This is a genomic window from Roseburia intestinalis L1-82, from assembly GCF_900537995.1.
GTDB lineage: Bacteria > Bacillota > Clostridia > Lachnospirales > Lachnospiraceae > Roseburia > Roseburia intestinalis.
The window spans coordinates 3,422,206-3,479,876 of record NZ_LR027880.1 but is presented as its reverse complement, the minus strand read 5'-3'; the positions used below and the strand labels follow the sequence as shown (position 1 = coordinate 3,479,876).

Genomic DNA, 57,671 nt, shown 5'->3' with positions numbered 1-57,671 from the left:
TCACCGCTGGTGGATCGTGAGATTGAGGATTATCTGGCAAATGCAAAACTGGATCTGACTGCAACGACAGACGGTGTACATGCATATGAAAACGCAGATTATGTTATTATCTCGACACAGACAAATTATGATGAAAAGAAAAATTATTTTGACACCTCATCCGTTGAGGAAGTATTAGAACTGGTCTTAAAGGTAAATCCGCATGCGGTGATTGTCATCAAATCCACGATCCCGGTCGGTTATACACAGTCTGTGTGTGAGAAGTATCACACGGATCGTATTCTTTTCTCACCAGAGTTTTTACGGGAAGGACAGGCGTTAAAAGATAATCTTTATCCTTCAAGGATCATTGTCGGTTCGAAAGAGGGAAGCAGTGAGATGAAAAAAGCAGCGGAGAAATTTGCACATCTGCTGCAGGAGGGTGCAATCAAGGAAGATATCCCGACACTTCTGACGAACCTTACGGAAGCGGAGGCAGTGAAACTTTTTGCAAACACATACCTTGCACTCCGTGTTTCATTTTTCAATGAACTTGATACGTTTGCTGCCATGAAAGGACTGGACGCAAAGCAGATCATTGAGGGAATCGGACTTGATCCGAGAATCGGAATGCAGTATAACAACCCTTCCTTTGGATATGGCGGTTACTGTCTGCCGAAAGATACCAAGCAGCTTCTGGCAAACTATGACAATGTGCCGAATAATATTGTTGGTGCGATCGTAGATGCAAACCGGACAAGAAAAGATTTTATAGCAGAACAGATCCTTGAGAAAAATCCGAAGACGGTCGGCATTTACCGTCTTGCGATGAAGGCAAATTCGGATAATTACAGGCAGAGTTCTATTTTAGGGGTTATGGAGCGTATTCGTGCAAAGGGTGTGAACATTGTCATTTATGATCCGTCATTAAAGACAGATACGTTTGAAAATTCCAAAGTGATCCGTGATTTTGATGAGTTTTGTAATATGAGTGATGTGATCGTGGCAAACCGTATGGATAACATGTTGTCAGATGTAAAAGAAAAGGTGTATACAAGAGACATTTATTTCAGAGACTGATTGGAAGGACCGCATATGGATACACATAAATTTTTTGTGGAAAAACTCAGATTCCATCTGAATGAGCCGGATATGCTGGTGTTCGTCGGCTGGTTTTATGACGGAAAAGCATCCGGCAGGGAAGTTCAGGCTTATCTGGATGGCGAAAAGCTGCCGGCTGCCCTTACAGTAAACAAAGGTGCTGAGGTTCGCCAGAAATATCTTGGGACGATCAATGAAATCAATGAGGAAGTTGTCGGGATCGTGACGCTGCCGAAAGACTGGCGTGAAAAAAAGAAGTTTGAAATTTTTACGGATGACGGAGAAAGTAAAAAAAGAGCGTATGCTGTTTCAACCGGAAAACTGCGCGTAAGGGAAAGCAGACTGGAATATTATATTGAAAACTGCCACCGCGATGAGGACACCGTGACGGTGACCGGCTGGTGCATGGGGGCAGGAGAAGTGAATCTTTATCTGCTGGATAACCGCAGACAGAAGCTTCAGGTAAAGACGGATCACTATTTCCGGAAAGATCTGCTCTCTGTATTTCCGGAATGCGACATACAGGCAAAACCAGGGTTTATGATCCAGGCGTCGATTCCGCGAAAGGATGATAACAAAAAGTTTTTCCTTGAAATGCGCAATGCAGAACATTACTCCCGCACCCGGTTAAGAAAGTGGGATGATGGAGGCAGATGGCAGTATATTCTGGAAAAATCACAGGATGCACTCCGCTATTTAGAGCGGAACGGACTGTCTGCAACGATCCACAAGATCGAAAATAAATTAGGGGGGAAATCGGAAACCTCCTATGACGCATGGTGTCAAAAATATGATGTAAAAAAAGAAGAACTTGAGGAACAGAGAAAACGGACATTTTCTTATCAGCCCTTGTTTTCCGTCGTCGTGCCGCTGTATCGGACAAAACCGGAATTTTTAAAAGAAATGATCGGATCCATACAGGCACAGACTTATGGTAACTGGCAGTTATGCTTAGCGGACGGCAGTCTGTCAGGGGATGATGCGGGGACTGCGGAAAACGGACAGGCACCTGTAACGGAGCTGACACCGCTCTTAGAGCAGTATGCGAAAGCGGATAAAAGGATTACATTTACAACACTTCCAAAGAATCTTGGAATATCCGGCAATACGAACGCAGCGCTTGCACTGGCAGCAGGTGACTATATCGTCCTGGCTGACCATGATGATATTGTTCCTGCGAATGCGCTCTATGAACTGGCAGATGCCTTAAATCAGGATCGCAGTATTGATGTCTTATATTCAGACGAAGATAAGATCAGCATGGATGGAAAAAAGAGATTTGAACCTCATTTTAAACCGGATTTTGATCTCGATCTTTTGTGCAGTGTCAATTATATCTGTCACCTGTTTGCGGCTAAAAAAGAGCTTGTGGATATGGCAGGTGGATTTTGCAGTGAATATGACGGGGCACAGGATCTTGATTTTATCTTAAGATGTTGTGAGAATGCGAAGAATATCAGACATATTCCAAAGATTTTGTATCACTGGAGATGTCATATGCAGTCTACGGCTGCAAATCCGGAGAGCAAGCTGTATGCGTTCGAGGCAGGAAGACGTGCGATAGAGGCACATTATAGCAGGATTGGGGTTCCGGCAGCTGTGGAAAATGCAGCATTTTACGGGATGTACCGGACAAAATATGACTGGAAGGAAAAACCGCTGGTATCGATCATTATTCCAAATAAAGATCACAGGAAAGATTTAGAAACATGCGTTAATTCCATTCTCGAAAAAACCACTTACCCGAACATCGAGTTTATTATTGTAGAAAATAACAGTACCGAGCAGGAAACCTTTGATTATTACAAAGATCTTGAGACAATGCGTGAAAATGTACATGTTGTTTTTTATGAGGGTGGCTTTAATTATTCAAAGATCAACAATTTCGGTGCGGATGCCGCAAAGGGTTCGTATCTGTTACTCCTCAACAATGATACGGAAATGATCGACGGTGGCGCGATCGGTGAGATGTTAGGTTATTGTATGCGCGGGGATGTTGGAATTGTCGGTGCAAAGCTGTTATACGAGGATGAGACGATCCAGCATGCCGGAGTCGTTTTAGGATTTGGCGGGACCGCGGGACATGCATTTATCGGCAAACCGCGTTACGATACCGGTTATTTTGGCAGAATTTTGTGTGCGCAGGATTATTCGGCTGTCACTGCGGCCTGTATGATGGTAAAGCGCAGTGTGTTTGATGAGGTCGGCGGACTGACGGAAGAACTTGCGGTTGCATTTAATGACATTGATTTTTGTCTGAAAGTGCGCAAAACAGGAAAGCTTGTGGTCTATGATCCATATGCAGAGTGGTTCCATTATGAGTCGAAATCCAGAGGATATGAGGATTCACCGGAAAAAGTGGAGCGGTTTAATGACGAGGTGGATACACTGCTTCGTTCATGGAGAGAGATCATTGAGCAGGGAGATCCGTATTATAATCCGAACCTGACACTGGATAATTCAGATTTTTCCCTGCGCAAATAGGCAGTAAGAAAGAAGAGAGGCAGCAGTTCCTATGATGAAAGTATTTATTTGCCCGGAATGCGGATGGATGCGTGTCGTATCAAGACGCAAAGATGTGGAGTGCTTTAAATGTGGAAACGAGCAGATGACGCTGGCAAAGGTGGATTTTGACGCATTCACCTCAATGTCGGAGGAGGAACGAAAGGATTACGCAAACGGATGGCTCTATATCCATCAGAAAGCGAAAAAATAAACATGAAGTCAATTTTTCAGAAAATAACCGTTCAGAAAGTTGTGAAGGGATTCCGCTATCTGAAACATTATGGATGGAAAGAATTTATCATCCGTCTCCAGGAAAAGATGGAGGCAGAAAATGTTCCGTATGAGCCATGGTATGAAAAACATAAGGCGACAGCGGAGCAGATAGAGAAACAGAAAAAGCAGGCAGAAAAATGGAACGATGCGCCAAAGATCAGTATCGTGGTGCCGCTTTTTAAGACACCGGAAACTTTTCTGCGCGCGATGATAGAGTCCGTACAGGCGCAGACCTATGGCAACTGGCAGTTATGCCTTGCGGATGGAAGCGGAGCCGGGGATGAAGATGCGGATCCGAAAGCGTCTTTGGTGCAGAGTATTGCAAATGAATATGCATCTGCAGATGCGCGGATCAAGTATGAATGTCTGACCGAAAATCAGGGGATCGCGGGAAATACAAATGCGGCGATCGCACTGGCGGACGGAGACTGGATCGCATTTATGGATCATGATGATCTGCTTGCGCCGGATGCACTGTTTGAGATGGTAAAAATGATCCGGCAGGGATTCCACGATGAGGATGGGCTTGCAGCGACGGTCTACCGGGAAGACGGTAATGACTACGAGATGCTTTATACGGATGAAGACAAAGTCGATATGGATGGAAAAACACATTTTCAGCCGCATTTAAAGCCGGACTTTAACATCGATCTGCTCCGTTCAAATAATTACATCACGCATTTCCTTGCAGTAAAGAGATCACTTCTCGACCGGGTTGGCGGAATCCGTTCTGATTTTGACGGGGCACAGGATTATGATTTTATTCTCCGCTGTGCGGAACAGGCAGGGGCGATCGGGCACATTCCAAGGATCTTATACCACTGGAGATGCCACAAAGAGTCGACCTCTGAGAATCCGTTTTCCAAGCAGTATGCAGTGGATGCGGGAAAACGTGCGATCGGGGAACATTTAAAACGCCTTGGCGTGGATGCTGTCGTGACGCCGACGAAGGATATGGGATTTTATGAGGTGGAGTATCCTCTGACAGAGCAGCCGCTTGTGTCGATCATCATACCAAGTAAGGATGAGGTGGAAACCTTACGGAAATGTATTGCTGCGATCGAAAAGTCTTCGTATGGCAATTATGAAGTTATTGTGGTGGAAAACAACAGCTGCGAAGATACTTTCCGTTATTATGGGGACATTGCGCCGCAGGAAACGACCGTTGATGGAACACGCTGCATGGAGGGAAAACTTGCAGGCGGACAGCGCATCTGTGTTGCAGTCTATATGGAAGGATTTAACTATTCGAAGTTAAATAATTTCGGTGTAAAATTTGCAAAAGGCAGCTATTACCTTCTGATGAACAATGACATTGAAATGATCGGAAATGACTGGATGAAGCGGATGCTTGGAAGCTGCCTGCGGGAAGAAGTAGGAATCGTCGGCGCAAAACTGTTTTATCAGGATCACACGATCCAGCATGCCGGGATCGTAGTGGGAATTGGCGGAAGTGCGCGCGGCATCGGAGATAACATGTTTGTCGGTCTTGCCGGGGACCGGAGCGGGTACATGCATAAGGCATCCCTCCAGCTTGATTACAGCGCAGTCACGGCGGCATGTCTGATGGTAAAAAGAGAGATTTATGAGCAGGCAGGCGGTTTTGAGGAGCAGCTTGCAGTTGCGTTTAATGATGTGGATTTCTGTCTGAAGGTGCGCAGACTCGGGAAATTAGTTGTCTACGAGCCGCATGTGCAGGCATATCATTATGAATCGAAATCCCGCGGGGCGGAAGATTCACCGGAAAAAACAGCGCGTTTCCAGCGTGAGATCGAATACATGAGAAATCACTGGATCGGTATCTTAAAAAACGGAGATCCGTATTACAATCCAAATTTTTCTTCGGTTTATAATAATTATTCTCTGAAGGATAACAGCTGAATGGAGGATAGATGACGGAAGTTACGATTATCATTCCGAACTACAACGGAAAAAAGCTTTTGGAAAACTGCATAAAGACACTCGAACGGCAGACCTGTCAGGAATTTAAACTGCTTGTGATCGACAATGGCTCTAAGGATGGCAGCACGGACGTGACATCGGAGAGCCTTTACATGGAAATGGTCGCACTGCCGGAAAATACCGGATTTTGTGGTGCGGTAAACCTTGGCTTTGAAATGACAACAACACCATATGCGATCTTACTGAACAATGATACCGAGGCAGAGCCGCATTTTGTGGAGGAGCTGTTAAAAGGAATCCGGCAGTCGGAACGTATTTTTTCCTGTGGCGCGCAGATGCTTGATTTTAAACAGAGAGAGCTGCTTGACAATGCGGGGGATCTCTATACGCTGCCGGGCTGGGCAGTTGCGCGTGGAAAGGGCAGACCTGCCGCAGATTATGGAAAACAGACGGATGTTTTTTCCTGTTGTGGAGGAGCGGTCATCTACCGGATGTCCGTGTTAAAACAGATTGGTGTGATGGATGAAAAACATTTTGCTTATCTTGAGGATCTCGATCTCGGTTACCGTGCAAGGATCGCAGGATACCGCAACCGTTATATCCCGGATGCAAAAGTGTATCATGTCGGGAGTGCGACGACAGGTTCGCGCTACAATGAAAAAAAAGTATTTCTTGCCGCACGCAATTCCATGTTTGTGATCTATAAAAATATGCCGTTGCTGCAGTTTTTGATCAATCTGCCGTTTTTATTTGCCGGTGTTTTGGTAAAATGGCTGTTTTTCTGCAAAAAAGGATTTGGACGCCGTTATTTAGAGGGCATTGCAGAGGGAATCGGGCAGTGCAGAACATGCAGAAAAGTCCGCTTTAAGGTTGGAAATCTTCGCAATTATGTAAAAATTGAGTGGGAACTCATTACAAATATATTTCGCGTATTATCGCACAGATAACGGGAAAAAACGTTTGAGCATCAAAGAATAATAAAGAAATAATTAAGAAATTGTGACAAGAGTTTTAAGAAAAAGAAGTTGTGCTTTCTGGAAAATTATTGTATTATTATTTTTATGGTAGCTTGAAAATGAAAAAAGGATGACATTATGATAAAAGATAATCAACAGCATTTTAACAGACTGCATGTGATCATAGATGCGTTTGTCATTGTGGTATCATATATCCTGGCATGGTGGCTGAAGTTTTCGAGCGGTATTTTGGACTCACCGGGTGGTGCACTGTCATTTGGATTTTACATGAAGGCACTGGTCGTGATTGTTCCGTTGTATCTGATTTTGTATTATGCGTTTAACCTGTATACGCCAAAGCGGGTACAGGGACGGCGGTTAGAGTTTTCCAATGTCGTGATGGCGAACATTGTAGGTTTTCTGTTGATTTTTACAGTATTGTACAACCTGCAGTCTTATGTGGATCAGTTTCGAAATTTTTCCCGTGAGATGTTCTTTTATTTCTTTGCGATCAACACGGTATTAGAAGAGTCGTTCCGTCTGCTGATACGTCAGTTTCTGCGCACAATACGCAAAAACGGTTATAATCTGAAGCATGTACTCCTTGTGGGATATTCCCGTGCTGCGGAGCAGTATATAGACCGGATACAGCAGAATCCGCAGTGGGGATACAATGTCAGGGGAATTTTAGACGACAATATAGCGAGAGGGACGACTTATAAAGGGGTAAAGGTCATTGGAAGCGTTGGCAATCTGCTTTATATCCTGCCGGAGAACAAGTTAGACGAGATTGCGATCACACTTGGACTGGAAGAGTATTATAAGCTGGAAAAGATCGTTGCGGAATGTGAAAAATCCGGAGTTCATACCAAATTTATTCCGGATTATGGAAATATTATTCCGACGAAGCCGTACACGGAGGATCTTTTGGGACTTCCTGTTATTAATATCCGTTATGTACCGTTGTCAAACACGTTTAATGCACTTGTAAAACGGTGTATGGATATTGTGGGTTCACTGATCTGTATCGTGCTTTTTTCGCCCATTATGCTGCTTACAGCAATTGCAGTCAAAGTGACTTCAAAAGGACCGCTGATCTTTAAGCAGGAGCGTGTCGGACTGCATAATGAACCATTCCGCATGTATAAGTTCCGCACCATGTATGTGCAGACTGAGGAAGAAGAACGCAAAGGCTGGACACATAAAGATGATCCGCGGATCACAAAGATTGGCAGATTTCTGCGCAAGACGAGCCTTGATGAGTTTCCCCAGTTGTTTAACGTGTTAAAAGGTGATATGAGCCTTGTTGGACCAAGACCGGAGCGGCCGCAGTATGTGGAAAAATTCCGGGAAGAGATACCGCGTTATATGATCAAACATCAGGTACGTCCCGGCATGACCGGATGGGCACAGGTCAATGGATATCGGGGAGATACATCCATCCGCAAGCGGATCGAACATGATCTTTACTATATTGAAAACTGGACGATAGGGCTGGATATTAAAATCTTGTTTCTTACCGTCTTCAAGGGTTTTATAAATAAAAATGCATATTAGGAGAAAACATTTATGAGTAAAACAGTACAGGGAAGAAGCGGGGCACACAGCAAAGCGTCAAAAAGAAGAAAGAAGCAGAAAAACAGACTCATTATCGTTGTAATTGAGATTCTTGTATTGCTGATTTTAGCAGCAGTGTTGTTTGTTACGGTAAAACTTTCAAAGATCCAGAAAGACACAAGCTTCAATAAAGAAGATATCGAGGTAAATGAGGGATTATCTTCGGAGTCACAGGAAATCATGGCAGGTTATACAACAATCGCACTGTTTGGTCTTGATAACCGTTCAAACGGTAATCTCTCCAAAGGTAACAGTGATGTTATCATGATCGCAAGTATCAATAATGATACACATGCGGTAAAGCTGGTATCTGTATATCGAGACAGTTATCTGGATATCGGAGGCGGTACTTTTAAGAAATGTAATTCCGCATATGCAAAAGGTGGTCCGGAGCAGGCAATTACCATGTTAAATAAAAACCTGGATATGGACATTACCGATTATGTAACAGTGGACTTTAATGCAGTTGTTGAATGTGTAGATCTTCTGGGCGGAGTTACGATCCCGGAGGTGTCTGATGAAGAGGCTGTGCTGATGCATGGTTATATGGATGAGATCAATAAACTGACCAAAAATAATTCCAAGTACTTATCCGGTGGCGGAACAAATGTAGAGATGGATGGTGTTCAGGCATGTGCGTATGCGCGTATCCGTTATACTGCAGGAGATGATTATAAGCGTACAGAACGCCAGCGTACTGTTCTTACTGCAATGGTACAGAAAGCGCAGAAGGCAAATCTTACTACGATCAACAGCCTGATCGACGAATTATTTGGTGATATCAAGACAAGTTTTTCAAATACAGAACTGATTTCTCTTGCCGCAAAAGTATTCAATTACAGCCTTGGTGAGACAATAGGTTTCCCGTTTGAGAAGAATACGACAACACTTGGAAATAAGGGAAGCGTTGTTGTACCATGTGATCTTGAATCCAACGTAAAACAGCTTCATGTATTTTTATACGATGATAATGAATATGCACCGACCGATACAGTCAAGAATAACAGTGCTCAGATTGTCAATGATACCGGATTCCATCAGGGAGAAGGATATTAATGAAAGCAGATCTGATCATACCGACTTACAGACCGGATGACACATTTTGTCTGCTCCTGCAAAAACTGCAGGAGCAGACCTTTGTCGTTCATAGGGTCATTATTTTAAACACAGAAGAAAAATTGTGGAAAGAAGCTGTGGAAAAGTATCCGATCGAACAGAGTCTTTGTGGACTTCCATGTGAGTATACGCTGTATCATATCAGCAAAGAAATGTTTGATCATGGCGGTACCAGAATGTGTGGCGTGAAACATTCCGATGCGGATATTGTTATCTTTATGACACAGGATGCGGTTCCGGCAGATAAAAATCTGGTTGCAAATCTGGTAAAGGGTTTGGAAGAGGAGGATACGGCTGTCTGTTATGCAAGACAGCTTCCGAATGAAAACTGCCGCATTGTGGAACGCTATACAAGATCTTTTAATTATCCGGATGAAAGCAGGAAAAAGGGAAAAGCGGATATAGAAGAAATGGGGATCAAGACGTTTTTCTGTTCCGATGTATGTGCGGCTTACAGAGTGGATCTGTTTCATAAACTTGGCGGATTCGAATCACCGGTTATTTTTAATGAAGATATGTTTTTTGCCGCAAAAGCAGTTTTTGCGGGATATTATGTAAAATATGAGGCAGAAGCAAAAGTCATTCACTCCCACAACTATACGGTAAGACAGCAGTTTCACCGCAATTTTGATCTGGCTGTCTCACAGACCATGCATCCGGAGATCTTTGAGCAGATCAGTTCGGAAGCGGAGGGAATGAAGCTGGTAAAGAGTACGATGAAGTATCTGTGCTCAATTGGAAAGCCGTATCTTATCTTTGAACTTGGAATCCAGTGTGTTGGAAAGTATGCTGGTTACCGGCTCGGCAAACGGTATAAAAAGCTGAGCAGGAAACAGATCTTAAAATGTACGATGAGTCCGGAGTACTGGAAACGTTTGTGGAATCAGGAAGTATCAGACGGGAATAGGTAAATTATGAGAGAGACTTCTAAAAAAGTTTTATTTTGGGCATTGATGTTTTTCGGAGCATTCCTCCTGTTGACACAGGTGGGATATTCCGATGGCGACGATGCCTTTTTTTATCAGTATACACATGAAATGGGATTTTTCGAGTATTTAAGCTGGCGCTATCAGACGTGGGTCGGCAGGATGTCCGGGGAAGCAATGGTGTACATTGCATTTTCACTGGGAATCTGGTTCTGGCGTATCGTAAATGCCATGATGCTTGTGCTTCTTCCATGCGGCGTGTTGAAACTGGCAGAAAAAGCAGCGGGTATCCGGACAAAAAATTTTCTGCCGGGCGAGTCGGTTGCAGTAGTAAGCGGTTATCTTCTGATGGCGATTATGACCGTTGGATATGCGGCAATCTGGATCAACGGTTCCATTTTTTATACATGGTCATTTACCTGTGGGATCTGGGCACTGGTTCCGGTTGCAGATATTGTATTTGACACGGGAGATGGTGGTTCAGGGGATCATAATACCTGGCATTTTTTTTATTCCATTCCCTGCGCAGTTCTCGCAAGTATGTCGATCGAACAGATGGCGGCGGTGCTTGTGACGTTTGAGGTGCTGGCGGTACTGGTGGTGATACTGAGAAAGCATGAAAAGCAAAGAACCATTCTTCTTATCATACAGACAGCAGTGACGGTCGTGGCGTTTGTGATTCTGTTTTTAGCACCGGGAAATGATATCCGTGTTGCATCGGAAGTACAGAACTGGATGCCGCAGTATGAGGAACTTTCTTTTGGGGAGCATCTTTTTGTTACAGTTCAATGGCTGGTTTCTTCTTTTGCAAATGAAAACCGCCTGTTGCTGTTTGGAATCTGGCTGGCGGGAATCCTGCATATTATATGTAAAAATGAAAGAAAAGCATCAGATGTGGCATGTATGACGGCTGCAGGACTGTTTTCTGCAGCTGCATTACTGCCGTTTGCCGGAATCAAGGTGTTTTCAGACTGTGGTCTTCATATCGCAGATATTACAGTACGGCTGGAGCAGGTACCGCGGATCGAAGAGATGCAGGCGGCAAACTGGTTTGCAATGTGCTGGTGGATCGCGGCACTTTTGTTTACCTGTATCTTGATATGGAAAGTTTCAAAACATAACGTAGTCCTTATGCTGGTGTGGCTTGGCGGAATTGCAAGTGAGGCGATCATGCATTTCTCACCGACGATCTATGCGTCCGGTGCGCGCGTTTATTATCTGACGGATTGGATGTGTATGTTTATTATATTGGTTCTGGCATTTAAAATGCCGGGTAAGAAATGGAGAGATCTGTATTATTCTATCGTGGCAGGTCTTGGCGTTTGGAATCTGCTATATCAGGTTATCAATTATATTTGAGAAGAAAACATAATTTTTTGATTGTTTTGTCACAAATAGAACACAATTTCTCTGTACACTCATAATCAGAAAAGGAAAAGAAATTCCGAATACGAAAGGAGAAATCGTTATGGATGGTAACAATTATAACAACAACAATCAGAATGGGTCTTCGGATTCCTTCTATTCATACAATAACGGCAGCCAGAGCAATCAGCAGACAGAACATGCAAATGAAGGAAACGTAAACCAGTACAACAATTCTTATCAGAACACAAATTCTTATTCACAAAACGCAGGATATCAGCAGGGCAGTGCATATCAGAATGGCACATACCAGAACACAGGATATCAGCAGAACGGTGCTTACCAGAATGGTGGATATCAGAATACCAACGGTGCATTTTATCAGAACGCACAGACGACTGGTAAAAAACAAAAGAAAAAGAGAGAAAGAAAACCGGGTGGATTTGGAACGAAACTTGCAAAATGCGCAGCCATCGCGTTAGTCTTTGGACTGGTATCAGGCACTGCATTTGAGGGTGTACATCTTGTATCGTCCAAGGCATTTGGCAATGATGAAACCGCAGTATCAGACAGCGGCAGTCAGAATGCACTGACCAAAGCAGACAACAAGGTGGAGGCAACTTCCACATCGTCGAATTATGTAGCAACGGATGTATCTGACATCGTATCATCCGTAATGCCGTCCATCGTGGCAATCACAAATGTGAGCGAGACCGAATACCAGAGTTTCTGGGGCGGTATGCCACAGACTTATGAGAGCACAAGCTGTGGATCCGGTATCATCGTAAGTCAGGATGATAATTATCTTTATGTTGCAACGAATAATCACGTAGTAAACGGTGCAAACAGTCTGACAGTTACATTTAATGATGAGTCAACAGTCAGCGCAGAGGTAAAAGGAACAGATCCTTCTACAGATCTTGCAGTCATCCGTGTAGCGTTAAGCAGCATTGAAAGTGATACGATGAATAATATTAAAGTAGCCACACTTGGTGATTCTGACAGCTTAAAAGCTGGTAATTCCTGTATCGCAATCGGTAACGCACTTGGTTATGGACAGTCTGTAACCGTTGGTTATATCAGTGCATTGAACCGTCAGGTATCTGTCAGTGATTCAGAGAGTGACACAAGCTATACTGCAGATCTGATCCAGACAGATGCAGCAATCAACCCTGGTAACAGTGGTGGTGCATTACTCAGTGCAAACGGTGAGGTTATCGGTATCAACTCCGTAAAATATTCCGATACTTCCGTAGAGGGTATTGGATATGCAATCCCGATCAATACGGCAGCACCGATTATCAATGATCTGATCACGAAAGAAAAAGTAGATGAGTCTGACAGCGCATACCTTGGTATTGCAGGTGTCGATGTAACAGATGATGTTGCAAAAACTTATAACATGCCATCCGGTGTCTATGTTGCACAGGTAACCGGAGGTTCGGCAGCAGAGCAGGCAGGTATCCAGAAAGGTGATATCATCACAGAGTTTGACGGAAAACTGATTGGTTCCATGGAAGAACTTTCATCTACAATGGAGTATTATAAAGCAGGTACAACGGTTGATGTGAAGATTGAGCGTTCTACGAATGGTGAGTATCAGGAGCAGACGATTTCTGTAACACTTGGCAAGAAAAATTAATGGAATGATTGTATAGGGAGTGGGCGAAATGCCCACTCCTTTTTTGGTGAACGCCGTTTGTGCGTCCCTCCGCTATCGACTTTTGCTAGGATGTGTGCTATGATATTTCAGAGTCTGCTGTGTAATAATGTTTATCGCAGATGATGATTTCATATAATAAAAATAGGTCTGGGGCGTATCGCGTCCGGAATGGAGGATTTACGTTGTCAAAGTTTGAGGATTTCAGAAATCAATACAATTCTTTTTTATATAAAGATTATTCCGTAGAGTATATCGAAAGTGCATATCGGATCGTGTATCATTTTGAGATACCGGGGCTGTGTGAATTTCAGTCAAAGTGGGAGTTCCCGGCAAAGGAGCGCGTGGATGAGACAATCTTAAAGGCGCTTGCATTTCATCTTGGAATGGCAGAGACAATCAGCTACTGGAAATGTGCCTGCCCGAAGCAGTTAAAAATTTTGTGTGGAACACTTTCCGCAGAACAGAAAAAATGGTGGAAAAAGTTATATTACAACGGACTTGGCGAGTTTATGTACCGCAATGGAATCGTGGTTTCAAAAGAGGATCTTGTTACGATCGAATGTGAGGACAAAGCGTGCGCACCACTGCATGATACAAAGTCCTATGATGGATGCCTGGTGTCTGTCGGCGGTGGAAAGGATTCCGTGGTTTCCCTTGAGGTGTTAAAGGGAGAAAAGATTACTACTTACAGTATCAATGGCAATGCGACCACAAAAAATGTCATTGCAGTCTGTGACCACAAACAGGGAGACTACGCTGCAAAACGTATTCTCGACAAAAAGATTTTAGAACTTAATGCAGAGGGATATTTAAACGGACACATTCCGTTCTCTGCAGTCGTTGCATTTTCATCCTTTATTTCAGCATTTTTGAGTGGCAACCGCTATATCGTGCTTTCGAATGAGACAAGTGCAAACGAGACGACGGTAAAAGATTCTTTTGTCAACCATCAATATTCAAAGAGCTTTGAGTTTGAGCAGGATTTTGTATCATATATAAAGAAAGTGACAGATTCCGATATCCATTATTTCAGTCTCTTACGTCCGCTCACTGAGATGCAGATTGCATGGCTGTTTTCAAAATGTAAGAGTTATCATGAAGTATTCCGGAGCTGTAATGCGGGAAGCAAACAGGGAATCTGGTGCTGCAACTGCCCGAAATGTCTGTTTGTCTATATCATTTTAACTCCGTTTTTATCACAGGAAGAACTGGTGCACATTTTCGGAGAGAACCTGTTGGAAAAAGATTCGCTTGATCTTGATTTTAGAGAGCTGACCGGCATTGAGGAGAACAAACCGTTTGAGTGCGTGGGAACCAGACGCGAAGTCCTTGTTGCATTAAAGACATTTATTGCACGTGGTGGAAAGAGTCTTTTAACCGAGCGCTATAAAGAAACGATCGAAGCTGCTCCGGGAGAGTTAGATGAGATGCTTTCCGAGTGGGTATCCGAAAACCAGGTGCCGGAGCATTTCTTAGAGATTTTAAAGGATTTTATGAATCGGGCATAAACAGCAGGAATAGAGATGCCCTGGGGAACGGGCAGGAATGGAGATTAAGATGGACATCATCAGTGAGTTGAATGGAAAACGGATTTTGATCTGGGGTTACGGCAGAGAAGGAAAGGCGACAGAGCACTTTCTTCAGAGATGCGTAAAACCGGCGTCCGTGGATATATTTGAGGGGAAGAAAGAAGAGATCGACGAGGATGATTACGATTTTATCATAAAAAGTCCTGGCATTGTGATGAATGAGGAAAATCCAAAATATACCTCAGAGACAGAATTATTTTTACAGCAGTTTCGTGACCAGGTAATAGGAATCACCGGAACCAAAGGGAAAAGTACGACGTCTGCAATGCTCTATACTGTTTTGAAGGCATGCAGCGGCAGACCTGTGTTACTGCTCGGAAATATTGGACAGCCTTGTCTTGATTATTTCGAGGAAGTGACTGAAGATACGATCATTGTTTATGAGATGTCCTGCCATCAGCTTGCACATACGAATGTGTCACCGCACATTGCAATCTTTTTAAACCTCTATGAGGAGCATCTTGATTATTATGGAACGGTAGAAAAATATTTTGAGGCAAAGAGCCATATTGCGGCGTATCAGAAGAGCGGAGATTATTTCTTTGTGGGAGAAAATGTACCGCAGATCGATACAAAGGCGCAAAGGACAGTGCTTCATCAGCCCAAAGGTGTGCATTATGAATTGAAACTTGCCGGAGAGCATAATCAGTATGATGCACAGTTTGTGGAGCGTGTGGCAGAACTGCTTGGATGCGAAAAAGAGGCTGTGTTAAAGAGCATGGCAGACTTTGAAGGTCTGCCGCACCGCCTGCAGTATGTCGGAACTTATCGGGGCGTCAGATATTATGACGATTCGATTTCAACGATCCCGGAGGCTGCCATCAATGCGGCGATGAGTATTCCGGATGCAAAGACGGTCCTGATCGGGGGTATGGACCGTGGAATTAATTATGATCTTCTGGTCGCATTTATCAGGGAGCATAAAGAATTTCAGTTTATCTGTGCATACGCATCCGGAAAACGTATTTTCGGGGAAGTCGGCGACTGTGAGAACTGTGTCTATGCGGAAGATTTAGAGCAGGCAGTTGAAGCAGCAGTACAGATGACCGAACCGGGAGGCGCATGTATCCTTTCACCGGCAGCAGCATCTTACGGTTATTTTAAAAACTTTGAGGAGCGTGGAGAAACATTTCAGAAGTATGTCCATGCTTTTGCACAGTAAGGTGACAGATTTTCAGGGAAAAACATACAGAACAGAGAAAATAATTTTACATCTTGCAAAAGCGGAAAAATTCCTGTATGGTAATAGATGAATGAATTTTTGAAAAGCGAATCTGTCATATTTGCAGGAATTATTGCAAAAGAATGTTTTTTTAAACTTTAAAATGCAAGATTGCAGAATGAAAAATGCAAAAAGAGCAAATGTACGCAACAGAAAGACAGGTTGAAACATGGATTTATTCGAATATATGAGAGAACAGAAAAAAGAGACGGAGTCACCGCTTGCATCGCGTCTGCGGCCGACGACTTTAGATGAGATGGTCGGACAGCAGCATATCATCGGGAAGGACAAGTTACTGTACCGTGCGATCAAGGCGGATAAGCTCAGCTCCATCATCCTCTATGGACCTCCGGGAACCGGAAAGACAACGCTTGCGAAGGTTATTGCCAATTCCACAAGCGCAGAATTTTTACAGATGAATGCAACTTCTGCCGGGAAGAAAGACATGGAAGATGTCATTGCTAAGGCGAAGAATAACATGGGGATGTTTGGAAAAAAGACGATCCTGTTTATCGACGAGATCCATCGTTTTAATAAGGGACAGCAGGATTATCTTCTGCCGTTCGTGGAAGATGGAACCATCATCTTAATCGGTGCGACGACTGAGAATCCTTATTTTGAAGTCAATGGGGCTCTTCTTTCCCGTTCGATCATTTTTGAACTGAAAAGCTTAGAAAAAGAGGATATCAAAACTCTTATTTTGCGGGCGGTAAATGATACGCAAAAAGGTATGGGTGCATACCATGCCGTGATTGATGAGGATGCCTTAGATTTCCTTGCAGATATCTCAAATGGTGATGCGCGTGCCGCATTGACTGCGGTGGAGCTTGGAATCCTTACAACTGAGCGCAGCGGGGACGGTCTGATACATATCACGCTTTCCGTTGCTTCCGAATGTATCCAGAAGCGTGTGGTAAAGTACGATAAGTCCGGCGATAACCATTACGATACCGTATCTGCGTTTATCAAAAGTATGCGCGGATCCGATCCGGATGCGGCAGTCTATTATTTAGCGCGGATGCTGTATGCGGGGGAGGATATCAAGTTTATTGCAAGAAGGATCATGATCTGTGCCTCAGAGGATGTGAGCAATGCAGATCCGATGGCACTCGTGGTTGCAACGTCAGCGGCACAGGCGGTAGAACGTATTGGAATGCCGGAAGCGCAGATCATCTTAGCGCAGGCGGTTACCTATGTGGCGAGTGCGCCAAAGAGCAACTCCGCCGTTACGGCGATCAGCGAGGCGATGGAGACAGTCAAAAATACGATGACAGCTCCGGTTCCGCCACATTTACAGGACGCCCACTACAAATCATCATCGAAGCTCGGTCACGGCGTAGGCTATAAATATGCGCATGACTATCCGAATCATTATGTAGAGCAGCAGTATCTGCCGGACGGACTGACCGGCCGGAAGTTTTACAGACCGTCAGAAAACGGTTATGAAAAGCAGATCAGAGAATATTTCCACAAGATCAAAGGGGAATATTCCCATGAATGATAAATAATGTATAGCGAACCAAGAGGAGGAAGCAAACAATGCAATCTTACCAGGAAATGACAAAGGAAGAACTGTTAGCCGAAAAGAAATCACTCGAGGCAGAGTACAAGAAATTCCAGCAGCGTGGATTAAAACTTGACATGTCCAGAGGAAAGCCATCCCAGGAACAGCTTGATCTGTCAATGGGAATGATGGACGTCTTAGCATCCTATGTGGATCTGACCTGTGAAGACGGAACAGACTGCCGCAACTACGGTGTGCTTGACGGTATCCATGAGGCGAAAGTGCTCATCGGCGATATGATCGAGTGCAACCCGGATAATATCATTATCTATGGCAACTCCAGTTTAAATATCATGTACGATACGATTGCACGTTCCATGACACACGGTGTTATGGGAAGTACTCCATGGTGCAAATTAGATAAAGTAAAATTTTTATGCCCGGTTCCGGGATATGACAGACATTTTGCCATCACAGAATATTTTGGCATTGAAATGATTAATGTACCAATGCTGCCAACCGGTCCGGATATGGATATGGTAGAAGATTTAGTCAGCAAAGATGAGGCAATCAAAGGTATCTGGTGTGTTCCGAAATATTCCAACCCACAGGGTATCACCTATTCAGATGAGACTGTGCGCCGTTTTGCAAGATTGAAACCGGCTGCAAAAGATTTCCGTATCTACTGGGATAACGCTTACTGTGTACATCATTTATATGATATCGATCAGGATCATCTGATTGAGATCCTTGCAGAGTGTAAGCGTGCAGGAAACCCGGATATGGTATACAAATTCTGTTCCACCAGTAAGATCACATTCCCTGGTTCCGGTGTTGCTGCGATCGCAACTTCCGCAAACAACTTGGAGGATATCAAAAAACAGTTAAAGGTTCAGACCATTGGTCATGATAAGGTAAACCAGCTCCGCCATGTACGTTTCTTTAAGAACATTCACGGCATCACAGAGCATATGCGCAAACATGCTGCATCCTTACGTCCGAAGTTCGAGATGATCACAGACATGTTTGACAAAGAACTTGGCGATTTGGGCGTAGGAACCTGGTACAAACCAAAGGGAGGATACTTCATCACTTATGAGACTTTAGAGGGCTGTGCAAAGAATGTTGTTGCAAAAGCAAAAAAAGCAGGTGTTGTGATGACTCCGGCAGGTGCACCGTTCCCGTATGGAAAGGATCCGAAAGATTCCGTAATCCGTATCGCACCGTCTTATCCAAGCTTAGAGGATCTGACAACAGCAGCAGAAATCTTTGTTGTTTGTGTGAAATTAGCAAGTATTGAGAAGATCTTAGAAGAAAAATAACAGATTAGATTACACACGCTGCGGTAACATTATTATTTGGAATACAGGAATTACCGCAGCGAAAAAGTTTGTAAGTAAAAATGCAGGAACCATAAAATATGATTCCTGCATTTTTTTCATGTGATAGAATTTACATATTAATTTTCTGTTTCAGTTCCGGCAGTTTCGGTGGTAGAACCGTTTTTCCATTTGTCAAATTTCTCCAAAACAGCATCATAGGTACGCTGGGAAATATCCGGCAGATCTTTGCCCCAGGATTTTGTTGCATCTTCAAAGCCTTTTTTGAAAGCGTCGATCAGAAGATCTGCTTTTTCCGGATCGTTGCCGGAAAGGGCTTTTGCAAAATCAAGGATACGGTCAGAGGTCTGCTCTACACCCCAGTAGCCGTCCTCAGCGATATCTGCCTGAGCCTGTTTCTGTGTTTCCTCATCAACGGTAAAGTTACCATCTGCTAAGAAGCTCCACATGGAATCGGCATTTGCGATTGCGGTTCCCTGCTTGGTCATCATTTTTTCAACCAGGCTGCGTAACTGGGAAGTACGCTGCTCAGCATCTGCTTTTAATTTTGCAACCATTGCATAGTCAGTTTTTTTGGTAACGGTATCCTTGTCTGTTTGAGAAGATTTCTCATATACGACACCGGTTTCTGCCTTATCAGATGTTGTGGTTTTGTCTGTAGATGTAGAAGCTGTCTTAGAAGCTGTGCCTGTCTGATAGCTGTTAGTTGTTGAATTTACGCTGTTAATTGCATTCATAGTCATAAATAATTCCTCCATTCCAGTAAATGAATGACTGATTTGTTCATGTATTTTTTCCTTTTTCTTCTGTAAAATATATCGGCTTTTCGGGAAAAATAATTTAGATGGAATTGACCTTTTTGCTTTAAAATGATAAGATTTATGTTGTATACAAAAAACAACGAAAATACATGACGATGGTATGGGGATTATGAAGGAAATATCAGTAAAAGCACTTGCAAAAATAAATCTTGGGCTTGATGTTGTGCGCAGACGTGAGGATGGGTACCATGAAGTGAAAATGGTCATGCAGACCATCCACCTGTTTGACCGTCTTGAAATGAAAAAGACAGCAGGCGGGATTACAATGATGACAAATCTGTCCTTTCTGCCGACAAATGAGAATAATCTTGTCTACAAGGCAGCAAAACTTCTGATGGATGAATTTCAGATCAGGGACGGTATCGATGTGAAGCTGCACAAGTATATTCCGGTCGCAGCGGGAATGGCCGGTGGAAGTACAGATGCTGCAGCGGTACTTTATGGTATGAACCGTATGTTTGAACTTGGACTGTCCAAAGAAGAACTGATGCAGCGTGGGGTTAAGATCGGTGCAGATGTTCCTTACTGCATTATGCGTGGAACCGCACTTGCAGAAGGAATTGGTGAGCAGCTTACCGCACTTCCACCGATGGTAAAATGTCCGATACTGATCGCAAAACCACAGATTTCTGTATCGACAAAGTTTGTATATGAGAATCTGAAGCTGGATGAAAATACAGTTCATCCGGATATTGACCGTCTGGTGGAAGACATCAGACGAAAAGACCTTGCAGCCATTACCTCAGATATGGGAAATGTTTTAGAAACTGTGACGATTCCGAATTATCCGGTAATCGCAGAGATCAAAGAACATATGATGGAACATGGAGCTGCGGGAGCTATGATGAGCGGGAGTGGTCCGACGGTATTCGGACTGTTTGATGATAAGGAGAAAGCGGTTGCGGCATATGAGGCGATGCAGGCATCCGGACTGGCAAAGCAGGTTTACCTGACCAGTATTTACAACAACATGAGATAAGCGAAGAAATGGAGGAAAACAGGTTTATGACAGACGATTTGACGCTGAATATGGATGCGTATCTGCCACTTCGGGATGTGGTGTTTAACACACTGCGTGAGGCGATTTTAAAAGGAGAGTTAAAACCCGGAGAGCGTCTGATGGAACTGCAGCTTGCTGCAAAGTTAGGCGTCAGCCGTACACCGATCCGTGAGGCGATCCGCATGTTAGAGCAGGAGGGCTTAGCGGTCACGATTCCGAGAAAAGGTGCGGAAGTCGCCAAGATGACAGAAAAGGATATGGAGGATGTGCTTCAGATCCGTGATGCGTTAGATGAACTTGCAGCATCGATTGCATGTGAGCAGATGACAAAGGAACAGTTAGATACTCTGACGGAAACAATGCATGAGTTTGAGGAATCTACCAAATCAAAGGATTTGAAAAAGATCGCCGCTGCGGATGTGCAGTTTCACGATATTATTTATCAGGCGACCGGCAATCCAAAACTCGTCAATATGCTCAATAATTTGAGAGAGCAGATGTACCGTTACCGTGTGGAATATTTAAAGGATGAGAGAAATTATCCGACACTGATGCGGGAACATAGTGAGATCGTGGAAGGATTGATGACAAAGGATAAGGGACGTGTGACAGAAGCAATGCATAAGCATGTCAAAAATCAGGTTGTGGCGGTCAAGGAAATGATCAGAGAGCAGGAGTAAGGGAGCTTTGTATAATCTGGTTAAAATTGCATAGAATAAGGGAAATGAATTTTTGAGGATAAGCCGTAGGCTTATCCTTTTTTAGTTGCCGGGAAATGAGGGATATTATGAAGGAAAAGGTAGCGGTTTCAAAGAGATTAAGTGAGAATATCGCGCAGATGGAGGAGTTTTTTCATGAGTGCGATGATATTAAAAAGAAGGAATTGATGCTTGGCAGGCAGATGGATGTGGCATGTTATCTGACGTTTATTGAGGTGTCGGTGGACATGGGGACTTCGGCACTGAGTGAGGTGCTGAAGTATTTAAAGGGGCTTGGGAAGGAAGAAATTTATCAGGCATTGGAGCAGAATGCGCTGGGAATTTCGGATGCAACTTATTTTGATACGATAGAGGATGCGGTGGACGGGCTTTTGACCGGAGAGGTGATCCTGTTTGTGGACGGATTTGACAGGGCGGTAAAGATACCGGACGACGGTTATCCGAATATGGGGATCACGGAGGCGGATTCTGAAAAGGTCATAAGGGGTTCAAACGAGGGGTTTTGTGATTCGGTAAAACAGAATGCGGCGCTGATTAGAAAGCGTATCCGTTCCCCGAAAGTCAAGGTGAAGCAGAAAAAATGTGGTATGCGCTCGAATACCAATGTTTATCTTGTTTTTATGGAGGATCTGGTGTATCCGGGACTGGTACGGGAGATCGGGCACAGGCTGGAGGGATTTGAGATCGACGGGGTGTTAGACAGTGGTGTGATCGAACAGCTCACTGAGGAGAAGTGGTATTCCCCATTTCCACAGTTTCAGACGACAGAGCGGCCGGATCGTGCAGCAATGGCTGTTTTGGAGGGAAGGGTGGTTGTGCTTTCTGACAATTCCCCGGTGGGGCTGATCCTGCCGACTGATTATAATTCGTTCATTAAGACGAGCGATGATTATTACAACCGGTGGGAAATCGCAAGTTTCGGCAGGCTTTTGCGCTATGTCGCATCTTTCTTTGCCATGACTCTGCCGGGATTTTATCTTGCCGTGACAAATTTCCATACGCAGATTCTGCCGACGATGCTTCTTTTGTCTTTTGCGGATGCGAGGAGCGGTGTGCCGTTCCCGGCGGTGGTTGAGGTGATTTTGATGGAACTTTCATTTGAACTATTAAGAGAGGCAGGCGTGCGTCTGCCCGGCGCCATGGGAAATACGATCGGTATTGTAGGAGGACTGATCATCGGACAGGCGGCGGTCGAGGCAAATCTTGTCAGCCCGATCGTGGTGATCGTCATCTCATTTACTGCGCTCTGTTCCTTTGCAATTCCAAATGAGGAATTTGCGACGGCATTCCGTCTGTTGAAGTTCTTCTTTATCGGAATGTGTGCGTGGTTAGGCTACTTTGGCATGCTGCTTGGACTGCTCTTTGTACTGATCCATCTTGCGCATTTAAAAAGCTTTGGCATCCCATATCTGATGCCGTTTGTCGGGGCAGATCTGACGGACTATGAAGACGAACGTGATTTCCTGTGGAGATGGCCGATCCGCAAACTGACAAAACGTCCGATCTACGCCCGGCGGGAGGAGCGGGTGAAACTGAAATTGAAATAAGGATGAATGTTTGAAACAAACACCAAATAAAAAGGAGTACAAGGAATTATGTTTTCATCAAACGAAAAAATTTCAGGCCGCCAGGCATTCCGCCTTTTGGTATTTGATCTTTTAGGACTTGGCACGCTTCTGATCCCGGCTGCGGTCGCCGGGTTCTGCGGGCGGGACGGCATTTTCTGCATTATTGTGGGAACAGTGCTTGGACTTTTATTTTTACGCCTTCTGGTGTATGCAGTGGGGGATATGCAGGGCAGCTTTGCAGAATATACGGAAAAAATGTGCGGGACATTTTTCGGAAAGACCATACAGGCGGGATATTTTCTGTATCTGATGCTGTTAGCAGGGTATACGGCGTATCTGTTTTCTGTGACGGTGTTAAACAACCTGCTGCGGGGGGAGTCTTTTTATCTTGTACTGGTGCTGATCCTTGGGCTTGTCTGGTATGGGCTGTTAAGCGGGATTGAGGGGCGGGCGCGTGTCTACGAACTGCTATTCTGGTTTATCCTGATACCGCTTTTTATCATGTTAGCGTCCGCACTGGATGAAGTGAAAACAGATTACTGGAATCCTGTATTTTTTACGGGAAAAAGAGATTTTTTTGCGGGAAGTTATTATGTGTTTATCTGTTCGTCACTTATTTTTCTGATTTTGTTTCTGGGAGGGTATCTGCGAAAGCGGGAAAGCCTGATGAAAGTGGGGAGGCTTGCGTTGATTTTTACCGGATGCTTAGAGGCAGGACTTTATCTGATCTTACTGGGGGTGTTTGGTGGTGCTGCGCTCTCAGACATGCAGACTCCGGCGATCACACTGATGAGCACGATCAAAATCACAGGTGGATTTTTAAAGCGTGCTGATGCATTTATGTTTGGAATCTGGTTTTTTACACTGTATGCACTGCTAAACAGTGCAGTATTTTATGCAGAAATGTTATTAAATGGTTTATATCATGCAAAAAAAAGACAGGCATTGTGGAAAAAGTGGGAGCGGGCGGCGGTGTTTGCAGCAGTTTTTGGTGTGGCAGTGTTATTGTATAACTCGAAAGAAAATACCGTGCTGTATGAAAAATTTCTGTGGTATATCGGAACACCATTTCTGGTGCTTGTCCCGGTAGTGTTGGCGATCATACGGTGTGCAGGACAGAGAAAAAAACATCTGAGATCCGGAGCGGTTATTTGTGTCCTGTTAGGACTGATGGGGCTTTCCGGCTGTGCGACGGCAGAACTTGAGGAGCGCAATTTTCCGATCGAGATGGCAGTCAGTGACATGGAGCAGTTTGACAGGGAATGGCTGAATGCCGACGAGTCCGGGAACCGCATGGTGGATTACAGCCACATGAAAGTCATTTTACTGGATCAGAAATTTTTGGAAGATGCCCAAAATATGGATGCATTTCTGGAAATTCTGGAAAAAAAGAGTGACGTGCCGAGAAACACCTATCTTGCGGTGGCAGAGGATGCAGAGGCTGTATTAAAATTACAGAAAAATATGGAAGAGTCCGTTGGCACTTATCTTGAAGATTATTTTGAAAATGTGTCCGAGATCAAAAAAACTGCCTATCCGACACTCGGGATGCTTTATCAGGAGCAGGAAAACAAAATGGAAACCCTGTTTATCCCCTATGTGGAAGAAGTGGACCAAAAGCCTGCCGTGACAAAGTATTATGTCTGGAAACGCGGGGAGGCGGAAGGAATGTTTGACAGCCAGACGGCGCTGCTTTCTTTTTTTACACAGAATCAGAAGGAAGAATACACACTGACACTTGCGGACGGAGTGGATGTGCGTTTGTTTGCACCGCATAATCAGGTTGTCTTTTCACAGACAAAAGAAAAACAGATTATCGTAGAAATAAGCTGCAGCGGAGAGATCCTGTATGAAAAACCGGGATGGAGACAGAAATTGCAGTCTGAATATGGTCAGAATTTAAAATCTGGGGATATAAAAAAGATGTTGGAAAAGGAACTTGAAGATTATTTTCAGCAAACTGCACAGAAAGTGGAAGTCGACTGCGCGAACAGTTATAAAAAACTTGGCGGACAGCGCAGGGACTGGTATCTGCTTTATCAGAAGCAGCCGGAGCAGTATGAAAAAGATATGGAAATCATTTACCGGGTGAAGGTTGACTGGGTAAATATGGGTGAGTGAAAAAGGGATTATTTAACACTGTATAAAAACCCAGATAAGTGGAATACTCCTCCTATCAAACAAAAAAAAGGAGTATTCCAATGAAATTTCCAACCATAAAATCAAAAAAAGATTCCCTTTACATAACCCTGTTTTTTTTATTTTCCATTGCCTGCATTGCCGGGTTACGGTACGAGCAGCGGCTTGAGATGCAAAAAGGCATCGCAGAAAAGATTATACGTTTTCATGTGATCGCAAACAGTGATACGAAAGCGGATCAGAATTTAAAACTTGCTGTGCGTGATGCAGTCGGAATCAAAATGTCAGGGCTTTTAAAAGATGCAGCCGACCGGAGCCGGTCGGAGGCTGTGATCCGGAAAAATATGGAGGACATGAAGCAGACGGCAGAGAAAGTCATTGCGGAGAGAGGTTATGACTATGATGTGGATATCTGTCTGACAGATACGGATTTTCCGGTAAAAACGTATGGTGCGTATACATTTCCGGCGGGAAATTATGAGGCGCTTGAGATCGTGATCGGAGCGGGAAAGGGACACAACTGGTGGTGTGTGATGTACCCGAACATGTGCTTTTCGGATACCATGTATGAGGTGATCGATGAGGATGCAAGAAGTTCGCTAAAAAGAGTTTTGTCGGAAGATGAATATCAGCAGGTACTTGCCTCCGGAGATTATCAGGTAAAATTTAAGTCATTTGAAATTTTAAAAGGGCTGTATGATGAAAAATAGTATTGAATATCAGGCGAAAAGCGTATAATATAGTTCTGATGTAAAGAAACAACAGGAAATGAGGATTAGAATGACAAAAGAAGTACTGGTAACCATCAGCGGGCTTCAGTTTTCACCGGAAACTGAGAGTGAATCCGTGGAACTGATCACATCCGGCAGTTATTATAAAAAAAATGGAAAACATTATATCATCTATGATGAAGTCAACGAGGGATTTTCCGAGACAACACGAAATATCATCAAACTGAATGATGATTTTATGGATATCACCAGGAGAGGTGTATCGAATGTACATATGATGTTTGAGAAAAACCGGAAGAATGTGACCTATTATTATACGCCGTATGGAAGCCTTCTGATCGGGATCGACGCAAAAAGTGTGGATGTGCAGGAGACAGAAAATGATATTGATGTCAAGGTCAATTACGAACTCGAGGTCAATTATGAGCATATGGCAGACTGCTGTATCACAATGAATATTAAGTCAAAAGATGCGGGAGATTTCCGGATCACAGGGGCAGAATGAGAAAAAAGGACGGGAAAGCACAGTCCGGATGTCACGAAAATGACATCCGGACTGCGGATTCCCGTCCTTTTATACAGCATAAAAGATTAATGTTCCATCTTCCATATTGCCACAGAATAGCCAGGCAGGTCTGTTCCACCGCCAAAGTCGTGCGGGGTATCGGTGATCAGTTCCTGTGCCGTGCCGCATCCGGCATCGAAATCTGCGTGGAAACTGTTTTCATCCGCGTTGATCGCTACATAGATGCGCTCATGTTCACTTTTACGTTCAAAAATGCACTGGCGGTTTGTCAGGAGCACAGAGCGGAAGGAACCGTAATTTAATGCTTCCGAGTTCTTTTTGATCTCGGAAAGCCGGCTGATCGTCTCAGAAAGATCGTTCCATTCCGGTGCGTCAAAACATGCGCGCAGAGCCGGATCGCCTTCTTCTTTTCTCGCTTTTGCACCCCATTCACTGCCGTAGTAAACGCACGGGATACCTGGCATACCGAACAGCATGCCGTAGATCAGCGGCAGATGTTTTTCGTTGGTTAAAATACTTGCGATTCTTGTGACATCGTGATTGTCCACAAAGCAGAGCAGGTGTCTGCCCTTATAGAGTGTCCAGTTGTCCGGTCCGAACTGGCGCAGCAGGGAGTGGTTGATCTCAAACATATTCATGCTGTTGAAGCTGGAATAAAGTCCTTTGTAGCACTCATAGTTTGTCACAGAGTGCAGCATGGAATCATTCATCCACTGGTTGTAATCGCCGTGTAATGTCTCGCCGACCAGGAAGAAGTCCGGTTTTAAACTGTCGCAGAAGCTGCGCAGGCGGCGTAAGAAATCATGGTCAAGACAGTATGCAACGTCGAGGCGCAGGCCGTCGATATCAAATTCTTCCACCCATCCTTTGATCGCTGCAAAAATGTGCTGGATGACATCTTCATTTCTGAGATTTAATTTGACCAGATCGTAGTTACCTTCCCAGCCCTCATACCACAGACCGTCGTTATAGTTTGAGTTGCCGTCAAAACTGATGTGGAACCAGTCTTTGTACGGGGAATCCCATTTTTTCTCCAAAACATCCTGAAATGCCCAGAAACCGCGGCCAACATGGTTGAATACACCGTCTAATACAACTTTGATGCCTTCTTTATGAAGATTGTCACAGACTGTGGCAAAGTCTTCATTCGTACCGAGTCTGGTATCGATCTTTGTATAATCCCTGGTATTGTAACCGTGTGTGTCAGACTCAAAGACCGGGGAAAAATAGATGGCGTTGGCGCCAAGTTTTTTGATGTGCGGAATCCAGTCATTGACCTTTAAAATACGATGCTCTAAAACGCCGTCATTCTCAAACGGAGCACCGCAGAATCCAAGCGGATATATCTGATAAAAAACACTTTCGTAAGCCCACATAAGAAAACCTCCAAATTATTTTTGACTCATATCATATGATTTTTTAGAACATGCGCGCTGTGCACTGATCACAGTATCACGGAAACCGCCATGTTCTAAAGCTGCAACTGCCTCAATGGTCGTACCGCCCGGAGAGCAGACAGCATCTTTTAATTCGCCCGGATGCTTTCCGGTCTCTAATACCATTTTTGCGGCGCCCAAAACAGACTGGGCAGCAAATTTATAAGCCTGTGCGCGCGGCATGCCGTCTGCAACGGCGGCGTCTGCCATTGCCTCAATAAACATATAGACATAGGCAGGGGAAGAACCGGAAACGCCGACAACGGCATCCATCATGCTTTCCGGTACAACTTCTGCACGGCCGAAGCTGTTGAATAAGGACTCAACGAGCTTTACTTCCTCTGGTGTTACCTTGTCATTCGGACAGAGTGCACTCATCGCAGCGCCTACAAGCGCCGGGGTGTTTGGCATGGCGCGGATCAGTCTGACCTCACCGAGCAGAGCCTCGATATTTGCGATCGGCTGTCCGGCTGCAATTGAAACTACGATACAGTCCGGTTTTAAATGACCTTTGATCTGCGGAAGTACTTCGGAAAATTTATTTGGTTTTACAGCGAGAAACAAAATATCGCTTCGTTCTGCAACGACCTCGTTTGACTGGGTTGTCTCTATGGAAAATTTTGTCCGGATCTTATCAAGTGTCTCAGGAGAGTGTGCACTTGCGATGATCTGGCTGGTCGTCACTAAAGATGCATCCAGAATACCGCCGATCATGGCGCTTCCCATATTGCCGGCACCGATAAAACCAATCATTTTATCTAACATAAAATCCTCCTTGTTTTGCGGAGCAAAATGCGACTGCCATTGCAGGAGCAGAGGATTTTCCCCCTTGTTTTGCGGAGCAAAATGCGACTGCCATTGCAGGAGCAATGCCCAACACATTGGGCAGGATTTTCCTCCTTGTTTTGCGTATTTATCATTCAAATTCTATCCTAGTCTATTTGGGGGGAAACGTCAACATTTTATGCAGAGATGAGAATGTGGAATCATAAAATATTTTCCTATGATAATGCAGATCAGGGCAAAATTAACAGACTTGCTGATTCACTTCGTAAATAAGTAGAAATAATGCAATTTTTGCATAATATTATACAAGAAATATGCAGAAAAATACCATATTATTGATAATGTATGTTATATTAGTTTTCATAGGAGAAAAACATGGCAACTGAAAGAAAAACATTGACACAGCTGGCTGTGCCAATATGCTTAGAGACTTTATTTTATATGCTTTCAGGCATGGTCGATACACTTATGTTATCGTCTGTAAGCGACCAGGCTGTGGGAGCTGTCGGAACAGCAAATACGTATATAAGTGTTTTTATCATCATGTTCGGGGTAATATCATCCGGTATGGTAGCAGTTATGTCACAAAATATCGGAGCGGGGAGACCTGGAATTGCATATCAGGCCAGACAGCTTGGACTTATGTTTAACGCTCTGACAGGTATCCTTATGTCGGTTATTATTGCTTTTTTTTCTGGAGAAATACTTAGAATCGTAAGTATTTCTCCGGCTTTGCTTGAGCCGGCAGAAACATACCTTAAAATTGTTGGAGGTGCATGTGTTTTAAATGCGCTTATTCCCATTTTTTCCAGCTATCTCAGAGTGTTTGGATATACAAAGCATTCCTTGATAGGAACGATTGCAGGAAATGCCATTAATATAATATTTAATTCAGTGTTCCTGTTTGTATTTCATTGGGGAGTAATGGGCGTTGCTATTGCCACAGTTATTTCAAAAGTTGTGAACCTTATCATTGTAGCAGGCATGGGTGCTGTACTGATAAAGGCAAAGCAGAGTCCGGAGCGCATTCCGCCACGGAAGATACTTGCGCAGATTGTTAAGATAGGTTTTCCTTCTGCATTTGAAACAGCACTTTATAATGTTGCAATGACACTTATAGTAAGATTCATGAATCAGATGGATGCAGTCGGAATGAATGTTACAGCCCGTTCATATGCTATGCAGATAGCAAATTTTTCGTATTGTATAGGAGCTGCACTTGCACAGGCTAATGCTATTATGACTGGCTGGAGAATTGGATCAAAGGAGTTTGAAGAATGTGACAGGGGTACGCGGAAAGCTGTGGTATATGGTCTTATAACAGCGACGTGCTTCTCTGTGACATTTGCGATGTCCGGACATTTTATAGTTCATATATTTACGGATGATGCGCAAATGATAAATCTTGTGGTAAGGCTGTTAATAGTAGATATATTCCTTGAATTTGGAAGGGTGACAAATCTTGTATATGGTCAGGCATTAAAAACCAGTGGAGATGCGGTTTTTCCGGTTATAATGGGTGCGATATTTATGTATCTGTTTGCAGTTGGTGGAACATATTTTCTTGGAATACATATGGGACTTCAGGCAGTAGGAGCATATATTGCCATGGCAGGTGATGAGTGCGCGAGAGCTGTTGGAATGGTTCTTAGATGGAAGAGCGGAAAATGGAAAAGCAAGAGCCTTGTAGAATTGTAGGAGAGAGTATGTACTTTGAATTAAAGGAAAATAAACCACATGGTACAAAGGACAATCCATTTAGTATATATCACATAGAGAATGCGGGGCGGTCATTTCAGATACCGGTACATTGGCATGATGAATTTGAGATTATATATGTAAAAAGTGGTTTGCTGACGGTAAGTATATCAGGAGAGAGTTATATTGGAAAAGCAGGGGATGCGTTCGTTGTATCGCCGGGCAATCTGCATCTTATGGGCTCACAGACCGGCACTGTGGATTATTTTACATTTTTGTTTCCGTTAAAATATATATCTTTTCGGACCGATGACATGTTAGATGATAAATTGCTTGAACCATTAAATAGCGGTCATTTGATGATAAACCCAAGAGTAAAAGACTCGGCAAAAGAACTGTGTGAGCAGCTGATTGATATATATATGGCAGAAAATGATGAAACTGAGTCAAAAATAACTGCGCAGATAAAGACAAAAATAATTCTTTTACAATTTATTCTTGAAATGTGGAAGAAAGGATTTGTAATAGAAAATGATACAAGCGGCAGAAATATTGTAGAAAAAGAGATGGTTTCATATATACAGCAGAATTTTACAGGAAAGATATCGCTAAAGGAATTTGGGGAACAGTTTCATCTTTCGGAAAAATATATATCGCGGTATTTTAAGGAACATTTCCATATTACATTGTCGCAATATATAACATATTTACGTTTGGAGAATGCAAAACAGTTGTTACAGGACACCGATCTTTCAGTGACGGAGACAGCTATGCAGAGCGGATACCAGAATGTAAGCTATTTTATCAGAAGTTTCAAAAAAGCATATGGCATTTCTCCACTGAAATATAGAAACAGCGGGATATTGACAAAAATATAGCTATCGACTATATTACATACAAATGATAAAAATTATTGACAAAGGCGTTGGAACTAAGAGGGTTCTGACGCTTTTTTTGATTGCAGGCACATGGATCATAAAGCAGTTTGTTGATGATCCGATGATTTTAGGCGTGTGTATGGTCATGCTCGCAACGCCTGTCGGCAGTATGACAGCAATATGATGGAAATTATGATCTGGCGGCAAGAGGAGTTGCGCTTACGGCAATTCTTGCTGTGGTGACGATGCCGGTGGTGTCGGTTTTGATGGGGGCGTGAAAAATGCGTAGAGGTAATCAGAGATTACCTGCACATTAAATTTGGAATATGAGTATATCAAAAAAACGGACTGAATTATCAGCCCGTTTTTTTTTGATATGTTTTTTTAGAAATCTGTTAAATCAGCAGCTCTTCTCTCTAAGAAAGCAGTCATACCTTCTGTTTTGTCATGAGTAGAGCAGGTTACGCCGAATAAGTTTGCTTCCATCTCAACAGCGTTCTTGATGTCCATATCATAACCGTTGTTGATTGCTGCTTTTGCAACGGAAACAGCGTAGCTTCCTTTGGAGATGATTTTCTTAGCCATAGCTTTTGCTGTGTTCATTAACTCTTCCGGAGCAACTACTTTATTAACAAGACCGATGCGGTAAGCTTCTGCTGCATCAACGGAATCGCAGGTAAAGATCATCTCTTTTGCGCGTCCCATGCCTACTAAACGGGCAAGTCTTTGTGTACCGCCGAATCCAGGAATGATTCCAAGACCTGTCTCTGGCTGTGCGAAAGTAGCGTTGTCAGATGCGATACGGATATCACATGCCATGGAAATTTCACATCCACCGCCAAGTGCAAAACCATTAACAGCTGCGATCGTTACCTGACGCATGTTCATTAATTTGAAGAATGGTACGGAAGCTCTCATACCGAAAGCTCTTGCTTCAGCTGCGGTAAAGTTTACCATCTCAGAAATATCAGCGCCTGCTACGAAAGATTTGAATTCGTTGCCTTTCTTGTCAGGACCGCCGGTTAAGATTACGACTTTGATGTCGTCTCTTGCTTCGATCTCAGTTAATGCTGTGTTTAACTCGTCTAATGTCTCGCTGTTTAATGCGTTTAATGCTGCTGGTCTTGAAATTGTAAGAACAGCAATCTCCTCAGCAACTTCCAGTTTTAAATTGTTAAAATCGCTCATCGTTTGGAACCCTCCTGAATAGTTTGATAAAAAATTAACAATATACGTTATTAATAGCGTACAGCTTTTCCCTGAATTTGTCAATAGATTATGGGAAAAATTCACTATAAATTTGGTAGAAAAAGTGCTATGATAGGTGGTATGATATTTTGACAAAGACACAGAAAAGAGGAAAAACCATGGACACAAGCAAATCATACTTATCTAAGGTAGTAAAGGAGATGCCGGATTCAGGGATCAAGGACTTTTTTGATATTGCAAATACGATGGAGGGAGCATTGTCACTTGGTGTCGGCGAGCCGGATTTTCCGACACCGGAACATGTCAGGGAGGCAGCGATTGCTTCAATCAAAAGAGGTGAGACAAAGTATACCGATAATCGCGGTACGGTCGAACTCCGTGCGGCAGCTGCAGAGTATTTAGAGAAGTTTGGACTTCATTATGACAGGGAAAATGAGATCCTGATCACGATGGGAGCAAGTGAGGGTATTGATCTGGCGCTTCGTGCACTGGTGGATCCGGGGGATGAGGTGTTAGTTGTAGAACCTTGCTATGTTTCCTATATTCCGTGTGTGGAATTGTGTGGCGGCATTCCGGTTTCCATCCCGTTAAAGGCAGAGAATAAATTCCGCCTGACGAAGGAAGAACTTGAAGAAAAAATTACAGATAAAACAAAAGTACTGCTGATCTCATTCCCCAACAACCCTACCGGAGCGATCATGGAAAAAGAGGATTTAGAAGCAATCCGTGAGGTTGTGACCGCACATGATATTTTTGTGATTACAGATGAGATTTATGCAGAGCTGACCTATGGCAAAAAGCATGCATCTATTGCGGCGCTGCCGGATATGTATGAGCGTTGTGTGGTATTAAATGGTTTTTCAAAAGCATTTGCAATGACCGGATGGCGTATGGGTATTGCAGCGGGTCCTGCGGAAGTTATTTTTCATATGAATAAGATCCATCAGTTTACGACCATGTCTGCAGGAACAACGTCACAGGTGGCGGCGCTTGAAGCACTGACGAGTCCGGTTCGTGACGAAGAGATCGATGTGATGCGTAAAGAATACGATGAGAGACGAAAGATCATGGTGGACGGGTTCCGGAATATGGGACTGGATGTGACAGAACCGGAAGGTGCATTTTATGTATTCCCGTCGATCAAAAAAACAGGACTTACCAGCATGGAATTTTGTAACCGTCTGCTGCAGGAACAGAAGGTGGCAGTCATTCCGGGAGACGCATTTGGAAGTTGTGCAGAGGGTTACATCCGCTGCTCTTATGCTTATTCCAAAGACATTATTAAGAAATGTTTAGAGAAGATCGCAGTATTTGTCAGCCAGTTTGACCTCAAATAAGGTACTGGTTTGAAAAAAATAAGCGCAGACATGAAGGCTGCTATATAACAAAGAAAGTTTGAGACATACATGTTAAAAGATTACGACTTAAAGCAACTGGTATCCCCATTATTGCAATGGTTTTTAAATCATGCCCGTGTATTGCCATGGCGAGAGAAACCGACTCCATACCGGGTGTGGGTTTCGGAGATCATGCTCCAGCAGACGAGAGTGGAGGCGGTAAAGCCGTATTTTGAGCGGTTTACCACGGCACTGCCGGATGCAAAGGCACTTGCAGTGTGTCCGGAGGATGAACTTTTAAAGCTTTGGGAGGGGTTAGGTTATTATAACCGTGTCAGGAACATGCAAAAAGCGGCTGTGGAAGTTGTGGAAAATTATGGTGGACAACTTCCGGCAGATTATGAGAAACTGTTGAAACTAAAGGGGATCGGCCATTATACAGCGGGAGCGGTCGCATCTATCGCATACGGAATCCCGGTTCCGGCGGTCGATGGAAATGTGCTCCGTGTTTTAACGCGCGTTTCTGCGGATGATACGGATATCATGAAACAGTCATTCCGTAATGAGATGGAAAAATTATTAGAAAAATTGATGCATGGGGCAGACGGCAGAAATGAAAAAAATGTATTTCCATGGATGGAGGATGCAGATGATCTGAGGGCAAAGGTATATCATCAGAATCTTGCCGGTGCGTTTAACCAGGCACTCATGGAACTTGGAGCAACGATCTGTGTGCCAAACGGTGCACCGCTTTGTACCGAATGTCCATGGAAGGATTTTTGTGAGGCAAAAAAACAGGAACTGATCGGACAGATACCAGTCAAGAGCAAGGCAAAACCGCGAAAGATCGAGAAAAAAACGGTTCTGATTTTAAGGGATGATGAGAAGGTTGCAATCCGGAAAAGACCGGCAAAGGGACTTTTGGCAGGACTGTATGAGCTTCCGAATGTGGAAGGAAATATGGGACAGGAGGAAGTACTTTCCATGGTAAAAGAGATGGGGTATGCACCGATCCGTATTCAGCCGTTAGGTGAGGCGAAACATATTTTTTCCCATATCGAATGGCACATGACAGGTTATGCAGTCCGTGTAGAGGAGCCGGAAATGCATCCACAGGTGCAGTGTGAAAAAAATCGTGCAGATGGATTATTATTTGTGGAAGCAGAAGATGCAAAAGAAAAATATGCTATTCCGTCCGCTTTTGCTGCGTATGCGAAATATATGAACATTCTTCTTGGAAATGAAAAGAAAGCTTAAAAGAAAATATTTATAAAAAGAGGGAGCCGGTGCAACAGCACCGGCTATTCATTATGAAAAAGAGTGTGTATGAAAAGTGAAGTAATTCACTATTTGCTGGGAGGAACCTTGCTTATCGGATAAGCAAGGCTACCTGACTTACATCAGGTATGAAAAAAAGTTCTATGAAAAATTTTAACTTGTTGCCTTAACTTTGAATTTAGTATATCGGGGAATTGTGACCGCCGTATGCCCTGTTTGTGAGAATTATGTAAATAAAATATGAACAACTACATACTTTGGCAGAAATTAAGAATATCTAAAGAAAAATTTGATTGGTTTGCGGTAGGAAAATGTGTATAATAGAATGGCTATGGTAAAACAAAGTGGAAAACAAGGAGGATTACATGTACGATTGTATCGTGATCGGCGCAGGAATTGCGGGTGCTGTCAGTGCGAGAAAGCTTGCAGAGGAAGCAGGAAAGAAAGTACTGGTTTTAGAGAGACGCAGTCATATCGGAGGTAACTGCTATGATGAGCCGGATGAACATGGAATATTAATACATAATTATGGACCACATATTTTTCATACAGGAATAGAAGAAGTATATCAGTATCTCTCAAGATTTACGGACTGGTATGCATTCGGACATGAGGTGGTAGCAAAGGTCGGGGATCGTCTGATCCCGGTTCCGTTTAATTTAAATACGCTTCATATGGTATATGAAAAGGAAAAAGCAGATGCATTAGAGCAGAAACTGATTGCTGCATACGGAGAGGGAAGCCGCGTGCCGATCATGAAACTGCGGGAAAATGAAGATCCGGACATCCGCGAGATCGCACAGTTTGTGTACGAAAATGTATTTTTAAAATATACCATGAAGCAGTGGGGACAAAAACCGGAGGATATCAGCCCGGAAGTGACAGGCCGTGTGCCGGTGCTGGTTTCTTATGACAACCGCTATTTTCAGGACAAATATCAGGGAGTGCCGAAGGAAGGTTTCACACCGATGTTTGAGCGCATGTTAGACCATGAGAACATCACGGTTGAGACAGGTGTTGACTGTAAAGAGAGATTGCGTTTTGAAGAAAATCAGATTTATTTTGATGGAACACCGTTTGACGGAGAGGTTATCTATACGGGCGCACTGGATGAGTTGTTTGACTGTCAGTTTGGAAGGCTTCCATATCGTTCCTTAAGATTTGACTTTGAACATTATGAGAAAGAATCTTATCAGGGACACAGCGTGGTCAATTACACGGTCAGTGAGGATTTTACAAGAATCACAGAGTTTAAGTATCTGACCGGACAAAAGAACACGGACGGAACCACAATCGTGAAAGAGTATCCGTTTGCCTACACAGGAGCGGAGGGAGAAATTCCTTACTATGCGATATTAGAGCCAAAGAACCAGGAACTCTATGAAAAATATCATGCGCTTGCAGGTGGACTGCCACATTTTTATCTGCTCGGACGACTGGCAGAATACAAATACTATAATATCGATGCGATGACGAAAAAAGCGATGGAACTTGCTGATGCGATCATGGCAGAAAATACAAAAAGATAATCGGAGGATTCATATATGAAATTACTGACATTTGCGATCCCGTGTTACAATTCACAGGATTACATGGAAAACTGTATCAAATCCCTGCTGCCGGGTGGCGATGATGTTGAGATCCTGATCATTGATGATGGGTCAAAAGATAGCACCGGTGACATAGCAGATGCCTATGAGAAGAAATATCCGGGAATCATCCGTGCAATCCATCAGGTAAATGGAGGACACGGAGAGGCTGTCAATGCTGGAATCCGCAATGCGACAGGACTTTATTTTAAAGTGGTAGACAGCGATGACTGGGTAGATGAGGAGGCTTATAAGAAGATTTTAGATAAACTTCGTGAGCTGACCGGCGGCAATCAGACCCTGGATATGTTTATTGCCAATTATGTATATGAAAAAGAAGGTGCGCATCATAAAAAAGTGATGCACTACACGAACCTGCCCCAAAATCAGATTTTTACCTGGAATGATGTGTCACGTTTCAGAAAGGGTCAGTACATTTTGATGCATTCTGTGATTTATCGTACAAAACTGCTGCGTGAATGTGGATTAGAGCTGCCGAAACATACATTTTATGTGGATAATATTTATGTGTACAAACCATTACCAAGTGTAAAAACACTGTATTATATGGATGTAGATTTTTACCGTTACTTTATTGGCAGGGAAGATCAGTCGGTCAATGAGAAAGTGATGATCAGCCGTATCGACCAGCAGATCAATGTAAATAAGATTATGGTAGATGAATTTGATCTCTGGAAGATTCCAAACCGAAAACTGCGTCATTACATGTTTAATTATCTGGAAATCATCACGGTCATTTCCACGATTATGTTGATCCGCTCCGGCACTGAGGAAAATCTTCTGAAAAAACGTGAACTATGGAAATATATTAAGGATCACGACATCCGTTTATTCCATCATCTGCGCGCCGGAATTATGGGAAATGCAATGAATCTGCCGGGCAAGGGAGGCAGAAAGATTTCGGTTGCGGCATATCGACTGTCACAGAAAGTGGTCGGATTTAATTAAGAGGTAGTGAGAGTATGAGTGAAGAAAATAACTGGAATTATGGAAATGATGAGCCGAATGTAAATCAGGGAAATCCTGTCAGCCTGGAGAAAAGTACGACTGATGGTACAGCAGGTGTAAATTTAGAGAAGACTGTGACCGGAAATGAAGAGCGTGTAAATTCAGAAAAGACTATGACAGACAATCCGTATTATACAAATACGTCATATGGAAACGGCAATACAAATTATAATTACGGACAGTCAAATGACAGTGCAGGTTATAACTATGGACAGTCAAACGGAAGTACAGAATATAATTACGGACAACCGGCTGGCAGGTATGGAAGTAATAAGTCAGAAAGTGAAGGCTTTGGTATTGCGTCGTTAGTACTTGGAATCATTACGGTTTTGCTGTTCTGTACCTGTATCAGCTGGATCACCGGTATTCTTGCGATTATTTTTGGTATCATACAGCTTGTAAAAGGAAACAAAAAAGGAATGGCGATCGTTGGTTTGATCACAGGTGGAATCGGTTTTGCAGCATCGATTATTCTGTATATCCTGATTTTTTTTACAGGACTTGGATCTTATAGCAGCTATAATGACATCTATGATCATATTTACGATGATATCTATGATGATATTGAAGACAGTATGGATGACGGAACGATATAATAAGACTGCCGAGCGAAGCGAGTGTAGATCACGATCATGATATAGAAATTTTTAATGGAGAGGGTTATGGAAGAGTTATTGACAGTCAGTGGATTATCCAAGACATTTCACTTGTCAAAAAAACAGCAGAAATTAGAAAAGACAACGGAAAAAGTTAAGGTTGCGGTGGATGATCTTTCCTTTTGTACTTACAGGGGGGAAGTTTTTGGATTATTAGGGCCCAATGGAGCGGGAAAGACAACAACGCTTCGCATGTTAGCAACGCTGATCAAACCGGATAAAGGTGATGCTCTGATTGACGGAAGCAGTATTGTGACAGATCCGAACGGTGTTCGGAAAAAGATCGGATTTCTGACGAGTGAATTAAAACTGGAAGAATTTTTTACTCCGAACTATCTGTTTGATTTTTTCTCAGAATTATACGGTGTCGATCAGGCAGAGCGGGATGAGAGAAAACGTATCCTGTTTCAGAAATTTGGTGTGGATGAGTTTGCGGAAGTGAAGGTTGCAAATCTCTCCACTGGTATGAAACAAAAAGTATCCCTGATCATTTCACTGGTGCATGATCCGCAGATCATTATTTTTGATGAGCCGACAAACGGACTTGATGTTATCACGGCGAAGGTTGTGACCGATTTTCTGCAGGAATTGAAAGCAGAAGGAAAAACGATCATTGTATCAACACATATTTTTTCACTGATCGAAAAGATCTGCGACCGTGTCGGCATTATCATCAACGGAAAAATGGTTTTGTGTGACACGCTTTCCCATGTGACGGCGGAAATGCCACTTGAGGATAAGTTCTTTGAAATCTATCGGGAAACGGCAGGTGAGATAGTATGAGTAAAAAAATGATTGCAATCATGAAAAAAGAGTTTGCCCGCTTTTTCGGAGATAAGAGACTGGTGTTTACCACAATTTTAATGCCGGGGCTTATGATCTATATTTTGTATACGCTTCTGGGGCAGGGAATTATGAAGCAGTTTGCCGCTTCGGAGGATTATGTATATCAGATCTATACGGTGGATCTGCCGGAGGCGTTTTCTTATTTAAAGACAGAGTCTGATCTGGAAGTGACGGAAATTACAGTAGAAAAAGAGTCTGATGTCTTAGAAAAGATCGAGGCGGAGGAAGCAGATCTTTTGATGGTGTTCCAGTCGGATTTTGATGCGGCTGTCGCTGCATATGATCCGTTAGATACCACGCAGGCAGCACCGGATATCAACATGTACTATAATTCAGTTTCGACGGAATCGTCGACGATCTACAATCAGATGTATCAGGTTTTTGATGATTATGAATCTTCTCTGGCAAATAAGTTTGATATCAATGCCGAAGAAGGTGTGAAATATGATGTTGCAACGGAAAAAGATACTTCTGCACAGCTTTTTTCCATGCTTCTGCCGATGCTTTTGATGTCATTTTTATTCAGTGGCTGTATGGCGGTTGCCCCGGAATCCATCGTCGGGGAAAAGGAGCGCGGAACGATCGCAACGCTGCTTGTCACACCGATGAAACGCAGCGAGCTTGCCGTCGGAAAAGTCTTAAGTCTGAGTGTCATCGGACTTTTGGGCGGAGTTTCCAGCTTTATCGGCACGATGCTGGCACTTCCGAATCTGATGGGCGGTGCGGCGCTTGAGGATGACAGTATGACGGGTGCGATGAGCGCTGCAGTTTACAGTGGAACGGATTATGTACTGTTGTTATTTGTCATTTTAAGTACGGTTCTGGTAATTATCGGTGCAATCTCCCTGATGTCCGGCCTGGCAAAGAGCGTCAAAGAGGCAGGAACGATGGTTTCGCCTCTGATGATCGTCGTCATGCTGATCGGTGTGTCGACGATGTTCGGGGATGGTGCGCCGAAGGAGGTTTACTGGTATCTGATCCCGTTTTATAACAGTGTACAGTGTATGAATGGAATTTTTTCCTTTGATCTTGTGCCTGTTAATTTTGTGGTAACAATCGTGGCAAACCTTTTGTATGCACTGGTTATGACGGCCGGGTTAGCAAAGATTTTTGACAGCGAGAAGATTATGTATAGTTGAGTGGGAACAGGATATGGGGCAGTTAGTGTGAAAAATAAGATTTTTCACACGCAAGATTTGTGCTTACGCACAAACTTGAGATGCGCAAAAAACAGCGCAGGAATAGAGATTATCAAGGAAGTGGTAACTGCCTTTTTGGTAGAAAATAGTATGTATAAAAGCCACAACACCAGTCATATATTACAAATAAGAGAAAAGCAAACGGTTCAGGGGCGTTGTGATAGAAAAATTGCTTTTATTTATGAGAGAGGTTCATAATAAAAAAATACATAGTTATCCGAAAGATGTTCTGATCGCCGCAGTTATTTTCGCGGCAGCAGTCTGTCAGTGGGGCGGAAATCATGGAAAGGCGGCAGAAACCGTTTCTTTTGCGGCACTGGAAGATATCGCAGAAAAAAAGGTGGCGATCACTTTTGATGATGGCCCAAATCCGGATTATACAGAAGAACTTCTTACGGGGTTAAAAGAACGTGGTGTAAATGCCACGTTTTTTTTGCTGGGAAAAGAGGTTGAAAAATATCCGGAGATTGTAAAAGACATCTCTGACGGCGGTCATCTGATCGGCACACACTCTTACGAACATGTCAACTTAAGCAACCTTTCCGATGCGGCGGCGATCGAGCAGGTGGATAAGACAAACGCGGCTATCTATGATATCACCGGGAAATACCCGGAGTACATAAGACCACCGTATGGCTGCTGGAAATGTAATCTGGATTATGAGACAAAAATGATCGAGGTGCTGTGGGACGTTGATCCGAAAGACTGGGCGACGGACAATTCCGGGGTGATCGCAAAAAGAGTGATCGACAAGGTCGGGGAAAATGATATCATTCTGCTTCACGATGCGTCGGAATCTTCGGTGAAAGCGGCATTTGCGATCATTGATGAACTGGGAAAAGAGGGGTATACGTTTGTGACGGTGGAGGAGATTCTGATGGAGTGAAAAATTATGCATCTGCGGAGCAAATTATTATTTTCCGGGCAGGAGAGGTCAGTATTCGTCATTTCATTGGAATGCCTCTCATTTTAGCGGAACGGACTGGGATGAACCTGCAGAACGAGGAAACGTGAAAAAAAATTTTTTTTATGAAACTTTTTTCACTATTATTTTATCTAAATAAATGAAACTTACAAATGATAAGTAATAAGAACACGCAGGAGGATATTCAGAATGAGAAAAAAAACAATTTATGTATTAGCAACGGTAATGTGTATGTCCATATTTACAGCATGTGGAAGCACGAATCGTGCTGATTCCGGAAATGAAGTGCAGCAGGAAGTACAGGCAGAGGATAATATGCAGAAAGAACAGCAGGCTGGTGCAGAGGGTAACGCTGAAACAGAGATACAGACTGAATCTGTACCGGAAAATACAGCTGAAGCGGTAACAGGCGAAGAGAAAACACTGAATGGAACGGTGGACGAGATCAAAGATTTTATGTTTATTGTGACAGATGATAGTGGTGCTTCCTATGAATTAAGTTTTGATGCAAAACCACAGGGATTGGAAAATGTTTCTGTTGGAGATAAAGTAAAAGTAACATATACCGGGGAACTTTCAGAAGTGGATGCATTTTCGGGAACAATTGTTTCAGTTGAAAAGCAATAAGTAAAGTAATAAGTAAAGTAATAAGTAAAGTAATAAGTAAAGCCATGTGATACATATAGAAAATGTATCATATGGTTTTTTACTTTTTTACGGTTATGTGGAAAACGACTGGTGAAATATGATATACTTATCGCGAATGATGTTGAGACCGAAAGAGCTGGAAAAGATCAGAAAGAAGATTTCAGTAGAAAATGACGAATTAGATTGTCTTACAGCGATGTGTTACATGGGGACTGGAAAATATAGTAAGGCAAATTCTATGCTGGAAAAAATTGGAAAAAGACGCAACGGGCAGTTACCCATTTGCGTCTTTTTCTATAGAAGAGCAATGAAACAACAGGAAACAGATACAATGGAGGAAGAGAAGATGAAAAAAAGAGCAAAAAAGATAGTAGCATTATTTTTAACAGCTGGTATTCTGTTATCAGGGACAGCTGCGTGTTCTAATGTAGAAGGCATGCATCTTTCAGGATCGACAAGGGAATTGAATGTAACGAAAGAAGATACTGGAAAATCCGGAGATAATGTTCAGATGCTGCCATCGGATGAAAAATCAGACAAAATATTTGCGGACAGTTATGCTGATTTTGCAATAAAGGCTTTTCAAAATAGCTATGAAGCTGGAAAAAATACAATGATATCACCATATTCCGTGATAAATGCGCTTGCCATGACTGCAAACGGAGCATCAGGCGAGACTTTGGAACAGATGGAGAGTGTACTTTGCGGTACGGCAGACTGCTCGCTTGATCTTCTCAATCGGGAGCTGCAGCGTCTGCAAAGTTCCATGCCAAAGGAAAAAAATAATCATTTATATACAGCGAATTCTATCTGGTACAAAGATTCTGATGAGAACTTTGTACCGGCAGATGATTTTCTGAAGTTAAACGCTGAATTTTATCAGGCAGATATCTTTGCCTCGGCTTTTGATAAAAAAACGACAAAGGATATCAATCGCTGGATCGACCGGCGCACGGATGGAATGATCAAAGATATCATGGATCAGATACCGCCATATGCTATTATGTATCTTGTAAATGCAGTGGCATTTGAGGGGGAGTGGAAGGACCCGTATGAAAAGGAACAGGTGCATGATGCTGATTTTTATGATATTGATGGTAATCATTCAACAGTATCAATGATGTATTCGGAGGAATATTCTTTTCTGAAGGAAGAGCATGCCGTTGGATTTATCAAGCCGTATAAAGAAGGCTTTGACTTTGTTGCACTGCTTCCGGATGAGAATATGGATATCAGAGATTATATCAGTCAGATGAATGGAGAAACTTTTCTAAAGACAATTGCTCAGGCAAATGATACAATAGTGCAAACAGGTATGCCAAAGTTTAAGGCGGAGACGCAGAAAGAATTAGCGGAAGTTTTAGACAGAATGGGAATGCATGATGCATTTGATGAGAAATTAGCAGATTTTTCACAGATGGGGAATTGTAAAAATGGGGATAATCTGTATATCAGCCGGGTATTGCACCGGACAAAGATTGAAGTGAATGAACTTGGTACAAAGGCCGGGGCGGCAACAGTTGTGGAAGTGGAAACAATGGGGTGTCTGGAGGCAGTGGAAAATGTTGTGCTGGACAGGCCATTTGTCTATGCGATCATAGACAGGGAGAATGGGATACCTGTTTTTATTGGTGCGGCAGATGCTCTGTAAAATCATAACAGAACAGGATAAACATTACAGGAGGATATAATTCGGATCGTGGGGCAGTTTTTAGAGGATGAAAAGATTATTGAGTTATACTGGGTCAGAGATCAGAGGGCAATTACATGCTCACAGCAGAAATACGGAGCATATTGTCACAAGATAGCACAGAATGTACTGCACAATGAAAGTGATTGTGAAGAGTGTATGAATGATACATGGTTCCGGGCGTGGAATTCCATGCCGACAGAGCGGCCGGGGATATTGCAGGCGTTTTTAGGAGCGATTACAAGAAATCTATCCTTAGACCGCTACCGGAAAAATCATTCGAAAAAGCGTGGAGAGGGTGAAATTTCTTACATATATGAAGAGATGCAGGACTGTATTTCCGGTGAAAATATGGAGTTACATGTGGAAAATATGGAACTTGCGGAGATGATTAACCGTTTTCTGGCTGGGATGAAGACAGAAAACCGCAGGATCTTTGTGCGGAGGTACTGGTATTTTGACAGTATAGCTGAAATCGCAAAGAGATTCTCCGTCAGTGAGAGCAAGGTAAAATCGTCTCTGATGCGTTCAAGGGAAAGTTTACGGAAATGTCTTGCTCAGGAAGGAATCGAGGTGTGAGCAGTGAAAGCAGATGATCTGATTGATGCATTCGGGCATATTGATCCAAAGTATGTTTCAGATGCGGAAGTTGAGATAAAATCAAAATCACGGATGAAGCGGATGTTTTATGTTATAAGAGAAAAAATCCCTTTAGAGAAGGAACAGCCTGCGCATATCACTATTTCGGCGGCGATGTGTATGACAGCATTTGTGCTGATCATCGGTGCAGGAATGTTTTATGGAAGGATCAGGAATGGATATTCAGGAAACAAAAATAACTCTGTGGATACGGTTTTCAATGATTATGATGGTATGTATGGAAGTACAGCAGCCGGATCAGCGGATGAGGCAGGGGTGGAAAAAGCAGAAGAGGATACCGGTCTGATCTTTAATGAGATTCGCGAAATGGAAAGTATAGCCTATGATGTAGCAGAACCGTATCAGATTGTTTCTTATGATGCAGCAGGGCTGGAAGAATATTTTGGAACAAAGATCTGTCCGACTTCCATTCCGGATGGATTCATTCTGTCGGATGGTGTTTATCATGTTGGATATGATAAAGCAGGAGAAGCAGTGGATGATAATAATAGTCTGATCTATTCGGATGAAAGTGGAGAACGTACATTGAAAATCGGAGTTCGTACAACGGAATCCGGGATCGTGACAAGATTTACAGATACACATTTAGCCACGTCTCTGGTGCATGGGATTACGGTCACAGCGGGATGTTATCCGATCGGGCAGACTGGCGGGTATAGTTATGTCGCTGTTTTTGAAAAAGATGGAGTTATATTTACCATAGAAAGTTCCGGTCTTACAGAGCAAAGATTTATCACAGTGATAGGAGAACTGACGGAATAGACAGATATGTTATGAAACAGAAGATTTAAAATAGGGTCTTGTCTGATAAAAATTCTAATGTCTTTTCTACAGGTTAAAAAATGAAGTTAAAAGAGATTGAGATTCCAAGACACTTATGATAGTATAAAAATAATTGTGAAGACACGAGAGAATCAGGTGCAAACAATCGATATTAAGGAAGTTAAACAGGAGGTCGTAGATAAAATGGAACAGTACAAGCAGGAATTTATCGAGTTTATGGTTGAGAGTGATGTGCTCAAATTTGGAGAGTTTACATTAAAGAGTGGACGCAAATCCCCATTTTTTATGAATGCAGGAGCTTATGTGACAGGTTCACAGTTAATGCGTCTTGGTGAGTATTACGCAAAGGCGATCCATGAGAAGTATGGAGATGATTTTGATGTATTATTCGGACCGGCATACAAGGGAATCCCGATCAGTGTTGTAACAGCAGTTGCATTCAGCAAATTGTATGGAAAAGAAGTCCGTTACTGTTCGGATAGAAAAGAAGAAAAAGACCACGGAGCAGATAAGGGAAGTTTCCTTGGAAGCAGTTTAAAAGATGGTGACCGTGTTGTCATGATCGAGGATGTTACAACATCCGGTAAATCCATGGAGGAGACAGTTCCGAAAGTAAGAGGAGCTGCAAATGTTGAGATCGTTGGCCTGATGGTTTCTTTAAACCGTATGGAAATGGGACTTGGCGGTAAAATGAGTGCACTTGATGAAATCCGGGAAACTTATGGTTTTCCGACAAATGCGATTGTAACAATGGAAGAGGTCGTAGAACATCTTTACAATAAGGAGTGTCAGGGCAAAATTGTCATTAATGATGAGATAAAAAAAGCAATTGATGCATACTATGAACAGTATGGATGTAAATAATGCGATGGATGACAGAAAAAAAAGACGCCGGCTGATTGCCGGCGTATTGTTCACTGTTTATTTTGCGGTGTTGTTTTATTTCTTATTCTTTTCAGAAAAAATGGGACGGACTTACAGTGAGAGAGCATATCACTATAATCTTGTGCCATTAAAAGAAATCATGCGTTTCATACGTTATCGAAAAGTTCTCGGTACTTATGCAGTGGTTTTAAACCTTGTGGGAAATATCATTGCATTCATGCCATTTGGAACTTTTTTGCCAATCTACTATGAACGGTGCAGAAAACTGCGGTATACGGTGCTTTACAGCTTTGAATTGAGTCTTGTTGTGGAAATACTGCAGCTTGTGTTCAAGGTCGGAAGTCTTGATGTAGATGACCTGATCTTAAATACGATTGGCGGACTGTTTGGATTTCTTGTTTATGAACTGGTAAAACAGTTTATACGAAAAACGACAGAGCGAAAAAAGCATGATGATTAAGAAGGTTATGATTAAATTTCCAGGCAGGTGCCGCCTTTTACTTCTATCACAGTATCTCCGTCAATTTCAAGCCAGACACTGATGGCATTCGGATTGTAGACTCTTCTGCAGTCTGCTGAGAAAATCAGACGTCTGGCGGCATCCATATAATCAATGATCTCGATGTTGGTTGCATACCAGATATCATTTCTGCCGCCCATATAGGCACAGAAATCTTCAATGACATTCCAGTTATCATGATTGTCAAATTCATAACTGTGTCCCCAGACATACATTAATTTTAAATATTGTTTTTTCTTGAATTCTGCAAAAAATTCAGCTTTTTCCATCAGATCCGGTGCATCATGATGACAGGTCGGATGCCATTCAAGAGGGTCGGTTGGAAGTGTAAAGTCAGCTGCCGGTTCTACGACGCGGGCATATGCAATGCCAAGCTGGCGGAATAACTGTTTGATTTCTTCATTGTAAGATCCGTTTGGATAAGCATGTCCGCGGATGATGCGGCCGGTGATCTGCTCTAAGCCTTTGCGGTCAGCTAAAATTTCTTCGGCAACTTCCGTCATTGGACAGCGTGCAATGGTCGGGTGGGTCATGGTATGGGTTGCGATTTCATGTCCGGCGTAAAGTTCATTGATCCGTGAACTTTTGATGCGCGGCGGAATGAGACCTTCTTTATCGATCATTCCGTAATTTAAATTAAAAGTTCCCCGTATACCATAGCGGTTAAAAATGGAAACAAGGCGCTCATCCTGAATTTTGCCGTCATCGTAGCTCATAGTCAGTGCTTTCGCCTTTCCTTCCGGGAAACATACATAAACTTTCATTGATAAAATCCTCCTGCAGGTTACATGGTAATTACTTTTAAAATCAATTGTTATAGTAAACGCTTTTTACCTGGAGTGCAAGGACAATGTGACTTTTTCCTTTTAAATATCCCATAAACTGTGATATACTATATTTCGGTGGAATACTTACCAACATATGGATATGATCTGGCATTAAGTGTCCTTCTATTATTTCCACACCTTTATACTTACACAATGCTTTGATAATATCTCTGATATCTTCTTTGTACTGATTGTATATTACTTTTCTTCTGTATTTTGGTGTGAATACAATATGATATTTGCACATCCATTTTGTATGTGCCATAGAATTTGTTTGATTTGCCATTAAAATCACCTTTCCTTTCGTTAAATAGTAGCCTGAACAACTCTATTTTAGCGGAAAGGTGATTTTTTTGTATAACAAATTTGTTGCACCACCCGCATAGCAGGTGGTTTATTGTTTCGCACATCTCCATTTCTCCGTTGGGAGAAACTCCGATGCACTCAACAGGCTAAAGCCCATGAATCAGAATCGGCGAGCCCTTTGGGATCGTCGATTTTGGTATATAAAGAGAAGGGGAGAACAATGCATGTATAAGGTATTGCTGGTAGATGATGAGCCGATCATTGTGGAGGGACTTTCAAGAAGTATTCCGTGGGAGCGCTGGAACTGCCGTGTTGTTGCGACCGCAAATGATGGAACGGAAAGAAAGAATCTGATTGAAAAAGAAAGACCTGATATTGTTTTTATGGATATCTGTATGCCGGAGATGAATGGTCTGCAGATGATTGCAGCATTAAATTCACAGTTTCCGGATCTTGAAGTGAGCGTGCTTACCGGGTATCGCGATTTTGAATATGCCAAGGAAGCGATACGGCTTGGTGTGACGCGTTTTTTGCTGAAGCCGTCGAATATGGACGAGTTAGAAGAGGCGATCGAGTGCATGTGCGCCAACCTGAATCTGGCGCATTTTTCGCGCGTGTTCAAAAAACAGGTTGGGGTATCGGCGAACGAATACCGCAATCAGGTGCTTGGAAAATAGATCAAAAAGTACTATAATTAGAAAGAAATATGACAGTGCGGAGGAAAAATGTGAAAAAAAATATGCCATATATATTGATAGCAGGGATTGCTTTCGGTTCTGATTTCTGGATCAAACGTCACATGGACAGGAAATATGCCAGGTACGTGGTGCATCCGGGACGTCGGAATAAGATTCTGATCGAAAAATATTATAACCGTGGAGCAGCACTTAATTTTCTTGCTAAAAAGCCGCGTGTGATGCGCGCACTTCATACAGTGATTATGTTTTTTGTCGGAATTTTATATTATTTCCTGCTCCGTATGCCGGGACACCGTCTTAGTAAAACAGGCGCATCTCTATTGGTTGGCGGTGGATTAAATAATCTGCTCGACCGCTATACAAAAGGATATGTGGTCGATTATGTGAAATTTAACTTTGGACCGAAATGGCTGAGAGGGATTATATTTAATATTTCAGATTTTTGTATTTTTATAGGTGCATTTTTATCCGTTGTGGGAAGTGAGGCCTCATCATGACACGGGAGACTTACCGGAAGATGACCGGGTATTTTTTACAGGATGAAAAAAAAGTCCGCAGGATTATTCTGGCAAACCGGCTGCTTACCGGAATTGTTTTTGTGAGCTATCCGCTTTATCTGATCTCGCTGCTGCTTAAGAGAGATACGTTACTGCCGCAGGCAGTGCTTGTTCCTGCAGTTTCATTTGTGGTCGTGACATTGTTCCGCAAGATCGTCAATGAACCGCGCCCGTATGAGAAATATGATCTACCGCCGGTGATCGATAAAGATGCGGGAGGAAAATCATTTCCAAGCCGTCATGTTTTTTCTGTATTTGTGATCGCCGTCACGGTATTTGTGCGCAATCCAGTGGCGGGCTGTATTTTAGCAATGATCGGAATTATGATTGCCGTGATCCGTGTGATCGGGGGCGTGCATACCGTATGGGATGTCACTGCAGGAGTTGCTGTCGGGATTTTAAGCGGTGTGATCGGATACTATATGCTGCCATATCGGGGATTTTGAGTGGTGTGATCGGATACTATATGCTGCCGTATCAGGGATTTTGAGCGAATATTACCGTATATTTTTGAAAAAATAAAAGCAACGAATTATAAAATTAAGATAACGTTTTTGTAGATTACAGAATTGGAGAAGAATATGGACCCTATAATGAATAGTTTTTCAAGAGAACAGATGGAATATATCGTGGAATTGTTTAATCCGTGTATGGATGATTATCTGTATGTGTTTGATCTGCAGAAAGACTGCTATAAGATCTCAAAACATGCGACAGAGCGTTTCCTTTTACCGGGGGATAATTTTGATGATGCGGCAAAAGCACATCATACATTTGTATATTCGGAAGACCAGTCGCGCCTGGATGATGAATTCCGGCGTATTATGAGCGGGGAGATTGTTTTTCATAACATGCATTACCGGTGGTTAGACCGCGCTGGGAAACCGGTGTGGATCAACTGCAGGGGGCGTGTATTAAATGATGCTGACGGGAAACCGCATTTTTTAGTCGGATGCATCAATGAGATCGGTCAGAAACAGAAGGCAGACAATGTCAGCGGACTGCTTGGCGAATCAAGTCTTTCCGCTTATGTAGAACAGTTTGAGGATGGACTGCCGGATGGATTTTTCCTCCGCATCGGAATCGATGATTTTCGTGATATCAACGGTGACTTCGGAATGGAGTACGGAGATTATATCTTAAAGAGTACAGCAGACTGTATCGCGGAAAATATCAAACCGTCGCAGAGGCTGTACCGGATATTAGCGGATGAATTTATGGTGGTCGATTTTTCGGGCGGAGATATGGAAGCAGCAACGGAACTTTATAAAAATATTCGCAAGAGTTTGGATACATTTATCGAGGAAAACGGTTATAAATCTGTGTTTACCATATCTGCGGGTGCAGTCGATACTGCAAAAACATCCGGGACCTATGAAAATATCATGAAATTGTCAGAGTATGCATTAAATACAGCAAAAGAGCAGGGAAAGAACCGCTGTTATATATATATGCAGGAAGATTATGACGTTTTTTTGCGCAAAAAGCAGATCACACGGCAGCTGCATCATGCGGTAAACCATGGGTTTGAAGGGTTTGAGACTTATTATCAGCCGATCGTGGACACAAAGACACGCCGGCTGGTTGGTGCGGAGGCACTGATGCGTTTTTCCATGCCGGAGAGATGTGAGGATGGAGAAACGAAAAAAGAAGCGGTATGTGTGGGTGAGGATGGTCATGATGCAGATGAGAAAGTGCACTGGGAGCGTATTTCACCGGTTGAGTTTATTCCTCTGTTAGAGGAGACCGGTCTGATCATTCCGGCAGGAAAATGGATGCTGCATCAGGCAATCTCGACCTGCAGCAGGTGGCAGAAATACATTCCGAATTTCCGCATCAATATCAATCTTTCCTATGTGCAGGTCATGAAGAGCCGTGTCCTGACGGAGATACTGACAGCGCTGCGCCTGTATGGATTAGAGCCTTCCGCGGTGGGAATTGAGCTGACAGAGAGCGGTTATCTGGATACCAATACACATTTTCAGAAATTGTGGGACGGATTAAAGAAAAACGGAGTGCTTGTCATTTTAGATGATTTTGGAACCGGTTATTCGAATCTGCACTGTCTTGGCGATTTAAGACCGAATTATATCAAGATTGACCGGTCGTTCACATTAAAAGCACTGAATAATCAGTATGAACATGATCTGATGACACAGATCATCACGATGACGCATAAACTTGATCTGACGATCTGTGTTGAGGGAATTGAGACAGAGGATGAATTTGCAAAGATCTCCGAATTAGACCCGGATTATATCCAGGGATTTTTGTTCGGCAAACCACAGCCGGCGGAAGAATTCTATGAGAATCTCATCAAGCCGGCGATTGCCGCCTGCGGTACTCACGAGGTGTCTGCCCAAAGCGTTTCTTAAAAATACGGTTAAAATAAGAAAGATTTTCAAAACCGACTTCCGATGCAATTGCAAGTATCGAGGAGTCGGAGGAGATCAGAAGTCTTGATGCCATGGTGAGCCTGTATTCGTTGAGATAATCGACGAAAGAGGTTCCCATGGTATTTTTAAAATATTTCATAAAATGGGACTGGCTCAGTCCTACTTCATTTGCGATATCTTCGATCGTGATCTTTTCCATATAATTGTTTTCCACATATTTTAAGATCAGTTTCATTTTTTCTAAGGATTTGCTGCGGTCTTTCCCGGATGGTTCCTTTGTGCTGCATTTGTGAAACAAAATATAAAACAGCAGAAATAACTGCCCTTTGATAAAGAGCTGATAACCGGACGGATAAGTTTTACAGATTTCATCGTTCGCGTCGATGCAGGCAGAAATCTCCGCATAGTGTGGACTGTCCGGGGTATATAAAAGCGGCAGAGAGACATTACCGGACAGTAGAGGAACCAGATAGTCCGTGTTGCAGGTATCTGTTTTCTTGGAGATCAGCATGTTTGGATGAAAAATGATATTTTCGTACTCCATGGATTCGGATTCAAACTGACCGATCGAGTGAAGCTGTCCCGGAAGGATCAGTGCGATATCCCCTGCAGAGACCGTGTGCTGTGTAAAATCGACCGTAATCGTGCCGTTTCCTTTTTTTATATAGATAATTTCCATTTCATCGTGCCAGTGCATCGGCACATACCCAAAATCCAGCGGAATTGAACAGAGATAGGTAATATAAGGGAATAAAGGATCGCCATGTAAAATTTTTTCCTGATAGTTTTCATATTCTAAAATATTCATAATGATAGGATTGTACCACTTTTTGAGTCAATATTACAAGAAAAAAGTGATTGCAGAAACTATAATAACATCATAAACAATGATTTTGCGAAAAAAAGCGAAATCAGGACAACAGGAACATGCATAAACATTGGTTGGGGAACATAATGAAAACAGCGCCGGGGGCGCGGAACATGGAGGAAAACATGAAATTACAGGAAATCGTAGCAAACAGATGTGGCAAAGAGATTTCACAGTGCACAAATGAGGAACTTTACTATGCACTGCTTGAGATGACAAAAGGAATGGCAGAAGAAAAAGTCAGCAATCAGGGAAAACGTAAATTATATTACATTTCCGCTGAGTTCCTGATCGGTAAATTATTATCCAACAACCTGATCAACCTTGGCATCTATGAGGATGTGAAAAAACTTTTAGCAGACAACGGCAAGAGCCTTGCAGAGATCGAGGAGGTTGAGCCGGAGCCGTCATTAGGAAACGGCGGACTTGGACGTCTTGCAGCATGCTTCCTTGATTCTATCGCAAGCCTTGGTTTAAACGGTGACGGTGTTGGTTTAAATTACCATTACGGATTGTTCAAACAGGTATTCAAAAATAACCTGCAGAATGAGACACCAAATCCATGGATCGAAAAAGAAAGCTGGCTGACAAAAACAGACGTTACTTACCCGATTCAGTTCGGCGGTTTTACGTTACAGTCCAGATTATATGATATCGATGTGATTGGTTATGAGAATCGTACCACAAAACTTCATCTGTTCGATGTTGAAACAGTAGATGAGAGTTTAGTTGGTGAGGGCATCGATTTTGACAAAGAGGATATTGCAAAGAATTTAACATTATTCTTATATCCGGATGATTCCGATGATAAGGGAAGAATCCTTCGTGTATACCAGCAGTACTTCATGGTCAGCAATGCAGCGCGCCTGATTATTGATGAGACACTTGCAAGAGGCGGAGATCTTCACAAATTAAACGAGTATGCAGTGATCCAGATCAACGATACACACCCAAGTATGGTGATTCCGGAAATGATCCGTCTGTTGATGGAGCGCGGCATCTTAATGGATGAGGCGATCGACATTGTATCTAAGACCTGTGCTTACACAAACCACACGATCTTAGCCGAAGCACTTGAAAAATGGCCGATCCATTTCTTAGAGAAAGCTGTTCCACAGTTACTGCCGATTATTTATGAGTTAAACAGCCGTGTGACAAAGAAATATGATGACAGATCCGTAGCAATCATTGATGATGAGAAACGCGTTCATATGGCACATATGGATATTCATTACGGATACAGTGTCAACGGTGTTGCTTACCTGCACACAGAGATTTTAAAGAATACAGAGTTAAATAACTTCTACAGGATTTATCCGGAGAAGTTTAATAATAAGACAAACGGTATCACATTCCGCCGCTGGTTATTACACTGTGATCCGGAGATGACCGAATTTATCACATCCTTAATCGGACCTGGATTTAAGAAAAACGCAGAAGAGTTAGAGAAACTCGGCGCATATGTAAATGATGAGGAAGTATTAAAGAAACTTCTTGCAGTAAAAGGTACAAGAAAGACAGAGTTAAAGAATTATCTTGTAAAAACACAGGGCATCGAGTTAGATGACAACTCCATCTACGATATCCAGATCAAGAGATTACACGAGTACAAGAGACAGCAGATGAATGCTCTCTATGTGATCCACAAATATTTCGAGATCAAAGCAGGAAAGAAACCGGCACGTCCGATCACCGTTATTTTTGGTGCAAAAGCTGCTCCGGCATATATCATTGCAAAGGACATCATTCATCTGATCCTCTGCTTACAGGAACTGATCGCAAATGATCCGGAAGTCGCACCATACTTAAAAGTAGTAATGGTAGAAAACTACAACGTAACATTAGCTGAGAAACTGATCCCGGCAGCAGATATCCATGAGCAGATCTCCTTAGCTTCCAAAGAGGCAAGTGGAACATCCAACATGAAATTCATGTTAAACGGTGCCGTTGCAATCGGAACCATGGACGGAGCAAATGTTGAGATGCATCAGTTCGTTGGCGATGATAACATTTATATCTTCGGTGAGTCTTCTGAGGAAGTTATCAAACACTACGAGAAAGCAGATTACGTTTCCAGAAGCTACTACGAGAATGATGCAAACATCAAACGTGCGATCGACTTTATCGTAAGCGACCAGATGAAAGCAGTTGGATGTGCAGAGAACTTAGAGCGTCTTTACAACGAGCTGTTAAACAAAGACTGGTTCATGACTCTCCCGGATTTCGAGGAGTACGTTGCAACCAAAGAACGTATCTACGCAGATTACGAAGACCGTATGGCATGGGCTAAGAAAATGCTTGTCAACATCAGCAAGGCAGGATTCTTCTCATCAGACCGTACCATTGCACAGTACAATGAGGATATCTGGCATCTGTAAGATGCCATGCATCTGTAAGATGCCATGCATCTCGTAAGGTGCCATGCGTCTTGTAAAATCTTGTAAGCGATTATGTGGCTTGCAGAGCAGCAGTTAATTCACAATATTTAAATTACAAATTCTTCCTAATTGGGAACCGCAAAACTTAGAATGGTTTTGTGGTTCCTTTTTTGCTTTATAGAACGCGTTATCTGATAAATATTGGTTTGCGGGTGACATGAGTTTCCTTGTGTAGGGTGGTTCTGGGGGGTTACGATTGGCAAATTGCATCAAGCCGGGACTCGTTTTGTTCCGTTGTACGAAAATAAGAAAGTCTAAGTATGCCTGATTTATATTGTGGCGGAGTGACGTGTGCGTCTTAAATGTGCCATCCGGGCACATTAAGACTTGTGCTGCCGTCCGTGGCAGCACAACACTGTATTGTGAACAGGCATACAAAGACTTTCTAATTTTCTCCCAAAGTCACAAAACGGATCCCGGCTTGATGCGATTTGCCAGCCGCAAGGTTGTGAACCACCCTTCGCGTGGGAACTCATTTTACAACCTTGGGGGCGTAAATTTTTAGTGTTTTGTGTCTGAATCTGATTAAAAAAAGATTTCCAAATAACTATATTCAATGGTTTATTATTTGTTTGACAACACTGGCAAAAACCTCGATATATACCACTATGCCCATATTTATTGCCATACACATTTGAAGAATATTTTGTGTTATTGGTCTGACAATTTACGAAACAATTCATGTAGTACAATGTAGCAGATGGAAATTTTGGAAAGTCATCAGGCTGAATATTAATGATACAGCATATTAGGATTTTAAGCATATTTTCATTCGTGCGAATATCAAAAATCCACACCTACGCCCCCAATTTTGAGATGAACCGCCCACCCAAATGGTGTTCATAATCTGGAGGCTGGCATCTTGCGCAAAGCCTGAGCTGATTTTGTGACTTTGGGAGAAAATTAGAAAATCTATCTCAATCTGATAATGGTCAGATTGAGATTGTGTGTCTGTAGATACACAGTGATGTTCTGCCACGGATGGCAGAACAAGGCTTCACGAGCCACGGATGGCTCGTTGAACGCCGGTCACGTCACTCCGAGAAAATCTAACTCAGACACACTTAGACTTTTCTTATTTTCGTACAATGGAACCAAAATTAACTCCGGCTTTGCGCAAGATGCCACTCACAGACCTGCGACACACCATTTGAGCGGGCGATTTATTTCATAAACAAATCAGCATTTAACCGGATAGCAGAGTTCCTTTTATTTTGTGATTGAATAATGCGGCTTCTTGTAGTATACTATAAAAATAGTTCTGACAACTCAGTAATTCTATGCCACATCAGCAGCAAGTTTCACAAAACAAAAATATGTAGGAATGACTTGAAGATGTTTTTGGGGTTCTATATAATAAAGAAAAGCATTTGAAGCTGTAATGAAGGTGGTACCGGGGTATGATATGGATGTAATCCTCGAAAATCTTGCAGAAAAATAAAAGAATGATTTTTAAATGTCAGACAGACATCAGGACAGGTTGTCCATAGATTTAAACTATGGATAACCTGTTTTTGTATATTTAATGATCCAAAGTATTTCCGGGATAAGGTCGACAGTGAAGGGGAATGCAGTATTTATTCTTACGAACAAATATGTAAGATCAAAAAATGAGAAAAAACTTGACATATATATAGACAGACTATATACTTTAGATATATAGATAGACTATATAACAAGGAGGAAAATCCTCTCATCGTCAAGGGACTCGGATTTTGCTTCGCAAAACAAGGAGGAAAATCCTCTGCTCGCCAAAGGGCTCGCATTTTCCTTCGGAAAACAAGGAGGATTTTATGTTAAACAAATCATTGATTCAGGGTAGTCTTTCCATGCTGATCTTACGGCTTTTAGACGAGAAAGACATGTATGGTTACGAAATGATCGAAACATTAAGGAAAAGATCGGAAAATGTATTTGAATTAAAAGCGGGATCGCTTTATCCGCTTTTGCATGCCTTAGAGGCAAACAATCTTGTTACGGCTTATGAGGATGATGCAAGTGGGAAAATGCGCAAATATTATCACATTACCGGAGAAGGAAAACGTATTTTAAAAGAGAAAAAAGACGAATGGAATACGTATGCCGCAGCAGTTACAAATGTATTGTCATGTAAAGCCATGGAAATGTGTATTTGAAAAAATGAAATGGCATCAGGCAGTGAAATGTGTAAAAAATGCAGGGATGAAAAAAGCAAACATGGCAGAAAGAGCCGGGAGGGAATACATTGACAGATTACAAAGAATATATGAAGACTCTGGAAGAACAGATTCAAAATAAGCGTGCCAGAGCGCTTGTGTCAGAAGAAATAAACGGGCATATAGAAGAACAGGCACAAGGCTATGAGGAAGAAGGAATGAGCAGGGAAGATGCAAAAAGAGAGGCAGTGCGGCAGATGGGAGATCCGGTGGAAACAGGATGTGCATTAAACCGTATCCACAGACCGGCATTTCCATGGAAACTTTTTGTGCTGGCGGTTCTTTTAACGGCGGCATCTATACTCATGTCAGTTGTTATTTCCGGAAAAACAGAAGGTGGGGCATCACAGGCAGAACAGCTTAGAGCATTACTTGTGATAAATGGTGTCAGCTTTGCAATGATCTTTGTGATCATGTATTTCGATTACACATGGCTGTTTTTGCATATCCGTGCGGTATATGCTTTGTATATGATCTGCCTGTGTCTGGTGTGGTCGGGCGGCCTCCTTGGAAACTATCAGACAGCGCTGCTGGCAAGTTACAGTGTACAGGTGCTGCTGCCAGTGATCTTTGCGGGAATTATTTATCAGTACCGGGGACAGGGATTTCGGGGAATTTTAAAATCAGCCGGCTGGATCATTATCCCGTTTATGGTATTAGCAGCAGGGCTCATTTCACTGCCGAAGAGTAATGGGGCGGTTGTGGAAAATGCCGTGGTCTGTCTGTTCCTGCTGGTGGCATCTGTGCTTCGTGGAATATTTGGAAACGAAAA

The 57,671-nt window shown here is 42.8% G+C and carries 52 protein-coding genes and 1 pseudogene (2 of these 53 only partly in view); 46 read left to right on the top strand and 7 right to left on the bottom strand.

The window, feature by feature from the left end:
• The 14 genes from RIL182_RS16305 to RIL182_RS16240 all read left to right on the top strand — a co-directional run.
• Positions 1 to 1,059: the 3' portion of a nucleotide sugar dehydrogenase gene (locus RIL182_RS16305; RefSeq protein ID WP_015521164.1), read on the top strand. Its footprint begins 126 nt before the window's first position; only the last 1,059 of its 1,185 coding nucleotides appear in the window; the start codon falls outside the window, past its left edge; it ends in the stop codon at positions 1,057 to 1,059.
• Positions 1,060 to 1,074: 15 nt separating this feature from the next.
• Positions 1,075 to 3,564, top strand: coding sequence for a glycosyltransferase family 2 protein (locus tag RIL182_RS16300; protein WP_006855883.1), 2,490 nt, complete (start codon positions 1,075 to 1,077; stop codon positions 3,562 to 3,564).
• Between the two features lie 31 nt (positions 3,565 to 3,595).
• Positions 3,596 to 3,796 carry a hypothetical protein gene (locus RIL182_RS16295; RefSeq protein ID WP_006855882.1) on the top strand — a complete coding sequence of 67 codons (201 nt, stop codon included), beginning with the start codon at positions 3,596 to 3,598 and terminating at the stop codon, positions 3,794 to 3,796.
• Between the two features lie 2 nt (positions 3,797 to 3,798).
• On the top strand, positions 3,799 to 5,739 hold the full coding sequence (locus RIL182_RS16290; protein ID WP_006855881.1) for a glycosyltransferase family 2 protein: 1,941 nt from the start codon (positions 3,799 to 3,801) through the stop codon (positions 5,737 to 5,739).
• Positions 5,740 to 5,750: 11 nt separating this feature from the next.
• Positions 5,751 to 6,707 carry a glycosyltransferase family 2 protein gene (locus tag RIL182_RS16285; RefSeq protein WP_006855880.1) on the top strand — a complete coding sequence of 319 codons (957 nt, stop codon included), beginning with the start codon at positions 5,751 to 5,753 and terminating at the stop codon, positions 6,705 to 6,707.
• Positions 6,708 to 6,854: 147 nt separating this feature from the next.
• Positions 6,855 to 8,273 carry an undecaprenyl-phosphate glucose phosphotransferase gene (locus RIL182_RS16280; protein ID WP_006855878.1) on the top strand — a complete coding sequence of 473 codons (1,419 nt, stop codon included), beginning with the start codon at positions 6,855 to 6,857 and terminating at the stop codon, positions 8,271 to 8,273.
• Between the two features lie 12 nt (positions 8,274 to 8,285).
• On the top strand, positions 8,286 to 9,389 hold the full coding sequence (locus RIL182_RS16275; RefSeq protein ID WP_006855877.1) for an LCP family protein: 1,104 nt from the start codon (positions 8,286 to 8,288) through the stop codon (positions 9,387 to 9,389).
• Positions 9,389 to 10,360, top strand: a complete 972-nt coding sequence (locus RIL182_RS16270; RefSeq protein ID WP_006855876.1) for a glycosyltransferase family 2 protein — start codon at positions 9,389 to 9,391, stop codon at positions 10,358 to 10,360. The genes RIL182_RS16275 and RIL182_RS16270 overlap by 1 nt, the downstream gene beginning before the upstream one ends.
• 3 nt (positions 10,361 to 10,363) lie before the next feature.
• The gene (locus tag RIL182_RS16265; protein ID WP_006855875.1) at positions 10,364 to 11,734 is read left to right on the top strand and encodes a DUF6056 family protein; all 1,371 of its coding nucleotides are present in this window, start codon (positions 10,364 to 10,366) and stop codon (positions 11,732 to 11,734) included.
• Between the two features lie 109 nt (positions 11,735 to 11,843).
• The gene (locus tag RIL182_RS16260; protein ID WP_006855874.1) at positions 11,844 to 13,382 is read left to right on the top strand and encodes a S1C family serine protease; all 1,539 of its coding nucleotides are present in this window, start codon (positions 11,844 to 11,846) and stop codon (positions 13,380 to 13,382) included.
• 203 nt (positions 13,383 to 13,585) lie between these two features.
• Positions 13,586 to 14,911, top strand: a complete 1,326-nt coding sequence (locus RIL182_RS16255) for a hypothetical protein (RefSeq protein ID WP_242655473.1) — start codon at positions 13,586 to 13,588, stop codon at positions 14,909 to 14,911.
• 37 nt (positions 14,912 to 14,948) lie between these two features.
• A complete protein-coding gene (locus RIL182_RS16250; protein ID WP_006855872.1) occupies positions 14,949 to 16,154 on the top strand; it encodes a Mur ligase family protein in 1,206 nt (401 codons plus the stop codon).
• Between the two features lie 229 nt (positions 16,155 to 16,383).
• The gene (locus RIL182_RS16245) at positions 16,384 to 17,715 is read left to right on the top strand and encodes a replication-associated recombination protein A (protein ID WP_006855871.1); all 1,332 of its coding nucleotides are present in this window, start codon (positions 16,384 to 16,386) and stop codon (positions 17,713 to 17,715) included.
• Positions 17,716 to 17,753: 38 nt separating this feature from the next.
• Positions 17,754 to 19,040, top strand: a complete 1,287-nt coding sequence (locus RIL182_RS16240; protein ID WP_006855870.1) for an aminotransferase class I/II-fold pyridoxal phosphate-dependent enzyme — start codon at positions 17,754 to 17,756, stop codon at positions 19,038 to 19,040.
• Positions 19,041 to 19,177: 137 nt separating this feature from the next.
• Here the strand turns inward: RIL182_RS16240 and RIL182_RS16235 are convergent, their stop codons facing one another.
• On the bottom strand, positions 19,178 to 19,816 hold the full coding sequence (locus RIL182_RS16235) for a hypothetical protein (protein ID WP_006855869.1): 639 nt from the start codon (positions 19,814 to 19,816) through the stop codon (positions 19,178 to 19,180).
• Positions 19,817 to 19,988: 172 nt separating this feature from the next.
• Between RIL182_RS16235 and ispE the strand changes: the two genes are divergently transcribed.
• From ispE to RIL182_RS16205, 6 genes are all read left to right on the top strand, one after another.
• Positions 19,989 to 20,858 carry a 4-(cytidine 5'-diphospho)-2-C-methyl-D-erythritol kinase gene (gene ispE, locus RIL182_RS16230; protein WP_330368885.1) on the top strand — a complete coding sequence of 290 codons (870 nt, stop codon included), beginning with the start codon at positions 19,989 to 19,991 and terminating at the stop codon, positions 20,856 to 20,858.
• 26 nt (positions 20,859 to 20,884) lie between these two features.
• Positions 20,885 to 21,559 (top strand): GntR family transcriptional regulator, encoded by a 675-nt coding sequence (locus RIL182_RS16225; RefSeq protein ID WP_022112489.1) that lies wholly within the window; start codon positions 20,885 to 20,887, stop codon positions 21,557 to 21,559.
• Positions 21,560 to 21,666: 107 nt separating this feature from the next.
• Positions 21,667 to 23,145, top strand: a complete 1,479-nt coding sequence (locus RIL182_RS16220) for a spore germination protein (RefSeq protein WP_015559797.1) — start codon at positions 21,667 to 21,669, stop codon at positions 23,143 to 23,145.
• Between the two features lie 48 nt (positions 23,146 to 23,193).
• Positions 23,194 to 25,287 carry a GerAB/ArcD/ProY family transporter gene (locus RIL182_RS16215; RefSeq protein WP_006855865.1) on the top strand — a complete coding sequence of 698 codons (2,094 nt, stop codon included), beginning with the start codon at positions 23,194 to 23,196 and terminating at the stop codon, positions 25,285 to 25,287.
• An 80-nt stretch (positions 25,288 to 25,367) separates the two neighbouring features.
• Positions 25,368 to 26,015: a stage II sporulation protein R gene (gene spoIIR / locus RIL182_RS16210; RefSeq protein ID WP_006855864.1), complete on the top strand. Its 648-nt coding sequence runs from the start codon at positions 25,368 to 25,370 to the stop codon at positions 26,013 to 26,015.
• A 70-nt stretch (positions 26,016 to 26,085) separates the two neighbouring features.
• Positions 26,086 to 26,541, top strand: a complete 456-nt coding sequence (locus tag RIL182_RS16205; protein WP_015521177.1) for a DUF1934 domain-containing protein — start codon at positions 26,086 to 26,088, stop codon at positions 26,539 to 26,541.
• Between the two features lie 86 nt (positions 26,542 to 26,627).
• Here RIL182_RS16205 and RIL182_RS16200 read toward each other — a convergent pair whose 3' ends face one another.
• Together RIL182_RS16200 and proC are read right to left on the bottom strand one after the other, a co-directional pair.
• Complete coding sequence (locus RIL182_RS16200) at positions 26,628 to 27,938, bottom strand: alpha-amylase family glycosyl hydrolase (RefSeq protein WP_006855862.1); 1,311 nt, start codon at positions 27,936 to 27,938, stop codon at positions 26,628 to 26,630.
• A gap of 15 nt (positions 27,939 to 27,953) precedes the next feature.
• The gene (gene proC / locus RIL182_RS16195) at positions 27,954 to 28,763 is read right to left on the bottom strand and encodes a pyrroline-5-carboxylate reductase (protein WP_015559802.1); all 810 of its coding nucleotides are present in this window, start codon (positions 28,761 to 28,763) and stop codon (positions 27,954 to 27,956) included.
• A 396-nt stretch (positions 28,764 to 29,159) separates the two neighbouring features.
• Between proC and RIL182_RS16190 the strand changes: the two genes are divergently transcribed.
• Genes RIL182_RS16190 through RIL182_RS21380 form a run of 3 tightly spaced genes read left to right on the top strand, consistent with a single transcriptional unit; the run spans position 29,160 to position 31,544 of the window.
• Entirely contained in the window at positions 29,160 to 30,482 is a 1,323-nt protein-coding gene (locus RIL182_RS16190; protein ID WP_006855860.1) for an MATE family efflux transporter, read from the top strand.
• An 8-nt stretch (positions 30,483 to 30,490) separates the two neighbouring features.
• Complete coding sequence (locus tag RIL182_RS16185; protein WP_044998597.1) at positions 30,491 to 31,360, top strand: AraC family transcriptional regulator; 870 nt, start codon at positions 30,491 to 30,493, stop codon at positions 31,358 to 31,360.
• Positions 31,361 to 31,382: 22 nt separating this feature from the next.
• A complete protein-coding gene (locus RIL182_RS21380; RefSeq protein WP_006855858.1) occupies positions 31,383 to 31,544 on the top strand; it encodes a hypothetical protein in 162 nt (53 codons plus the stop codon).
• A 200-nt stretch (positions 31,545 to 31,744) separates the two neighbouring features.
• Here the strand turns inward: RIL182_RS21380 and RIL182_RS16180 are convergent, their stop codons facing one another.
• The gene (locus RIL182_RS16180; protein ID WP_006855857.1) at positions 31,745 to 32,548 is read right to left on the bottom strand and encodes an enoyl-CoA hydratase-related protein; all 804 of its coding nucleotides are present in this window, start codon (positions 32,546 to 32,548) and stop codon (positions 31,745 to 31,747) included.
• Positions 32,549 to 32,727: 179 nt separating this feature from the next.
• Between RIL182_RS16180 and RIL182_RS16175 the strand changes: the two genes are divergently transcribed.
• From RIL182_RS16175 to RIL182_RS16105, 16 genes are all read left to right on the top strand, one after another.
• Positions 32,728 to 33,906, top strand: a complete 1,179-nt coding sequence (locus RIL182_RS16175) for a pyridoxal phosphate-dependent aminotransferase (RefSeq protein WP_006855856.1) — start codon at positions 32,728 to 32,730, stop codon at positions 33,904 to 33,906.
• Positions 33,907 to 33,975: 69 nt separating this feature from the next.
• Positions 33,976 to 35,163: an A/G-specific adenine glycosylase gene (locus RIL182_RS16170; protein WP_006855855.1), complete on the top strand. Its 1,188-nt coding sequence runs from the start codon at positions 33,976 to 33,978 to the stop codon at positions 35,161 to 35,163.
• Between the two features lie 386 nt (positions 35,164 to 35,549).
• Positions 35,550 to 36,713, top strand: coding sequence for a UDP-galactopyranose mutase (gene glf, locus RIL182_RS16165; RefSeq protein WP_055194038.1), 1,164 nt, complete (start codon positions 35,550 to 35,552; stop codon positions 36,711 to 36,713).
• Between the two features lie 15 nt (positions 36,714 to 36,728).
• Positions 36,729 to 37,742, top strand: a complete 1,014-nt coding sequence (locus RIL182_RS16160) for a glycosyltransferase family 2 protein (RefSeq protein ID WP_006855852.1) — start codon at positions 36,729 to 36,731, stop codon at positions 37,740 to 37,742.
• 14 nt (positions 37,743 to 37,756) lie between these two features.
• A complete protein-coding gene (locus RIL182_RS16155) occupies positions 37,757 to 38,398 on the top strand; it encodes a DUF4190 domain-containing protein (RefSeq protein WP_006855851.1) in 642 nt (213 codons plus the stop codon).
• Between the two features lie 66 nt (positions 38,399 to 38,464).
• Positions 38,465 to 39,241: an ABC transporter ATP-binding protein gene (locus RIL182_RS16150; RefSeq protein ID WP_022112481.1), complete on the top strand. Its 777-nt coding sequence runs from the start codon at positions 38,465 to 38,467 to the stop codon at positions 39,239 to 39,241.
• Positions 39,238 to 40,443: an ABC transporter permease gene (locus tag RIL182_RS16145; RefSeq protein ID WP_006855849.1), complete on the top strand. Its 1,206-nt coding sequence runs from the start codon at positions 39,238 to 39,240 to the stop codon at positions 40,441 to 40,443. Before RIL182_RS16150 ends, RIL182_RS16145 begins: the two co-directional genes overlap by 4 nt.
• A gap of 27 nt (positions 40,444 to 40,470) precedes the next feature.
• Positions 40,471 to 40,701 (top strand): hypothetical protein, encoded by a 231-nt coding sequence (locus RIL182_RS16140; protein ID WP_167535096.1) that lies wholly within the window; start codon positions 40,471 to 40,473, stop codon positions 40,699 to 40,701.
• On the top strand, positions 40,685 to 41,389 hold the full coding sequence (locus tag RIL182_RS16135) for a polysaccharide deacetylase family protein (RefSeq protein ID WP_006855847.1): 705 nt from the start codon (positions 40,685 to 40,687) through the stop codon (positions 41,387 to 41,389). Before RIL182_RS16140 ends, RIL182_RS16135 begins: the two co-directional genes overlap by 17 nt.
• Positions 41,386 to 41,517, top strand: a complete 132-nt coding sequence (locus RIL182_RS21995; protein WP_006855846.1) for a hypothetical protein — start codon at positions 41,386 to 41,388, stop codon at positions 41,515 to 41,517. Before RIL182_RS16135 ends, RIL182_RS21995 begins: the two co-directional genes overlap by 4 nt.
• A gap of 100 nt (positions 41,518 to 41,617) precedes the next feature.
• Positions 41,618 to 42,055 (top strand): hypothetical protein, encoded by a 438-nt coding sequence (locus RIL182_RS16130; RefSeq protein ID WP_006855845.1) that lies wholly within the window; start codon positions 41,618 to 41,620, stop codon positions 42,053 to 42,055.
• Positions 42,056 to 42,422: 367 nt separating this feature from the next.
• Positions 42,423 to 43,727 carry a serpin family protein gene (locus RIL182_RS16125; RefSeq protein ID WP_242655471.1) on the top strand — a complete coding sequence of 435 codons (1,305 nt, stop codon included), beginning with the start codon at positions 42,423 to 42,425 and terminating at the stop codon, positions 43,725 to 43,727.
• 48 nt (positions 43,728 to 43,775) lie between these two features.
• Positions 43,776 to 44,345 (top strand): RNA polymerase sigma factor, encoded by a 570-nt coding sequence (locus tag RIL182_RS16120; RefSeq protein WP_006855843.1) that lies wholly within the window; start codon positions 43,776 to 43,778, stop codon positions 44,343 to 44,345.
• Between the two features lie 3 nt (positions 44,346 to 44,348).
• Positions 44,349 to 45,188 carry a hypothetical protein gene (locus RIL182_RS16115; protein ID WP_006855842.1) on the top strand — a complete coding sequence of 280 codons (840 nt, stop codon included), beginning with the start codon at positions 44,349 to 44,351 and terminating at the stop codon, positions 45,186 to 45,188.
• 204 nt (positions 45,189 to 45,392) lie between these two features.
• On the top strand, positions 45,393 to 46,073 hold the full coding sequence (pyrE, locus tag RIL182_RS16110) for an orotate phosphoribosyltransferase (protein WP_015559808.1): 681 nt from the start codon (positions 45,393 to 45,395) through the stop codon (positions 46,071 to 46,073).
• Entirely contained in the window at positions 46,051 to 46,554 is a 504-nt protein-coding gene (locus tag RIL182_RS16105; RefSeq protein WP_015521189.1) for a VanZ family protein, read from the top strand. Before pyrE ends, RIL182_RS16105 begins: the two co-directional genes overlap by 23 nt.
• Before the next feature lie 11 nt (positions 46,555 to 46,565).
• Here the strand turns inward: RIL182_RS16105 and RIL182_RS16100 are convergent, their stop codons facing one another.
• Positions 46,566 to 47,378, bottom strand: a complete 813-nt coding sequence (locus tag RIL182_RS16100; protein WP_006855839.1) for a polysaccharide deacetylase family protein — start codon at positions 47,376 to 47,378, stop codon at positions 46,566 to 46,568.
• 79 nt (positions 47,379 to 47,457) lie between these two features.
• Positions 47,458 to 47,727, bottom strand: a pseudogene (tnpA, locus tag RIL182_RS16095) (IS200/IS605 family transposase); the annotation flags it as partial.
• 244 nt (positions 47,728 to 47,971) lie between these two features.
• Between tnpA and RIL182_RS16090 the strand changes: the two are divergent.
• The 4 genes from RIL182_RS16090 to RIL182_RS16075 all read left to right on the top strand — a co-directional run bounded on the left by RIL182_RS16090 (position 47,972) and on the right by RIL182_RS16075 (position 51,377).
• Positions 47,972 to 48,424: a response regulator transcription factor gene (locus RIL182_RS16090; protein WP_044998590.1), complete on the top strand. Its 453-nt coding sequence runs from the start codon at positions 47,972 to 47,974 to the stop codon at positions 48,422 to 48,424.
• 50 nt (positions 48,425 to 48,474) lie between these two features.
• Positions 48,475 to 48,942, top strand: a complete 468-nt coding sequence (locus RIL182_RS16085) for a signal peptidase II (protein ID WP_242655470.1) — start codon at positions 48,475 to 48,477, stop codon at positions 48,940 to 48,942.
• Positions 48,939 to 49,448 (top strand): phosphatase PAP2 family protein, encoded by a 510-nt coding sequence (locus RIL182_RS16080; protein ID WP_006855835.1) that lies wholly within the window; start codon positions 48,939 to 48,941, stop codon positions 49,446 to 49,448. Before RIL182_RS16085 ends, RIL182_RS16080 begins: the two co-directional genes overlap by 4 nt.
• A gap of 135 nt (positions 49,449 to 49,583) precedes the next feature.
• Positions 49,584 to 51,377, top strand: coding sequence for a GGDEF and EAL domain-containing protein (locus RIL182_RS16075; RefSeq protein ID WP_006855834.1), 1,794 nt, complete (start codon positions 49,584 to 49,586; stop codon positions 51,375 to 51,377).
• Here RIL182_RS16075 and RIL182_RS16070 read toward each other — a convergent pair.
• The gene (locus tag RIL182_RS16070) at positions 51,319 to 52,206 is read right to left on the bottom strand and encodes an AraC family transcriptional regulator (protein WP_006855833.1); all 888 of its coding nucleotides are present in this window, start codon (positions 52,204 to 52,206) and stop codon (positions 51,319 to 51,321) included. The two genes, RIL182_RS16075 and RIL182_RS16070, sit on opposite strands and share 59 nt — an antisense overlap.
• Positions 52,207 to 52,391: 185 nt before the next feature.
• Between RIL182_RS16070 and RIL182_RS16065 the strand changes: the two genes are divergently transcribed.
• From RIL182_RS16065 to RIL182_RS16055, 3 genes are all read left to right on the top strand, one after another.
• Positions 52,392 to 54,644 carry a glycogen/starch/alpha-glucan phosphorylase gene (locus tag RIL182_RS16065; protein ID WP_044998616.1) on the top strand — a complete coding sequence of 751 codons (2,253 nt, stop codon included), beginning with the start codon at positions 52,392 to 52,394 and terminating at the stop codon, positions 54,642 to 54,644.
• A 1,853-nt stretch (positions 54,645 to 56,497) separates the two neighbouring features.
• Positions 56,498 to 56,839: a PadR family transcriptional regulator gene (locus tag RIL182_RS16060; RefSeq protein WP_006855830.1), complete on the top strand. Its 342-nt coding sequence runs from the start codon at positions 56,498 to 56,500 to the stop codon at positions 56,837 to 56,839.
• 89 nt (positions 56,840 to 56,928) lie between these two features.
• Positions 56,929 to 57,671: the 5' portion of a permease prefix domain 1-containing protein gene (locus RIL182_RS16055; RefSeq protein WP_242655469.1), read on the top strand. Its footprint extends 580 nt past the window's final position; only the first 743 of its 1,323 coding nucleotides appear in the window; its start codon is at positions 56,929 to 56,931; its stop codon lies off the right edge, out of view.

Excerpts from the sequence above, each read along its gene's own strand:
- RIL182_RS16245 (WP_006855871.1), top strand. The coding sequence starts at position 16,384 with ATGGATTTATTCGAATATATGAGAGAACAGAAAAAAGAGACGGAGTCA.
- RIL182_RS16205 (WP_015521177.1), top strand. The coding sequence starts at position 26,086 with ATGACAAAAGAAGTACTGGTAACCATCAGCGGGCTTCAGTTTTCACCG.
- RIL182_RS16155 (WP_006855851.1), top strand. The coding sequence starts at position 37,757 with ATGAGTGAAGAAAATAACTGGAATTATGGAAATGATGAGCCGAATGTA.
- RIL182_RS16090 (WP_044998590.1), top strand. The coding sequence starts at position 47,972 with ATGTATAAGGTATTGCTGGTAGATGATGAGCCGATCATTGTGGAGGGA.
- RIL182_RS16125 (WP_242655471.1), top strand. The coding sequence starts at position 42,423 with ATGAAAAAAAGAGCAAAAAAGATAGTAGCATTATTTTTAACAGCTGGT.
- RIL182_RS16280 (WP_006855878.1), top strand. The coding sequence starts at position 6,855 with ATGATAAAAGATAATCAACAGCATTTTAACAGACTGCATGTGATCATA.
- RIL182_RS16145 (WP_006855849.1), top strand. The coding sequence starts at position 39,238 with ATGAGTAAAAAAATGATTGCAATCATGAAAAAAGAGTTTGCCCGCTTT.
- RIL182_RS16150 (WP_022112481.1), top strand. The coding sequence starts at position 38,465 with ATGGAAGAGTTATTGACAGTCAGTGGATTATCCAAGACATTTCACTTG.
- RIL182_RS16060 (WP_006855830.1), top strand. The coding sequence starts at position 56,498 with ATGTTAAACAAATCATTGATTCAGGGTAGTCTTTCCATGCTGATCTTA.
- RIL182_RS16250 (WP_006855872.1), top strand. The coding sequence starts at position 14,949 with ATGGAGATTAAGATGGACATCATCAGTGAGTTGAATGGAAAACGGATT.
- RIL182_RS16190 (WP_006855860.1), top strand. The coding sequence starts at position 29,160 with ATGGCAACTGAAAGAAAAACATTGACACAGCTGGCTGTGCCAATATGC.
- RIL182_RS16105 (WP_015521189.1), top strand. The coding sequence starts at position 46,051 with ATGAACAGTATGGATGTAAATAATGCGATGGATGACAGAAAAAAAAGA.
- RIL182_RS16170 (WP_006855855.1), top strand. The coding sequence starts at position 33,976 with ATGTTAAAAGATTACGACTTAAAGCAACTGGTATCCCCATTATTGCAA.
- RIL182_RS16240 (WP_006855870.1), top strand. The coding sequence starts at position 17,754 with ATGCAATCTTACCAGGAAATGACAAAGGAAGAACTGTTAGCCGAAAAG.
- RIL182_RS16260 (WP_006855874.1), top strand. The coding sequence starts at position 11,844 with ATGGATGGTAACAATTATAACAACAACAATCAGAATGGGTCTTCGGAT.
- RIL182_RS16160 (WP_006855852.1), top strand. The coding sequence starts at position 36,729 with ATGAAATTACTGACATTTGCGATCCCGTGTTACAATTCACAGGATTAC.
- proC (WP_015559802.1), bottom strand. The coding sequence starts at position 28,763 with ATGTTAGATAAAATGATTGGTTTTATCGGTGCCGGCAATATGGGAAGC.
- glf (WP_055194038.1), top strand. The coding sequence starts at position 35,550 with ATGTACGATTGTATCGTGATCGGCGCAGGAATTGCGGGTGCTGTCAGT.
- RIL182_RS16080 (WP_006855835.1), top strand. The coding sequence starts at position 48,939 with ATGACACGGGAGACTTACCGGAAGATGACCGGGTATTTTTTACAGGAT.
- RIL182_RS16130 (WP_006855845.1), top strand. The coding sequence starts at position 41,618 with ATGAGAAAAAAAACAATTTATGTATTAGCAACGGTAATGTGTATGTCC.
- pyrE (WP_015559808.1), top strand. The coding sequence starts at position 45,393 with ATGGAACAGTACAAGCAGGAATTTATCGAGTTTATGGTTGAGAGTGAT.
- RIL182_RS16270 (WP_006855876.1), top strand. The coding sequence starts at position 9,389 with ATGAAAGCAGATCTGATCATACCGACTTACAGACCGGATGACACATTT.
- RIL182_RS16235 (WP_006855869.1), bottom strand. The coding sequence starts at position 19,816 with ATGGAGGAATTATTTATGACTATGAATGCAATTAACAGCGTAAATTCA.
- RIL182_RS16135 (WP_006855847.1), top strand. The coding sequence starts at position 40,685 with ATGAGAGAGGTTCATAATAAAAAAATACATAGTTATCCGAAAGATGTT.
- RIL182_RS16290 (WP_006855881.1), top strand. The coding sequence starts at position 3,799 with ATGAAGTCAATTTTTCAGAAAATAACCGTTCAGAAAGTTGTGAAGGGA.
- RIL182_RS16215 (WP_006855865.1), top strand. The coding sequence starts at position 23,194 with ATGTTTTCATCAAACGAAAAAATTTCAGGCCGCCAGGCATTCCGCCTT.
- RIL182_RS16070 (WP_006855833.1), bottom strand. The coding sequence starts at position 52,206 with ATGAATATTTTAGAATATGAAAACTATCAGGAAAAAATTTTACATGGC.
- RIL182_RS16220 (WP_015559797.1), top strand. The coding sequence starts at position 21,667 with ATGAAGGAAAAGGTAGCGGTTTCAAAGAGATTAAGTGAGAATATCGCG.
- RIL182_RS16295 (WP_006855882.1), top strand. The coding sequence starts at position 3,596 with ATGATGAAAGTATTTATTTGCCCGGAATGCGGATGGATGCGTGTCGTA.
- RIL182_RS16265 (WP_006855875.1), top strand. The coding sequence starts at position 10,364 with ATGAGAGAGACTTCTAAAAAAGTTTTATTTTGGGCATTGATGTTTTTC.
- RIL182_RS16300 (WP_006855883.1), top strand. The coding sequence starts at position 1,075 with ATGGATACACATAAATTTTTTGTGGAAAAACTCAGATTCCATCTGAAT.
- RIL182_RS16175 (WP_006855856.1), top strand. The coding sequence starts at position 32,728 with ATGGACACAAGCAAATCATACTTATCTAAGGTAGTAAAGGAGATGCCG.
- RIL182_RS16180 (WP_006855857.1), bottom strand. The coding sequence starts at position 32,548 with ATGAGCGATTTTAACAATTTAAAACTGGAAGTTGCTGAGGAGATTGCT.
- RIL182_RS16075 (WP_006855834.1), top strand. The coding sequence starts at position 49,584 with ATGGACCCTATAATGAATAGTTTTTCAAGAGAACAGATGGAATATATC.
- RIL182_RS21380 (WP_006855858.1), top strand. The coding sequence starts at position 31,383 with ATGATAAAAATTATTGACAAAGGCGTTGGAACTAAGAGGGTTCTGACG.
- RIL182_RS16200 (WP_006855862.1), bottom strand. The coding sequence starts at position 27,938 with ATGTGGGCTTACGAAAGTGTTTTTTATCAGATATATCCGCTTGGATTC.
- RIL182_RS16275 (WP_006855877.1), top strand. The coding sequence starts at position 8,286 with ATGAGTAAAACAGTACAGGGAAGAAGCGGGGCACACAGCAAAGCGTCA.
- RIL182_RS16285 (WP_006855880.1), top strand. The coding sequence starts at position 5,751 with ATGACGGAAGTTACGATTATCATTCCGAACTACAACGGAAAAAAGCTT.
- RIL182_RS16185 (WP_044998597.1), top strand. The coding sequence starts at position 30,491 with ATGTACTTTGAATTAAAGGAAAATAAACCACATGGTACAAAGGACAAT.
- ispE (WP_330368885.1), top strand. The coding sequence starts at position 19,989 with ATGAAGGAAATATCAGTAAAAGCACTTGCAAAAATAAATCTTGGGCTT.
- spoIIR (WP_006855864.1), top strand. The coding sequence starts at position 25,368 with ATGAAATTTCCAACCATAAAATCAAAAAAAGATTCCCTTTACATAACC.
- RIL182_RS16100 (WP_006855839.1), bottom strand. The coding sequence starts at position 47,378 with ATGAAAGTTTATGTATGTTTCCCGGAAGGAAAGGCGAAAGCACTGACT.
- RIL182_RS16065 (WP_044998616.1), top strand. The coding sequence starts at position 52,392 with ATGAAATTACAGGAAATCGTAGCAAACAGATGTGGCAAAGAGATTTCA.
- RIL182_RS16225 (WP_022112489.1), top strand. The coding sequence starts at position 20,885 with ATGACAGACGATTTGACGCTGAATATGGATGCGTATCTGCCACTTCGG.